Below are 54113 nucleotides of genomic sequence, written 5' to 3' on the forward strand. Positions count from 1 at the left end.
GCGGTTACGGCGACTTATGGTTTCGCCCGACGGCGACTCACTTTTTTTACAAGCGCCTAAAAAAAGTAAGCAAAAAAACGCTTTGCCCCGAGCGTCCGGCCCCTCGCCAAGGCTCGGGGTTCCCTCGACTCCGGCATTCCTCAGGGGGCATCGCCCTCCGGTCGGCTTCGCTCGACCTCCATGCGATGTCCTCGACTGCGTCGAGGGGCGCTGCGCGCCATTCCCCTGATGAACGCCTGCACTCGGCCTGCCGATGGGGCGGGTGGATCAAGATCAAAAGCCAAGCCAAGCCAAGCCAAGCAAAGCAAAGCAAAGCAAAGCAAAGCGCTACTAAAGCGGTCACCCATAAAAAAGGCGCGGCCTCCGGGGAGGGCGCGCCTTTTTTGTGCGGCTGTGAATCAGCTGCCCAGTACCTTCGATGCCAGCCAGAACAGGCCGGCCGAGAGGGCCACTGTCGCTGGAAGGGTCAGGATCCAGGCCAGCAGGATGGTCTTCACGGTGCCGCCTTGCAGGCCGCTTTTGTTCGCGACCATGGTCCCGGCTACACCCGAGGACAACACGTGGGTGGTCGATACCGGCAGGCTGAAGATGTTCGCCATGCCGATCATGCACGCCGCGGTGATCTGTGCCGACATGCCCTGTGCGTAGGTCATGCCTTGTTTGCCGATCTTCTCGCCGATGGTCAGTACCACGCGTTTCCAGCCAACCATGGTACCCAGGCCAAGAGCGAGGGCGACGGCCAGGATTACCCAGAACGGGGCATATTCGGTCGTGGCGGTCAGGTCTTTGCGCAGCTTGTCCAGGTCGGCCTTTTCACGGGCGTCCAGGCTAGGCAACTTGCTGACTTTCTTTGCCGTGTCGTCAAGGCAGAGCAGGTAGCGACGGACTTCGATGCGGCTTTCCTGCGGCAGCGAATGGTAGTCGGATACACCTTTGAGGGTGCCCAGCAGCGCGTTGATGGTCGGTTCGGTCTGCTGCGGGTTGCAACGGAACTTCTCCGGCAGGTCATCCTTCACACCTTTGCCCAAGGCCAGGAATTCACCCAGGGTTTCGTGATTGCGCTGGTAGAACTGGTTCAGGTGCAAGGTGGCGTCGCGAGTCCGCTCGATCTGGTAGGTCGTGCTGTTCAGGTTGAGTACGAACTGCGCCGGTACGATGCCGATCAATACCAGCATGATCAGGCCGATGCCTTTCTGGCCATCGTTGGAGCCGTGCACAAAGCTCACCGCCATCGCCGACATCACCAGGACCAGGCGGTTCCAGAAAGGCGGGTGCTTCTTATCGTCAATCTTGCGACGCTGGTCCGGCGTCTTGTGCATCTTGGACAGCGGACGCCACCACTTGAGGCCAAGCAATACCAGGGCTGCAACGGCGAAACCGGCCATTGGCGAGACCACCAGCGAGGCGCCGATATCGATAGCTTTCTGCCAGTTGACACCGTCGACCAGTGGAATGTCGTTGATCAGGGCGTTCGCCAGGCCCACACCGAGGATCGAACCGATCAGGGTGTGAGAGCTGGAAGCCGGGATACCGAAGTACCAGGTGCCCAGGTTCCAGGTGATAGCCGCAGCCAGCAACGAGAACACCATCGCCAGCCCGTGGCCGGTGTTCACATTGATCAACAGTTCTACCGGCAGCAAATGGACAATGGCATACGCCACGCCGACACCACCCAGCAACACGCCAAGAAAGTTGAATACACCGGAAAAGAACACCGCCAGATGGGGCGGCATGGCTTTGGTGTAGATAACAGTGGCAACCGCGTTAGCGGTGTCATGAAAGCCGTTGATGAACTCGAAGGCGAGGACAAAGGCCAGGGCGAGCAAGAGGCTCACAAGCACCCAAGCATCCAGTCCGCTGAATAAATCGATCATGAAGGTTTTCTGACCCGGTCATAAGGGGGCGCGATTATGCCAGAAAAGATGGGTAATCAATGCACTTGCTGCTCATCGGTAACATTCTTCAGTGGTTTTGTTTGTAACAAGACCTTAAGACCCAGCGCCGTCGTAGGTTTTCCAAGTCATTGATTTCATTGGGCCTAACCCGAGTTGGTCGACAGCGCGCGGCTTCGGCGGGCAGCGAAAAACGCTGTATGAAATATCTGAAAGGAAGGTCGCGCCAACGCCCATCACCTCATCCGAAGGGGGGATGAGGTTGCCATCGCCTGCTTGTAGCGGGCGAATATCGTGCAAAGAACCGTTCAGTTGATGGCTGAAGGGATGCCGCTCCTGAAAGTCTCAAGCCGCCGCGACTAGGGCTCTTCGGCCTTGAGTTCCTGTTCCATCTTTTGCAATTCCTGGGTGAATGCCTGATCACGAATGCTGGCGCGTTTACGCCAGGGTTTGCGTTCCGGTTCGGGCTGGGCGGCGTAGGTGGTGACTTCCCCGCCGTAAACTTCCTTGTAACGTTGTTCCTGGCGCTCAAGTTCCGCGCGCAGTTCGTCTTTCGTCACGGTTATACCTGATTCAAGTTGAAATGAACCCTGGTGAAACGCACGGCATGGGAGCTGTTGATTGCGAGCGTCATCATGATGGAGTCCACGAGGATCCTTGAGTCATGACGGCGCGCGGCTGACAGCATCGTTGTTGCAGGCGGCCACAGCACCAGAGAAGAATCACTGATGTAGCATCAGTCTTGTTGTTTCCTGCCAGCGCATTGTCCGCCCATTCGAAATGAGCGCCAGGCGCTTGCCAAGGGTAGTGGCAGTCAAGCCAGTGCTACCCGAGTGGTTGCTTCTCGTTGATTGAAAGAAAACGAGCTCACCACTCTGGCTATTATAGCGGCCAGGCAGCGAATGACTATCTCCAATAAGTTAAAAGTGCCTCGGATTATGCAGTGTTTTTTGTTCGTGCCGATGTTGAATGAGTCAGCAGTTGGTAATGTCTTTATCAGGCTTGTATTCAGGCGTCATTAACAAGTCAGACATATTTGTACTCTAGTGTTACGTTTGTCAGCTCCGTGCAACGGTGAAACGGTCTGTCTGGATATGACCAGGGACGGCTAGACAGCGGGGTGCTGGCTTACGTTGCCCAAGGTGTTCAGTGGTAACCGGGTCGATTGCGATTATCGGCTGATGGTTCGATAATCGCCCAAAGTTGACTGCCTGTGGCTTGTGCCAAGGTCTGCGGCAGCCTGTAATAGCTGACGAACTCTGGGGAACGACCTGAATGAACGATCAACTGCGTAACTCCTTCGCGTCTGTCGCGCCGCCGATCGTCGCTTCGCCTGCCAAGCGGATCCAGGCGTTCACGGGTGATCCTGACTTCATGACGTCGCTGGCCCGTGGCCTGGCGGTAGTGCAGGCGTTCCAGGAGCGCAAGCGGCACCTGACCATCGCACAGATCAGCCACCGCACGGAAATTCCCCGTGCCGCGGTGCGTCGTTGCCTGCACACGCTGATCAAGCTCGGCTATGCCACCACCGATGGCCGCACTTATTCATTGCTGCCCAAGGTCCTGACCCTTGGCCATGCCTACCTGTCCTCGACCCCATTGGCCGTCTCCGCCCAGCCTTATCTGGACCGCATGAGCGAGCAATTGCATGAGGCCTGCAACATGGCCACGCTCGAAGGTAATGACATTTTGTACATTGCCCGTTCGGCAACGACCCAGAGGCTGATCTCCGTCGACCTGTCGGTGGGAGGGCGCCTGCCGGCTTACTGCACGTCCATGGGGCGGATCCTGCTGGCGGCGCTGGATGACGCGTCGCTGCGCGAGTACCTCGACCACGCCGACCTGCAAGCCAAGACCAGCCGTACCCTGCATACACCCGAGGCCTTGCTCGAGTGCCTGCAAGAGGTTCGCCAGCAGGGCTGGTGCATTGTCGACCAGGAGCTGGAGCAAGGTCTGCGTTCGATTGCCGTCCCGGTCTACGATGCCTCCGGCCAGGTGCTGGCGGCGCTCAATGTGAGCACGCATGCCGGACGTGTCAGTCGCAACGAACTGGAGCAGCGCTTTCTCCCGGGCTTGCTGAATGCCAGCCGTGAGCTGAGTGCGCAGTTGTTTGCTTAAGCTGTTCGATAAACGCACAGAGTCGCGTTTGCTCAATTGACGCTGTTTCGCCTGCTTCATTAATGTCGCGCCAGCGCCATCCGGTGTCATGGGACTCAAGCCTGGCACCGGACGACGACCCCATAATAATGAAGAGGCTCCCCTCATGTGCATGTCCCCAGCCTGTCTCCGCACTATTCGACCAGGGCATCGCCATCCGGCTCACTGAGCTTGGTACCGTCCGTTTTTTTCGATGGCTGGCATTTGCCGGCCTGCGTCTGCCTGCGTTTCTTGCGTGGAATAACAATAATGAGCCAGTCTCAGTCTGCTGTCGGTAACTGCCTCGATGTGCAGTCCTTTATCAATGCCCAACCGCTGTCGCGCTATCAATGGCGAGTGGTGATCCTGTGCTTCCTGATTGTCTTTCTCGATGGCCTGGACACGGCGGCCATGGGCTTTATCGCGCCTGCCTTGTCCCAGGACTGGGGCATCGATCGCGCCAGCCTGGGGCCGGTGATGAGTGCCGCCTTGATCGGCATGGTCTTCGGCGCCCTGGGTTCCGGACCCTTGGCGGATCGCTTCGGACGCAAGGTCGTACTGGTCGGTGCGGTGCTGGTGTTCGGTGCCTTCAGCCTGGCGTCGGCCTATAGCAGCAACGTCGAGCAATTGCTGGTGTTGCGTTTCCTGACCGGCCTGGGCCTGGGTGCGGGCATGCCGAATGCCACCACGCTGTTGTCGGAATACACCCCCGAGCGCAAGAAATCCCTGCTGGTGACCAGCATGTTCTGCGGTTTCAACCTGGGCATGGCGGGGGGCGGTTTTATTTCCGCAAAGTTGATCCCGGCATTCGGCTGGCACAGCCTGCTACTGATTGGCGGTATTTTGCCGTTGATCCTGGCGGTGGTGCTGTTGTTCTGGTTGCCGGAGTCGGCACGCTATCTGGTGGTGCGCAATCGCGGTACCGACAAAGTGCGCAAAGCACTGGCACCGATTGACCCGGCCATCGTGGCGCAGGCATCGAGCTTCAGCGTGCCGGAACAAAAAACCGTCAGGGCCCGCAACGTGTTCGCGGTGATTTTCTCCGGCACATACAGCGTCGGTACGCTGCTGCTATGGCTGACCTATTTCATGGGGCTGGTGATCGTGTACTTGCTGACCAGCTGGTTGCCGACGCTGATGCGTGACAGTGGCGCGAGCATGGAGCAGGCGGCGTTCATCGGTGCGTTGTTCCAGTTCGGCGGGGTATTGAGTGCGGTAGGGGTTGGCTGGGCGATGGACCGGTTCAATCCGCACAAGGTCATCGGCATCTTCTATTTGCTGGCCGGGGTATTTGCCTACGCGGTTGGGCAAAGCCTGGGCAGCATCACCGTGCTTGCGACATTGGTATTGGTGGCGGGGATGTGCGTCAACGGCGCGCAATCGGCGATGCCGTCACTGGCGGCGCGCTTCTACCCGACCCAAGGCCGGGCCACGGGGGTGTCGTGGATGCTGGGAATCGGCCGCTTTGGCGCGATTCTCGGCGCCTGGATGGGCGCGACCTTGCTGGGGCTGGGCTGGAACTTCGAGCAGGTACTGACGGCGCTGGTGATCCCGGCGGCCCTGGCGACAACGGCGGTGGTGATCAAGGGCATGGTCAGCCATACGGATGCGACCTGAGCCGGGCTTTTCATGAGTGGACTGGCCGTTTCGCCAGCAAGTCCGTTCCTGCACGAGGATCGATAGGTAGGTAACAATATGTTCGATAAACGAACACTTAGTCGATTATCGGATTGTTTGGGTTTTTTTCACGGCTTAACCTTCAGGCAATCCGGTGCTGCCTATCGCGCCTTGTCCTCCACGTCGGTTTACTGATACTCGGGAGTCCACCCCCATGGCTGCAATCCTTTCGCTGCACGACGCAGTGAAGCAATTCGTGAATGACGGCGACACGGTCGCGCTCGAAGGCTTCACTCACTTGATTCCGACCGCAGCGGGTCATGAAATCATTCGTCAGGGCAAGAAAGACCTGACGCTGGTGCGGATGACCCCCGACCTGGTCTACGACCAGTTGATCGGTGCCGGTTGCGCTCGCAAGCTGATTTTCTCCTGGGGCGGTAACCCGGGCGTGGGTTCGCTGCACCGCCTGCGCGATGCGGTCGAGAAGCAGTGGCCGCACCCGCTGGAAATCGAAGAGCACAGCCACGCCGACCTGGCCAATGCCTACGTCGCTGGCGCCTCGGGCCTGCCGTTTGCGGTACTGCGGGCTTACGCCGGTTCAGACCTGCCCAAGGTCAACCCGTTGATCAAGAGCGTCACTTGCCCGTTCACCGGTGAAGTGTTGGCGGCAGTGCCGTCGGTGCGTCCGGATGTGACGGTGATTCACGCGCAGAAAGCCGACCGCCGGGGCAACGTTCTGCTCTGGGGCATTCTTGGCGTACAAAAGGAGGCGGCATTGGCGGCCAAGCGCTGCATCGTCACCGTCGAAGAGATCGTCGACGACCTCAAGGCACCGATGAATGCCTGTGTACTGCCGACCTGGGCCCTGAGCGCGGTTTGCCATGTGCCTGGTGGTGCGCACCCGTCCTACGCTCACGGTTACACCGAGCGCGACAACCGCTTTTATCAAGCCTGGGACCCGATCGCCCGCGACCGCGAAACCTTCACCGCGTGGATTAACGAATACATCCACGGCAGTGCCGATTTCAATGAATTCCAGGCCAAGCTGGCCCGTGTTTCGGAGGCCCAATAATGACTTACTCCACCAATGAAATGATGACGGTGGCCGCCGCGCGCCGCCTGAAGAACGGTTCGGTGTGCTTCGTCGGCATCGGCCTGCCTTCCAAAGCGGCCAACCTGGCCCGCCTGACGTCGTCGCCGGATGTGGTGCTGATCTACGAATCGGGGCCGATCGGTGCCAAGCCGAGCGTATTGCCGCTGTCCATCGGTGACGGTGAACTGGCCGAGACCGCTGATACCGTGGTGCCGACCGGTGAGATCTTTCGCTACTGGCTGCAGGGCGGGCGCATTGACGTCGGTTTCCTCGGCGCGGCCCAGGTCGACCGTTTCGGTAACATCAACACCACGGTGGTCGGTGACTACCACCAGCCCAAAGTGCGCCTGCCGGGTGCGGGTGGTGCGCCGGAGATCGCCGGTTCGGCAAAGAGCGTGCTGATCATTCTCAAGCAGTCGGCCCGTTCGTTCGTCGACAAGCTCGATTTCATCACTTCGGTCGGTCATGGCGAGGGCGGTGATTCACGCCAGCGCCTAGGGCTACCCGGTGCCGGCCCCGTCGGGATCATCACCGACCTGTGCATCATGGAGCCGGAAGCCGGCACCCATGAGTTCGTAGTCACGGCGTTGCACCCGGGCGTGACCCGCGAGCAAGTGATCGCAGCCACCGGTTGGGCCATCCGTTTTGCCGAGCAGGTGGAGCAGACAGCGGCGCCGACCGAGATTGAATTGGTTGCGCTGCGCGATCTGGAAGCGCGCACCGCCGCCGCCCACGGCCAGGCACCAGGAGAAGCATGATGCGCGAGGTGTATATCTGCGACGCGATTCGCACTCCCATCGGCCGTTTTGGCGGTGGCTTGTCAGCGGTCCGCGCCGATGACCTGGCCGCGGTGCCGATCAAGGCCCTGATGGCGCGTAATCCAGGCGTTGACTGGAACGCAGTGGATGAGGTGTTCCTCGGCTGTGCCAACCAGGCCGGCGAAGACAACCGCAACGTCGCGCGCATGGCGTTGCTGTTGGCCGGCTTGCCGCACAGCATTCCCGGGGTCACCCTCAACCGCTTGTGTGCTTCGGGCATGGACGCGATCGGCACCGCGTTCCGGGCCATTGCCAGTGGTGAAATGGAACTGGCGATTGCCGGTGGCGTCGAGTCGATGTCCCGCGCCCCATTCGTGATGGGCAAGGCGGATGCGGCGTTTTCGCGCAACATGAAACTGGAAGACACCACCATTGGCTGGCGCTTCATCAATCCCTTGATGAAAGCCCAGTACGGCGTCGATGCGATGCCTCAGACCGCTGACAATGTGGCGGACGATTATGGGATTTCCCGTGCGGATCAGGACGCCTTTGCCCTGCGCAGCCAACAACGCACGGCTGCCGCGCAAGCAGCGGGTTACTTCGCTGAAGAAATCGTCCCGGTACGCATTGCCCACAAGAAGGGCGAGAGTGCGGTCGAGCAGGACGAACATCCGCGAGCGGACACGACCCTGGAAACCCTGGGCAAGCTCAAGCCGGTCAATGGCCCGGACAAGACCGTCACTGCCGGCAATGCTTCGGGCGTCAACGACGGCGCCGCGGCGCTGATCCTGGCTTCGGGCGACGCGGTGAAGAAGCACGGCCTGACCGCCCGGGCGAAAGTCCTGGGCATGGCCAGCGCCGGTGTTGCCCCCCGTGTCATGGGCATTGGCCCGGTACCGGCGGTGCGCAAGCTGGTCGAGCGCCTGGGTGTGGCGGTCAGTGATTTCGATGTGATCGAACTCAATGAGGCCTTTGCCAGCCAGGGGTTGGCGGTGTTGCGTGAGTTGGGGTTGGCCGATGATGCGGCGCAGGTCAACCCGAACGGTGGCGCGATCGCGTTGGGGCATCCGTTGGGCATGAGTGGTGCGCGGTTGGTGCTGACGGCACTGCACCAGTTGGAAAAGACCGGTGGCAAGAAAGGCCTGGCGACCATGTGTGTCGGCGTTGGCCAAGGTCTGGCGCTGGCGATCGAACGGGTCTGACACCGCTGTGAATATCGAATAAGAATCGAGGACTGCTTCATGACTGACAAGCCTGGTTACCGTCGCCCGCAAGCGGGCACCCAGCCGGAGTATCTGCATCCGGCGTATCAATCGACGAACCTGCGTTCGCCGTCCAAACCGCTGGTATTCTTGCCGCATTCGCTGTCGGAAATCACCGGCCCGACCATCGGTGCCGAGTCCGTGAATGAGCAGGACAACGACCTGACGGCTCAGCATGCGGGGGCCCCCCTGGGTGAGCGGATTATCATTCACGGTCGTGTGCTGGACGAAAACGGCTTGCCGGTACCGGGGATCCTGGTGGAGATCTGGCAGGCCAATGCGGCCGGTCGCTATCATCATGCCCGTGACCTGCATGACGCGCCGCTGGACCCGAACTTCACGGGCACCGGCCGTACCGTCACCGACGCCAATGGTGCCTACCAGTTCCAGACGATCAAGCCCGGTGCGTACCCCTGGGGTAACCACCACAATGCCTGGCGCCCGGCCCATATCCATTTCTCGCTGTTCGGGCCGAGCATTCTGACGCGCCTGGTAACCCAGATGTATTTCCCGGGCGACCCGTTGCTGGCCTATGACCCGATCTACAACTGCGTACCCGACACCCGTGCCAAAGAGCGCTTGATCGCCAGCTTCGACCTGGAAAAAACCATCCCTTCCCATGCCCTCGGTTATCGTTGGGACATCGTTTTGCGCGGCCGCGATGCCACGCCGATGGAGAAATAAGATGACGCTGACTGCAACGACGTCCCACACCGTAGGGCCGTACTACCACATCGGATTGACCTGGCTGAACCGTGAAAACCTGACCGTCGAACACACCCTTGGCGAGCGGGTAGTGGTCACCGGGCAAGTGGTCGATGGCAATGGCGAGTTCGTCAACGATGCGATGCTGGAGGTCTGGCAGGCCAACGCCGCTGGCAAGTATGACCATCCCGAAGACGATCAGGACAAACCCTTGGATCCGAACTTCATGGGCTTCGGTCGAGTGCCGGTGGATGCCGATGGTCGGTTCCGCTTCACCACCATCAAGCCGGGTACCGTGCCCGGACTCAAAGGCAGTACCCAGGCGCCGCATCTGGTGGTACTGGTATTTGCCCGTGGCCTGGTCAAGCACCTGCTCACCCGGATTTACTTCGAGGGCGAGCCGGCCAACGTCGCGGATCCGTTGCTCGAATGCGTACCGGCCGAGCGCCGCGGTACGTTGCTGGCGAAGCAGGATGCGTCAGGCGTTTATCAGTGGAACGTGATCCTGCAAGGGACCGATGCCGAGACGGTGTTCTTCGACTACTGAGTGAATGCGCTGTTGTGGCGAGGGAGCGGTATGTGACGGTGATGATGGCGGTCGCATTCCTGTTCAGTTTGCGGTTACCGAAGCAGGCTGCGTACCTGCACCACGATCTTTAAGCTGTCGGTGCGCGCCTGCATCGGGCGCGCGCCGCGTAAGGAACTCCTATGCAACGACCGGGTAATCAACTGTTCGACGCCTATTTCACCGCCCTGACCATGCGTGAAGTGTTCAGCGATCAGGGGCGGGTGCAGGCCATGCTCGACTTCGAGTCCGCATTGGCCCGGGCCGAGGCGCGGGTCGGACTGATTCCGCATTCGGTCGTTGCTCCTATCGAAGCGGCCTGTCGGGCAGGGCTGTATGATTTTTCTGCCCTGGGCGAGGCGATTGCCTGCGCAGGCAATTCGGCCATTCCCTTGGTCAAGGCACTGGGCAAGCAGATCGCGGTGCATGACGCGGACGCTGAGCGGTATGTGCATCTGGGAGCCACTAGCCAGGACGTGATGGACAGTGGCCTGGTGCTGCAAGTGCGCAGCGCCTTGTGCCTGATCGAGGCCGATCTGGCACGCCTCGGCGCCGCGCTGGCGACCCAGGCCCGACGTCACATCGCCACGCCACTGGCCGGGCGCACCTGGCTGCAACATGCGACGCCGGTCACGCTGGGGATGAAAATCGCCGGCTGGCTGGGTGCGGTAACCCGTAGCCAGCAACGGCTGCAAGCCCTCAAGCCGCGGCTGTTGGTGCTGCAGTTCGGTGGCGCCAGCGGCACCCTGGCGGCCTTGGGCGAACAGGCGATGCCGATTGCCGAGGCGCTGGCGCAGGAGCTGCAACTGACCCTGCCGGAACAACCCTGGCATACCCAGCGCGACCGCCTGGTCGAGTTCGGCGCTGCCCTGGGATTGATTGCCGGCAGCCTCGGCAAGCTGGGTCGCGACATCAGCCTGTTGATGCAGACCGAAGTGGCGGAAGTATTCGAGCCTTCGGCTCCGGGCAAGGGCGGATCCTCGACCATGCCGCACAAACGCAACCCGGTGGGCGCTGCGGTGCTGATCAGCGCGGCCACGCGCGTGCCCGGCCTGCTCTCGACCCTGTTCAGCGCCATGCCGCAAGAGCATGAGCGCAGCCTGGGGTTGTGGCATGCCGAGTGGGAAACCCTGCCGGAGATCTGCTGCCTGGTGTCCGGTGCCTTGCAGCAAGCGTTGCTGCTGGCCGAAGGTCTGGAGGTCGACGCCCAGCGCATGGCCACGAACCTCGACTTGACCCAAGGGCTGGTCCTGGCGGAAGCGGTGAGTATCGTGCTGGCCCAACGCATCGGACGCGAGCAAGCGCATCACCTGCTGGAGCTGTGCTGTAAGCGCGCCGTGGCCGAGCAGCGGCATCTGCGGGCGGTACTGGGGGATGAACCCCGGGTGACAGCCGAGCTGTCCGGGGCGCAACTCGATCAATTAATGAACCCTGCGCATTACCTCGGCCAGGCGAAAACCTGGGTCGAGCGTGCGTTGGCCGAACATCTGGCATTGACTGTCTGAAGGAGAATTCCCGTGGCATTTGTACCACTCGCCGATGGCGAACTGCACTACCAGCTCGACGGTCCTGAGCATGCACCGGTACTGGTGTTGTCCAACTCCCTGGGCACCGACCTGCATATGTGGGACGCGCAGATTCCCGAGTTTGCCGAACACTTCAGAGTGTTGCGTTTCGACACCCGTGGCCATGGCCGTTCGCTGGTCACACCGGGCCCCTACAGCATCGAGCAATTGGGGCGCGACGTGCTGGCCTTGCTGGATGCCTTACACATCGAACGCGCGCACTTTTGCGGCTTGTCCATGGGCGGCCTGATCGGTCAGTGGCTGGGGATCAACGCCAGTTCGCGCCTGCTCTCGCTGGTGGTCTGCAACACGGCGGCGAAAATTGGTGAGTCCTCGGTCTGGAACCCGCGCATCGAAACCGTGTTGCGCGATGGCCCCGCGGCGATGGTCGCCCTGCGTGATGCCTCGATTGCCCGCTGGTTTACCCCGGACTTTTCCCAGGCCCATCCAGCGGCGGCCAAGCAGATCACTGACATGCTGGCGGCCACCTCGCCACAGGGTTACGCGGCCAACTGCGCGGCGGTCCGTGATGCCGATTTCCGTGAGCAACTGTCGTCGATCAAGGTGCCGCTGCTGGTGATCGCCGGTACCGAAGATGCGGTCACGCCGCCCTCGGGCGGCCACTTCATCCAGGAGCGCGTGCAGGGCGCGGAGTACGCCGAATTCTATGCCGCGCACCTGTCCAACGTTCAGGCCGGCAGTGCGTTCAGTGAGCGTGTGCTGACCTTTCTGTCAGGTCATTGAGGGATTATCCGTGGACGAGAAACAACGTTATGCCGACGGCATGCAAGTGCGTCGCGCGGTGCTGGGTGATGCCCATGTCGACCGCAGCCTCGAGACCCTGAACGCGTTCAACGCGGAGTTTCAGGAAATGATCACCCGGCATGCCTGGGGTGACATCTGGACCCGCCCGGGCTTGCCGCGGCACACCCGCAGCCTGGTGACCATCGCCATGCTGATCGGCATGAACCGTAACGAAGAGCTGAAGTTGCACCTGCGTGCGGCCGCGAACAATGGCGTCACCCGCGCCGAGATCAAGGAAGTGCTGATGCAGAGTGCAATCTACTGCGGCATTCCGGCAGCCAATGCGACCTTCCACCTGGCGGCATCGGTGTGGGACGAACTGGGTGTCGAGTCCCGGGAGTAAGTGCATGCCGGCTCAATGGGTGTCGTGGCCCCAGATCCAGTTCCACGCCCCCGGTAAGCGCGCGGGCTCGTCCGCATTGCGCAGCGTGCGGGTGATGGCCGCACGCTGCAACGCCGCCGAATCATCGTAGAAGGGCTTGGCGTCTACGGGCACATGTGTCTGCTGCGCACTGTCGAGCAGAATCTTCAGGTACTCCTCCATGTGCCGGGCCGTGTAGCGATTGAGGTCGTGAAAGGTCACCACCACCGGGATGACGCCATCCACGGTCGGCAACTCACCCTTGGCGATCCGCTCGCGGGTTTCCGACAGCTGCCGCACCAGGTTGGCGCGCCTGCGGGGGCTGGCGGTGATGCCCCAGACCTTGCCGTCATTGGCACTCAAGTCAGTCAGTAGCACCTGCAAGCCATGCTGTTGATAGGCGGCGAAGGTGCGTTCGTCGTAACTCCAGAAGGGCGGACGGACCAGCGTCGGCGGTGTGCCGGTGAGCGACGCGATGTCGGCGCAGCCCCAGGTGAGCGCCTGCTCGAGTTCTTGTGGGTCAAGGGAACGATGATTGGTGTGCCACGGCGTGGCAGTGTGGAAGCCCAGGATGTGGCCGGCCGCGTGTTCACGGATCATGGTTTTGCGACCCCGTTCGCTGCCACCAGCCCGTGGGGCCCGTGTCTGTACGAAGAACACCGCCTTGATGCCCGGTTGAATCGGGTTGTTGGCCAATACCTCAAGTATCGCACGTGACGGATTGGCCCAGCCGGATGCGCTGGGGCCATCGTCGAAGGTCAGCAGGAAACGGATCGGCGGGGATGCCTGTAAGCGCTGCTCGGTCTGCGGCGTCAGGGCGATCGGCGGGCCGATACAGCCACTGAGGCCGAGCGCAAGGGCGAGGGCAGACACAAAGCAGAGGATCGATTTCATAGTGTTGACGTGACCGGCGACAGATCGGGAAGGGGGCAACCTGTTGGCGCACAGTCATTTACCGTGCGCCAAGGCAGTCGTTCTCGGGAAAGTCCCCATAGGAACGCCACGACACTGAACGGTTCAGCAGGTCGGGGTGATTATATCGAGTCAGAGCAGGTTGATGGGGTAGCTGACGATCACACGGTTTTCGTCGAACTCGTTATTGCTGTAGTCCCGGCGCAACGTCGAGTTGCGCCACCTGAGGTTGAGGTTTTTCAGGCTGCCGCTCTGTACCGTATAGCCGAGCTCACTCTCGCGCCCCCATTCCTTGCCATCGCTGACGGTTGCGGTGTGAACGTTGTCGCCGCTGATGTAGCGGTTCATCAGGGTCAGGCCGGGGAGGCCGACGGCGGCGAAGTTGTAGTCGTGGCGCAGTTGCCAGGACGTTTCCCTGGCGTTGTCGTAGCTTGAGTTGAAGCTGTCGTTGGCCAGCGTTCCACCACTGGTGCCGTTGACCCGCATCCAGGCGCTGTCGCCGGTGAGCTTCTGCAAGCCGAGGTAGACAGTGCTGCCGCCGTATTTGGCCGAGAACATTCCGGACCAGGTCTTGTTGTCGAGATCACCGGCCCGGGCGCTGCCCTCTTCCTGGCCATGAAAGAACCCCAGGTTGGCCCCCAGGGTCCAGTCGCCCACGGGTTGACTGTGGATCAGGTTGAGGAATTGCTGGCTGTAGATGTCCTTGAGTTCAGCATTCCACGCGGCGATTTGCGTGCGTTTTTCATTGAAGCTGTACTCGGCGCCTGCGAAGTTGAAACGGTCGGAGGTGACGGTTGCTCGGCCGCTCATCGACATATCGCTCATGCTGCTGTCGTCACGCGGGCTGTTGGCGCGCATCTGCCCGCCGTACAGCGTCAGGCCGTCGATCTCCTTCGAGGTGAGCTGGCCGCCGCGAAAGGTTTGTGGCAATGAGCGGCCATCGTCCGAACGCAGAATCGGCAGCACCGGCATCCATTCGCCGACCTTCAGTTCCGTCTGCGACAGCCTGGCCTTGAAGGCCACGTTGGTGCGCCCGAAGTTGTCGGCCGGGCGACCATCGTGGTCCAGCGGCAGCAACTGCGTACCGGCGGTGCCTTTGCCACCGTCGAGCTTCACCGAGTACAGCCCCAGCACATCCATGCCGAAGCCGACGGTGCCTTGGGTGAATCCGGACTTTGCATCGAGGATGAAGCTTTGCGTCCACTCTTCGGCCTTGCCCTGAGCCTTGGTCGGGTTGGTGAAGTTGCGGTTGATGTAGAAGTTACGCAGGTTCAGGTTGACCTTGGCGTCTTCGACAAACCCCGACTCCTGGGCTATGGCGGGCAGGGCCGTGCCGATCATGGCGAAGGCGATCAGGCCGGGAAACAAATACGGCGTGGTGGAGGGCGTCATGGGTTCGGGGTTCTCTTATTGTCAGGGATGAGGCGAGGCAATGCCGCAACCCAGGGGTCGCAGACAAACAATCGAGTCGGGGTACAACGATCGGGATCAGCCGGATGGGGCAGGGCGCGGGAGCATGGTGTCGAACCTGATGTCATGGGTGTTGTACGACAAATGGTGCGGGGGATGGGCGCAGAGGTTCAATCGGCGAAACGGGGTTTGGGGCGATTATCGAACGCAGGATGGGTCAGGTTTCTGAGGGGGGATGTGCTCGCGAAAGTGTCGCGCAAGGCCACTCAGCTTTCCGAAGCCAACAAAAAGCCCACCAAAAGGTGGGCTTCGTGTTTACGCGCTGATCAGAACATCTTCAGCTTCGGTGCTTCTTCTTTCACCGGCTCGTTCTTCGCGGTCTGGGCGTTCCAGCCCCCGCCAAGCGCCTTGTACAGGTTCACTTCGCTGACCAGTTGCGACAGACGATCGGTGATCAGCGACTGTTGTGCACTGAACAACTGACGCTGGGCATCGAGGAAGGTCAGGTTGCTGTCGACACCAATGCGGTAGCGACGCTCGGCCAGGCGGTAGTAGTCCTGGTTGGCCTGTACGAAGTCACGCTGGGCCTGCAACTGCTGGTTGAACGTCTGACGCGCCGCGAGGCCGTCGGACACTTCCTGGAAAGCAGTCTGAATCGATTTCTCATACTGCGCGACGGTGATGTCTTTCTGGATTTTCGAGTAATCCAGGCTGGCACTCAACGCACCGGCGTTGAAGATCGGCAGGTTGATTTGTGGCTGGAACAACCAGGTGCCCGAGCCGCCTTTGAACAGGCCGGACAGGTCCGGGCTCAGGCTGCCGGCATTGGCCGTCAGGCTGATGCTCGGGAAGAACGCTGCCCGTGCCGCGCCAATGTTGGCGTTGGCGGCCTTGAGGTTGTGCTCGGCGGCAAGGATGTCCGGACGACGTTGCAACAGGTCCGAAGGCAGGCCCGGCGGCAATTCGCTGAGCAGGTCGTCGGCCAGCGGCTTGGCCGCGGTCAGGTTCGCCGGCACGCCGGTTCCGAGCAGCAGCGTCAGGTTGTTTTCGTCCTGGGCGACCAAGCGTGTGTACTTGGCCAGTTGCACCCGGGCGTTTTCCACCGACGTACGCGATTGGCTCAGGTCCAGCGCCGAGGCCACGCCGACTTCGTTGCTGCGCGCGGTGAGGCGGTAGCTTTCTTCGAAGGTGGCGAGGGTGTCCTGGGTCAGCTTGAGCAGTTCCTTGTCGGCCTGCCAGGTCAGGTAGGCGTTGGCCACACTGGCCACCAGGCTGATCTGGGTGCTGCGACGCGCTTCTTCAGTGGCGAAGTAGGCTTGCAGCGCCTGTTCGTTCAGGCTGCGAACGCGACCGAACAGGTCGAGTTCATAAGCGCTGACGCCCAGGGTCGCCGAGTAGGAGCTGTTGATGCTCGAATCACCGGTTTGCGAGGCATCCGCCGGGAGCCGCTGACGGCTACCGCTACCGTTGGCCGAAACCGCCGGGAACAGATCGGCGCGGGAAATGCGGTATTGAGCCGCATAGGCGTCGATGTTCAGGGCCGCGACACGCAGGTCGCGGTTGTTTTCCAGTGCGGTCTGGATCAGCTGTTGCAGAGCCGGATCATGGAAAAACTGCTTCCAGCCCTGCTCGGCAGCGGCCTGGCTTGCCGCCTGGGCCGGCGTGTAGGCCGGCCCCTGTGGGTACTGCCCGGCCACGGGGGCTTCGGGCTGCTGATACTCGGGAATCAGCGAGCAGCCACCGAGCACGAACGCGGCGATGGCTAAGGAGAGTAGCGACTTGCTCATTGGCCAGCCTCTTTAGGAGTTTCGGTTGCGTCGTCCGGGTCCGCAATCTTGCGTTGACCCATCGCCGACACGGTGACAAAGAACAGTGGTACCCAGTAGATCGCCAGGACGGTGGCCGTGATCATACCGCCGATCACCCCGGTGCCGATGGCATGCTGGCTGCCTGAACCTGCGCCGGTGGAGATGGCCAGTGGCACCACACCCAGGACGAACGCGAGCGAGGTCATGATGATCGGGCGCAGACGCATCCGGCAGGCTTCAATCGCTGCATCCCTCAGGCTGCGCCCTTGTTCATGCAGCTCCTTGGCGAATTCGACAATCAGAATGGCGTTTTTCGCCGCCAGGCCGATGGTCGTCAACAGGCCCACCTGGAAGTACACGTCGTTGGACAGGCCGCGCAGGCTGGTGGCGAGCAGGGCACCGATGATCCCCAGCGGTACCACCAACATCACCGCGATCGGAATCGACCAGCTTTCGTACAGCGCTGCCAGGCACAGGAACACCATCAGCAACGACAGGGCGTACAGCGCCGGTGCCTGGGAACCGGACAGGCGCTCCTCGTAGGACAGGCCGGTCCAGGAAATGCCGACACCGGCCGGCAGTTTCTTGGCAATGGCTTCGACTTCGGCCATGGCCTCACCGGTGGAGTAACCCGGGGCCGGGGCACCGAGGATCTCCATGGCTTCTACGCCGTTGTAACGGGCCAGCTTCGGCGAGCCATAGATCCACGTGCCCTTGGCGAATGCCGAGAATGGAACCATGGTGCCTTTGCTGTTGCGCACGTACCACTTCTGCAGGTCCTCGGGGCTCATGCGCGCACCCGGTTGGCCCTGGATGTAGACCTTCTTCACCCGACCACGGTCGATGAAGTCGTTGACGTAGCTACTGCCCAAGGCAATCGACAAGGTGTTGTTGATTTCGGTCAGCGTGACGCCCAGGGCGCTGGCCTTCTCATCGTCGATTTCCAGTTGGTACTGCGGCTCATCGTTCAGGCCGTTCGGACGCACCTGCGCCAGCACTTTGCTCTGCGCGGCCATGCCGAGGAACTGGTTGCGTGCCGCCATCAGCTTCTCGTGACCGATACCGGCGCGGTCCTGCAGGAACACGTCGAAACCGGTGGCGTTGCCCAGTTCCAGTACCGCCGGTGGCGCGAATGCGAACACCATGGCGTCACGGAACGTGAAGAAGTGCTGTTGGGCGCGAGCCGCGACCTTGAACACGCTGTTGTCGGCGTTTCGTTCGTCCCATGGCTTGAGCATGATGAACGCCATGCCCGAGCTCTGGCCACGGCCGGCGAAGTTGAAGCCGTTGACGGTGAACACCGAGGCGACCGCATCGCCTTCACCGCCTTCACTGCCCGGACGCAGCAGGAACTCGCGCATCTCGTCCACGACCACTTGGGTACGCTGGGCGCTGGAACCGGCCGGGGTTTGGACCTGGGCGAAGAGCACGCCCTGGTCTTCTTCGGGCAGGAACGCGGTTGGAATGCGGGTGAACAGCCAGATCATGCCGACGATGATGATGATGTAGGCCAGCAGGTACGGGGCCTTGTGCGTGAGAATGTTGCCCACGCCGCGCTCATACCCACGTACACCACGGTCGAAGTTGCGGTTGAACCAGCCAAAGAAGCCGCGTTTCGGTACGCCGTGCTCGCCTTTCGGAATGGCCTTGAGCATGGTGGCGCAGAGTGCCGGGGTGAAGATCAGGGCAACCAGGACCGAGAGCGCCATGGCCGACACGATGGTGATCGAGAACTGCTTGTAGATCACACCCGTGGAGCCGCTGAAGAATGCCATCGGCAGCAGTACCGCCGACAGGACCAGGGCAATACCGACCAGTGCACCCTGGATCTGGCCCATGGATTTCTTGGTGGCTTCCTTGGGTGACAGGCCTTCTTCGCTCATGACCCGCTCGACGTTTTCCACCACGACGATGGCGTCGTCCACCAGCAAGCCGATGGCCAGGACCATACCGAACATGGTCAGGGTGTTGATGCTGAAGCCGAACGCCGCGAGGATCCCGAACGTACCCAGCAGCACCACCGGTACAGTCATGGTGGTGATGACGGTCGCGCGGAAGTTTTGCAGGAACAGGAACATCACCAGGAACACCAGGACGATCGCTTCGACCAGGGTCTCAACCACACCCTTGATCGATTCGGTCACCACCGGCGTGGTGTCGTACGGGAACACCACTTCCATGCCTTCAGGGAAGAATGGCTTGAGGTCTTCGATGGTTTTGCGCAGGGCCTTGGCCGTGTCAAGGGCGTTGGCGCCGGTCGCCAGCTTCACCGCCAGACCGGAGGCCGGGGCGCCGTTGAACTGGGCATTGATGCTGTAGTTCTCACCACCCAGGCCGACGTCGGCGACATCTTTCAGGCGAACCTGGGAGCCGTCCTTGTTGACCTTGAGCAGGATTTCCTTGAACTGCTCGGCCGTTTGCAGGCGGGTCTTGCCAATGATCGTGGCATTCAACTGAGTGTCGGGCAGGGCAGGCAAGCCACCGAGCTGGCCGGAAGAAATCTGCACGTTCTGGGCGGCAACGGCGTTTTTAACGTCAACCGGGGTCAGGTTGTAGTTGTTCAACCTGGCCGGGTCGAGCCAGATCCGCATGGCGTACTGGGCACCGAACACCTGGAAGTCACCGACACCCGCTGTCCGCGAGATCGGGTCCTGCATGTTGGACACGATGTAGTTGGACAGGTCGTCCTTGGTCATGCTGCCGTCGCGCGAAACCACGCCGATCACCAGCAGGAAGTTTTTCACGGCCTTGGTCACGCGGATGCCCTGTTGCTGCACTTCTTGCGGCAGCAGCGGGGTCGCCAGGTTCAGTTTGTTCTGGACCTGGACCTGCGCGGTATCGGAGTTGGTACCTTGCTCGAACGTCGCGGTGATGGTCATGGTGCCATCGGAGTTACTTTCCGAGGACACATAACGCAGGTTGTCGATGCCGTTGAGCTGCTGCTCGATCACCTGGACCACGGTGTCCTGCACGGTCTGCGCAGACGCACCCGGGTAGGTCACGGAGATGGCGATCGCCGGTGGGGCGATGCTCGGGTACTGGTTGATAGGCAACTTGAGGATCGATAGAGCCCCGACCAGCATGATCACCAGGGCAATTACCCAGGCGAAAATCGGACGGTCGATAAAAAATTTCGACATGGTTTACTCCCCTTTGCCGCCCGCAGCTTTGTTTGTTACCTGTGCGGTGGCCGGGTTCTTCGGCGCTACGTTAGTCGCTTCGCTGACTTTGACCTCAACGCCGGGCTTGACGTATTGCAGGCCTTCGGTGATCAGGCGATCGCCAGCCTTGAGGCCATCTTCGATCAGCCATTGGTTGCCAACGGTGCGGCTGGCCTTGAGCTGACGCAGTTCAACCTTGTTGTCCGGGCCGACGACCAGCGCAGTGGGGGTGCCCTTGAGGTCGCGGGTCACGCCTTGTTGCGGGGCCAGGATCGCGGCGCTGTTCACGCCGGCTTGCAGCTGGGCGTGCACGAACATGCCCGGCAGCAGGGTGTGGTCAGGGTTGGGGAACACGGCGCGCAGGGTCACGGAACCGGTGGCCTGGTCAACCGTGACTTCGGAGAACTCCAGCTTGCCCTGTTGCTTGTACTGGCTGCCGTCCTCAAGGGTCAGCTTGACCATGGCGGCGTTATCGCCAGCCTTTTGCAGGCGACCGCTTTCCAGCTCACGGCGCAATTCGAGCAGCTCGACCGAGGACTGGGTGACGTCGACGTAGATCGGGTCCAGTTGCTGGATCACGGCCATGGCGTCGGTCTGGCCATTGTTTACCAGCGCTCCTTCGGTGACGCTGGAGCGGCCAATGCGGCCGGTCAACGGTGCCAGCACCTTGGTGTAGCGCAGGTTGATCTGGGCCGTTTGCAGGGAGGCTTCCGATTGCAGGCGGTTGGCCAAGGCGGTGTCGTACTCCTGGCGGCTCACGGCTTGCTCGTCGACCAGTTGTTTGTAGCGATCGGAAATCGACTTGGTCGATTGCAGGTTGGCTTGCGCACTGGCCAGGGTCGCCTGATAGACCGAAGGGTCGATCTGGTAGAGCTGCTGGCCTTCCTTGACGTCGCCGCCCTCCTTGAACAGACGCTTGAGAATGATGCCATTGACCTGTGGACGAACTTCCGCGATGCGGTAGGCCGTGGTGCGGCCCGGCAGTTCGGAGGTCAGGGTAAAGGCTTGGGTTTGAAGGGTAACGACACCGACCAGAGGGGCTTGCGCGGCAGGGGCCGCCTCTTCCTTTTTACATCCGCTGAGCAGGGCTGCCAGGGCGACGGCAGTGACCAGAGCGGTAACAGCTGGCTTGAATTGCATGAAGATCCTCGGGTCAGGCACGCGCAGTGCGCACTAGAAAGGTGGAAAGGTAAAAAAATAGCGCTGAGTGGATAAGTAGCTTGCTAAGGAATATACTTACGTTCATGGTTGTTTGTAAATACCTTGACTGCTTGCCCATTCGGTTACGAAAGCTGTTTCAAGGCGTGAATTGTAGGCCGGGGAAGTGACCCGAAAGAGGCCACCCCACATTTGTTCAGATGATGTTCAGGCATCGCTGAAGCATTCCTGATTGAGGTTTTACTGCCATGGTCCGTCGTACCAAAGAGGAAGCTCAAGAAACCCGAAGCCAGATACTCGAAGCGGCAGAAAAAGCCTTTTACGAGCGGGGCGTCGCACGCACCACGCTGGCGGATATCGCGACTCTGGCCGGCGTGACGCGGGGAGCCATCTACTGGCATTTCAGCAACAAGGCGGACCTGGTCCAGGCCATGCTCGACAGTTTGCATGAGCCGCTGGCCGAGATGGCCCGCGCCAGCGAAAGCGAAGAGGAAGAAGATCCGCTGGGCTGCATGCGCAAGCTGCTGATTCATTTGTTTCATCAAGTTGCCTTGGATCCGAAGACCCGACGCATCAATGAGATTCTGTTTCACAAGTGTGAATTCACTGATGAAATGTGTGATCTGCGCCAGCAACGTCGCACGCTCAGTCTGGAATGTAATGCGCATATCGGGCTGGCACTGCGTAATGCGGTCAATCGCGGCCAATTGCCGGAAAACCTCGATACGGCCCGTGCTGCGGTGAGCATTCACGCCTACATCGATGGCATTCTGTACCAATGGCTGTTGGCTCCTGACGCCTTTGAGTTACATACGGAGGCCGAACGCTGGGTCGACACCGGTCTGGAAATGCTGCGCTTGAGTCCCAGCCTGCGCCTGAAAGACAACCTGCGTAATTGAGTCCGCTGGTGTCAACCCGGAGGATGGCATCCTCATTGCTTTGTTCGCCCTGCGGCGATGGGGTGCTTTTATATACGTACACACGCCGGCTTGATAGGTAGCGGGCTACGTATTTTGTAGGGAATTTGTGTCGAGTGTGTGACTGAGTGTGAGTAGCCGGTTGCTGAGCGCCGCGGTGATAGGTGCGTGTGGCCTGTTTTCGGAAGGGGCGGTGGGTTCGTCAAGGGGGCACGCTGGCGTGGCCCCCAGTCGCCAGATATTTACTTATTGATGCTCAGTTCAACGGTGTAACTGAAGGGTGGTTTCATCATCTTTCTTGACGTGGTCACGTTGCATTTGTATTTCCCATTTCCGGATGCTTCGACCGTGCTCTTCCAGGCAGGTTGATAGTCAGCCTCCAAAACACCGCGCCCCACCGGGGCATCCATTCGGGTTTTTAATCGGCATCGATGGCCATGCACTTCATACTCAAGATCCAGGGTGACAGGGGCGACTCTGTTTCTGCGGGGTTGCCAGTTCGAACTGTCGAGGGTGAAGGGTCTTGTATAAGGTATGTCGATGATCTCCACGGTGCCAGGCCCCACATTGAACGTTATCAAGGGGCCATTCAATGCAACCTCGAGACCTGAGATGCTCTTCATTTTCATGGTGCCAAAGGTGTTGTTGGACAGTTTGAGGGTGATGACAGTGTCGGACATGCTGTTGGCATTGACTGAATAAAAGAATAACAGTGCGAGTGCGATGGCTTTGTATGTATTCATTTTTATATAACTCTCGTGACGTGTAGTGGGCAGGTTCGTGGTGCCGGTTGAACGATTGGCGAGTGGTTGGCTATTCGATACTGAATTCAATGCTGAAGCTGTTTGGGAATGAATCCATCACTTCAAGAATTTCAGTTGAACAGTCAGCCGCTTCAGCGCCCGTTGATTTGCCGTTGCCTGACCAGTGGGGCACTCGCGTGACACTCTCTCCTTGTTTTTCAAGTCTGACTTCGAGAGACGCGGTGAACTGGCATTCCTTGTTGCCCGAGGCGTAGGAAAATGTTTCGCTCAGTACAGTCGCTTCAGTGAATGCGACAGAGCTGAAGTAGTTAGGGAAATCGGCTGCGTAGTCATATTTTCCTTTGGCAGGCACATCGAAGTGACTGAGAGGGAAGGGGGCGTTGCTTTGTTTTTTTGAGGGGGTCGAAATACTCATTTTGTTAAGGGTGAGATTTTTAAGGTAGTAGTGAATCGTCGTGGTGTCTGGATCGTCTGAAAGCTCGATGGTCTTGTATGTGTTGTTCGACGCAAGGCTGGAAGTGCAGATAACGAGCGTGAGTGCCAGTCCAGTGGTGATGGTGTTGATGAGCGGTGGCATCGGTTTAATTCCATTTAAAGTGATGTTTGGTTGTTTGGGGTTTAAGTTGATTGTTGTTTTGGTGCGCGAGTTAATCAATGTGCGATATCGGATGAGTTATTAGTTTCTGTTGCTGTGGGTGGGGCGAAACAGTAAATAGAATGTGCGGTGAGTGGTTGTTTGTTGTTTGGTTTTATGAGTAAGGACCGGCGTTGTATTCGAGGTTTAGCGCACAAAAAAGGCCTCGGCTCTAGTGAGCGGAGGCCTTGGAGGCAAGCGCGGGTTATTTACAAGGTCGGGTAGTCGATGTAGCCGACCGGGCCCTTGGCATAGAACAGTTCCGGGCGCGCTTCGTTAAGCGGTGCGTCGGCCTTGAGGCGGGCCGGCAGGTCCGGGTTGGCGATGAACGGCACGCCGAAGGCGACCGCATCGGCCTTGCCGCTGGCGAGCCAGGTGTTGGCGCTGTCCTTGGTGAAGCGTTCGTTGGCGATGTACGGGCCGCCGAAGGCTTCTTTCAAGCGTGGGCCGAGACTGTCGCCGGCTTCCTTCTCGCGGGAGCAGATGAAGGCAATGCCACGCTTGCCCAGTTCACGGGCCACGTAGATGAACGTCTCGGCCAGGTTGTCGTCCCCCATGTCGTGGCTGTCGGCACGTGGCGACAGGTGCACACCCACACGACCTGCCCCCCAGACCTCAATGGCTGCGTCAGTCACTTCCAGCAACAGGCGTGCACGGTTTTCCAGGGAGCCGCCGTAGTGGTCGGTGCGCTGGTTGGTGCTGCTCTGCAGGAACTGATCCAGCAGGTAGCCGTTGGCGCCGTGGATTTCCACACCGTCGAAACCGGCGGCTTTGGCGTTTTCCGCCCCCACACGGTAAGCGTCGACGATGTCTTCGATCTCGGCGGTTTCCAGGGCGCGCGGCATCGGGTAGTCGGCCAGCGGGCGAACCAGGCTGACGTGGCCTTTGGGCTGGATGGCGCTCGGGGCCACCGGCGTTTCACCGTCCAGGTAGGTCGGGTGGGAGATCCGGCCAACGTGCCACAGTTGCAGGAAAATCTTGCCGCCCGCGCCGTGAATGGCGCGGGTCACGTTGCTCCAGCCCCGCACCTGGTCGTTGGACCAGATGCCCGGCGTATCCGGGTAGCCAACCCCCATCGGCGTCACGGACGTGGCTTCGCTGAGGATCAGGCCGGCGGAGGCGCGTTGTACGTAGTACTCGGCCATCAAGGCGTTGGGCACGCGGCCTTCGTCGGCACGGCAGCGGGTCAGTGGCGCCATGATGATGCGGTTTGTCAGGGTCAGGTCGCCGAGCGTGATGGGATCGAAAATAGTCGTCATGAAATACAACCCTTCTTTAAATGATCAGTTTGTCGCGGGTGCCAGTTCGGCATCGCCGCTCTGACGGAAAGTAATCAGGGTCACCAGCAGGGCCAGGACGGCCAGCGCGGCGGCGGCCAGGGGCACGCTGGTCAAGCCGAAGCCGTGGGCGATGACGCTGCCCCCGACCCAGGCACCCAGGGCGTTGCCGAGGTTGAACGCGCCAATGTTCAGGGTCGACACCAGGTTGGGTGCGGCCTTGCCAAAGGCCACCACGTTGACTTGCAGCGCAGGTACCGCGGCAAAGGCAGCGGTAGCCCAGAGGAACAGGGTGATTTCGGTCGGGATCACGGCGACGCTGGTCCAGCTCAGTACGGTGGAGATCACCGCCATGGACACGAACACGCCGATCAGGGTCGCCGCCAGGCGCTTGTCCGCCAGCTTGCCGCCGACAATGTTGCCCAGGGTCAGGCCAAGGCCGATCAACAGCAGGGTCCAGGTCACGCCTTTGGGCGAGACTCCGGTGACATCGCCCAACAACGGCGCGACGTAGGTGAAGAGGGTGAACATGGAGGCGGAGAACAGCACGGTCATGCTCAACGACAGCCAGATCCCGGCCCCCTTGAGGGCCGCCAGTTCGGCGCGCATGTCGAGCTTTTCTTCATCGCGCTTGGCCGGCAGGAAGCGGATCAGGCCGATCAGCGCGATCACGCCAATCACCGTCACGGCCCAGAACGTCGAGCGCCAGCCGGCTTCCTGACCCAGCGCGGTACCCAATGGCACGCCCAGTACGTTGGCCAGCGTCAGGCCGGTGAACATCAGGGCCACGGCCGACGCACGCTTGTTGGCGGGCACCAGGCTGGCGGCAACCACTGAACCGATACCGAAGAACGCGCCATGGCACAGGGCGGTGACCACACGGGCAAACATCAGCACGTTGTAGTCACTGGCCATGGCGCACAGCAGGTTGCCGACGATGAATATGCCCATCAACGCGACCAGTGCCGCCTTGCGTGGCAGTCTGGCGGTAGCCATTGCCATGAAGGGGGCACCGATGGCCACGCCCAGGGCGTAGCCGGTCACCAGCCAGCCTGCGCCGGGGATCGAGACGCCAAGGTCGGCCGCCACATCGGGCAACAAGCCCATGATGACGAACTCGGTCGTACCGATGGCGAAGGCGCTCAAGGCCAGGATGAGAAGCGAGAGGGGCATGGTTGGATCCTTTATGAGCTCCTCAGAGCTCTTTGCCTAAGGTGTCGAGGAAGGCCTGGATGGTGTCCTCGTTACGTTTGTAGAAGTGCCATTGGCCGACCTTCTGGCTGCGGATCAGGCCCGCGCGGTGGAGGGTCGCCAGGTGCGCGGAGACGGTCGACTGCGACAGGCCGCAGCGTTTGTCGATTTGCCCGCAGCAGACACCGAAGTCGGTACTGTGCTCTTGATCGGGAAAGGCGGTCGCGGGGTCTTTCAACCAGTTGAGGATGTCTCGCCGTACTGGGTGTGCCAGGGCTTTTATTATTTCGTCGAGGTCAATGGTGGACATGGCAGTGCTCGGGTAGGGTGCAGCGTTATATCGCGATGAGGCGAACTTTAAATCGGTATTTCGCGATATACCAATATGATTTTGGTCTGACGTCAGCATAAATCGGTATATCGAGTTATAACGATATATTGGGTGCGGTGCTAAGCTATGCACCATGAACTATCTCGCACATCTTCACCTCGGTGGCCAGCGTCCCGGTCAATTGCTCGGCAGTTTGTATGGCGATTTTGTCAAAGGCCGGCTGCATGGGCAGTTCAACCCGGAGATCGAGCACGCCATCACCCTGCATCGACAAATCGATGTGTTCACCGACCGCCATGTGCTGGTGGATGTCGCGTTGTCGCGATTTACCCTGACTCGGCGGCGTTATGCCGGGATCGTGCTCGATGTGTTTTTCGACCACTGCCTGGCGCGGGACTGGGCGCTGTACGCCGACTCATCGCTTGCGCATTTCACCGCGGATGTTTACCGAGTGCTTGCCGCCGAACCACAGTTGCCGGGGCGGCTGGCGCAGATCGCGCCGTACATGGCCGCGGATGACTGGCTGGGTTCGTACCGGGAGTTTGCGGTGCTGGATCAGGTGTTGCGCGGGATCTCGCGACGCTTGTCGCGCCCGGAAGAACTGGCGGCGGCGATGCAGGAGCTGGAGCGGTTGTATGAACCGTTGAGCGAGGACTTTCGGTTGTTCTATCCGCAGCTCCAGGCGTTTGCGCACAACCATCTGACAGCACCGCGTTGATGTGGGAGAGCACCGCCTGGCGCTCTCCCACAGGGTTTTTGTACCCGCTGGGAGCCTGTGTCAGGCAGCGATGGCCGGGCGCGAAGGGACGGGTTGTGCTGGTTTTGGAACTTCACCGAACAACACCCTTTGCACCGCCTGCTGTGCGGCGAACGCCAGTGCCGCCCGTTCCTGGCCGTGGCAGGCAATCGGTTTGAGCAGGTGGATATGCACGTCGCCCTGATCGTTGGCGAACAGGCGCATCAGATGTGAAAGCAGATCGTCGTCACCGATGAAGGGGGCCAGCGTATCAATCTGGCCATCACGCAGGTAACGAATGGCCACCGGTTGCAGCGCCACGTCCGCGTCGATGGCCGCCGACAACAAGCGACCATGGAAGGTGCGCAACGAGCGGCCATCGGTGGTCGTGCCTTCTGGGAATATCACCAACGGGTGTTGGTGCTCCAGATGGCGACTCATCTGTTTGCGCACCAGTTGGCTGTCACCCGCGCCCCGGCGAATGAACAGGCTGCCGGCCTTGGCGGCGAGCCAGCCGGCAACCGGCCAGGTGCGCACTTCGGCCTTGGACAGGAACGACAGGGGCGTGAGCATGCCCAGCAAGGGGATGTCGGTCCAGGACACGTGGTTGCTGACCCAGAGCATCGGCCGTTGCGGCACGTCACCGTGCACCGTGACGCGAAACGGCAGGGCATTGCTCAGGCGGGTCATGAAAAAACGCGACCAGCGTTGGCGCCGCACCATGGAGTTGGCCAGGCCCATGCGTTCGAACAGGCCGAACAGTGCGGCCATGCTCAGGCCCAGCGCCACCACCAGTAGCACTCGCGCAATTCGCGCGTACACCCGCAGGCGGCTCATCATACGGCCGCCTTGAAGTGCTTGGCGTAACGCGGGCATAACTCATCGCGCTTGAGCAGGATGAACACGTCGGCGACCTGGAAGTCCTCGTCCCAGCACGGTTCGCCACAGATCTTCGCGCCCAGGCGCATGTAGGCCTTGAGCAGTGGAGGCATTTCGGCAATCACGTTGGACGGGATGTCCAGTCTCGGCAGTGGTTTCTTCGGCTCGGCGCGCAGATGGTCGGTGCACAGGTAGCGTTCGCGCAGGCGCTGCATGATTGCCTGGGCCTGGATCCCACCGTCCTGCATCGGAATGCTCGCGCAACCCATCAGGTAGCTGTAGCCGCCCTGGTTCAGCACTTCGGCCAGTTCGCCCCACAGGACGGCGATGGTGCCACCGTTGCGGTAGGCCGGGTCGACGCAGGTCCGCCCGATCTCCAGGATCGGGCCTTGCAGGTGCACCAGGCCATGCAGGCTGAATTCTTCTTCGCTGTAGAAACGCCCCAGGCTGCTGGCGGCCTGGTGGTCGAGCAGACGGGTGGTGGCCACCAGGCGCCCGGTGCTCAAGTCACGGACTCCGATGTGGGTGCAATGAACGTCATAGTCATCCATGTCCAGGCCCCGTTCCGCGCCTTTGAGTTTGGCGTTGAACTCGCCGCTGAATACGCTGAAACGCAGGGCCTGGGCTTGCTGCAGCGCCTGGGGGCCGATCAGGCGTTCGGCTTGCAGGCGGCGTTCAGTGCCGGTGTCGCTGATGCGTGCGATCTGAGTCATTGCGAGTCTCCGTACGGGCTGCGCACCCATCGTGGGTTGCAGTCGATCGACTTTGTTGTGCAAAGTCAGGCTATGTAGCCCCGGTGTCATCGCCATGAAGTTTTGGTGATGCTTGTGTGACAGCCCTTGAGGACCCCGTTATGCCTTGGCAAGCCCTGTTGAACTGCACTGCGCGACTGCCCGCAAACCCTGACCTGGCCGAGGGTTACGCGAATTTGCTGGACCTCCTGGGCGGGGTCTCGCCCTTCGAGTTGGCGGTGCGCGGCGGGCGCATGATGGCGACGCCCGGGCAGGCCTTCCTGGTGGGGTACCAGGCCGCGTTGCGCATGTTATGGCCCAGCGCACCGCACAGTCTGGGTGCCTTGTGTGCGACCGAACAGCGCAGCCTGCGGCCGGCCGACATGCAAACCCGCCTGGCCGACTTGCGCTTGAGCGGGCGCAAGGATTTCGTTACCGCGGGCAATGCGGCGGACTGGATGCTGGTGGCAGCGCGCAGCGAGGAGGTGGGCGAGGCTCCCCGCTTGAGCCTGGCGGTGGTGTACCGTGGTGAGTCTGGCGTCCGGGTGGAAAAATTGCCGGCGATACCGTTGATGCCGGACATCAGCCACGGTCGGCTGTACCTTGAAAACGCCGCCTGTGAGCTGTTGGCCGGCGATGGCTGGGATGCCTACGTCAAGCCTTTCAGGACCCTCGAAGACCTCTATGTGCTCAGCGCCATGAGCGCCTGGCTGTATGGTGTCGGCCAGGACTGTGGCTGGACGCAATCGCTGCAACTGCAACTGCTGGCGCTGCTGGCCGGGTGCGCGGAAGCCAGTCGCCAGCCACCCGACAGCCGCGCCAGCCATGTGCTGCTGGGTGGCCTGTTCGCGCAGTTCGACGGTTTGAAGGCGACGCTCAATGCAGCCTTTGCCGCTGGCCCCGCCGAGTGGGCGGCGCTGTGGGCAAGGGATCAGGCGGTGCTGGATCTGGCGGCAGGGGCCAGGGCCAAGCGGTTGGCCAAGGCGTTGGCGGATGTTTCGTTGACGTGACGAGCCAGGTCGCGAACCACCTGATTTCGAACTGTCATTGATCTCGACTAGGCTCAGCAGATTCAATTCGCCGAGCCCTCGTCATGTTCAAAGGCTTGTCCCTGCTGTTGATGCTATTGGTCAGCTGTTCGGTGTGCGCCGAAAGCTGGCCCACTGATCAATGGCCACCTGGCTCCAAGGTCAGCGGGCCTGCGCTTCAAGCGCTGGAGGATTACGCCTTTGCCCCTCGGGACGACGCCACCCGCAAAGGCATTCGCACCGATGCCTTGCTGGTGATTCGCGACGGCCAGTTGATCTATGAACGCTACGCCGGCCTCACGACCGCCGACACTCCGCACCTGACCTGGTCGGTCAGCAAGAGCCTGCTGGCCGCCCTGCTGGGGGTGGCCTATGGCGAAGGGGTGTTGCGGTTGCAGGACCCGGTCGCGAAGTTTTATCCACCGATGCAGCGTCATCCGGGCGTGACCCTTGCCGATCTGTTGCACTGGGCATCGGGGCTGGACTGGCAGGAAGATTACGAGTACGCACCGCTGAACTCTTCCGTGGTGGCCATGCTGTATACCCGCGGTCACGCCGACATGGCCGCCTTTACGGCCGGCCATGACCCGTTCAGCCCGCCGGGCCAGCACTTTCGTTACTCCAGCGGCGACAGCAATCTGTTGGCCGCCGCGCTCAAGGCCATGGTGGGGGCGCAACGATATGCCGACTATCCCTGGCGTGCGCTGTTCGAGCCGCTGGGGATCCGCAGCGCGGTGTGGGAAACCGATGCCAGCGGCACTTTTGTTGCTTCGTCCTATGTCTACATGACGGCCCGTGACCTGGCGCGTATCGGCCTGCTGATGCAGCGCAACGGTCGGTGGGGCGAGGACCAGTTATTGCCCAGGGACTGGGTGGCGTTCAGTCTCCAGCCATTCGCCGGGTACCGGGCCCATCAGGACGCTGCGGTACCCGGGGGACATTGGTGGCTCAACCGGGCGGTTGATGGTGCGCCAAGACCCTGGCCGGACGCGCCCGAAGCGACCTTCGCCGCCCTGGGACACTGGGGGCAGGCGCTGTATGTGCTGCCCGGTGAAAACCTGGTGATCGTGCGTTATGGCGATGACCGTGATGGCAGTTATCGGCACAACGAATTGCTCAAGCGTGCGCTGGCGGCCTTTGCGCAGAAGGCGCGGCCATGACGCGCGGTTTCGTTCGCCGACGACCCTGGCTCACGTTGGTGTGGGTCGCGGTGCTCGTGCTGCTGGGGTGGGGCTGGCAGCAGCGGGTCGCATTATGGGCGTTCCCGGACATCATCAGCGCCTACACCGCCAAGGAGTATTGTTCGTGCCGCTATGTGGCTCATCAGCCAGCGGACTATTGCCTGGGCTATGTGAAGCAGTACGTGCCCATCAACGGGTTCATCGATGACGCCGAGCGTAAGCGGGTCACGGCCAGTGGCATGGGGCGCAGCAACACGGCGGCCTGGCTCGGTGCCCGCCAGGGCTGCCGCTTGACGCCCTAGGCCTCGCTCTTTTGCCCGCTGCTGTTTGCAAGCGCCTCGACTCAGGCTAAGGTTCGGCTCAGGTTTACTTGCCCATGAGTCTCTATGTTCAAGCGGTTCTGCTGCACCTCCCTGGCCTGCTTGCCGTTGCTGTTGGCAACCGTGCCGGCCCACGCCAATTGGTATCTGGACGGTGAGTCTTCACGACTGTCGTTCGTGTCCACCAAGAACACCAATATCTCCGAAGTTCAGCGCTTTCTGGTGCTGCACGGTCAGGTCGATCCCAAGGGGCTGGCGCAAGTCGAGGTCGAGCTGGAGTCGATCAACAGCGGCATTCCGCTACGCGATGAGCGTATGCGCAAGGAACTGTTCGAGATACAGGCCTTTCCCGAAGCCCTGATCACGGCTCAGATCGATCTGCGACCGATCAACGACCTGGCCTCCGGCGCGCAACTGGAGTTGCGCTTGCCGCTGACCGTCAGCCTTCACGGCCAACAACACCAGTACAACGCCGAGCTGTTGGCGACCCGCCTGGATGACCGACGCTTTCAGGTGGTCACCCTTGAGCCCGTGGTCATCAGCGCCGAGGATTTCAATCTTGCCCCGGGGCTTGAGCGCTTGCGCCAGGTTGCCGGTTTGTCGGCGATCAGCCTGTCGGTACCGGTGGGCGCGGTACTGATTTTTACGGCGCGCTGACATGCGCGGCGCAGTGTTCCCCTGGCGCGACGGCAACCGTTATGAGCTGCTGATCGATGGCCCGCAATTCTTTCCGCGAATGCTGGTGGCGATTGCCCGCGCCCAGGAACAAGTCGAACTGGAGCTCTACCTGGTGGAGGCGGGGGCGTGTGCCGAAGCCATGGTCCAGGCGCTGGTGCAGGCCGCCGAGCGCGGCGTGCGTGTGCGCTGCCTGTTCGATGACTATGGCAGCCTGGCGTTTACCCTGAGCCTGCGTCAGCGGCTGATGGCCGCCGGTGTCGAGCTGCGGTTTTACAATCGCCTGAACTGGCGGCGCTGGTTGGGCAACTTCTACCGCGATCACCGCAAATTGCTATTGGTCGATCAGACGCTGGCGGTGGTCGGGGGCACCGGTGTCACGGATGAATTCTGGACGCCGGGGCACGACACCAGCGAGTGGCATGAGGTGATGGTGGAAATCAGCGGCCCCCTGGTGCTCGACTGGCAGTTGCTGTTTGACCGGCAATGGATCGCCAACCGTCACCGTCGAGCCTGGAAACCCGCCGCGCACTTCGGTTTGCCGCGCCTGCCCCGGGTGCCGTCAGCGGGGCAGGGCATGGGGCGTGTGGCGTACGCCGACGCCGGTCAGCACCGGGACATCCTGCAGTCGCTGTTCCGTGCCTTGAACAGCGGTCAGCAGCGGATCTGGCTGGCCACGCCGTATTTCCTGCCGACCTGGAAGGTCCGCCGCTCGCTGCGCAAGGCTGCCGCACGGGGCATCGATGTACGCCTGCTACTCACCGGGCCGCGTACCGATCACCCATCGGTGCGTTACGCCGGGCATCGCTACTACCCACGACTGCTCAAGGCCGGCGTGAAAATTTTCGAGTACCAGCCGTGTTTCCTGCACCTGAAGATGGTCCTGGTGGATGACTGGGTCAGCATCGGCTCATGCAATTTCGATCACTGGAATCTGCGCTTCAACCTGGAAGCCAATCTGGAGGCCATCGATCCGGCGCTGACGCTGGCGGTGGCGAGGAGCTTCGAGAACGACTTTGCCTTGAGTCAGCGGGTCAGTCTGGAGGAATGGCAACGGCGACCGTTGTGGAAGCGGGTCAAGCAGCGGGTGTGGGGATGGGTGGACCGGGTGGTGGTCAATCTGCTGGATCGGCGGGGCTGAACTCAGCCTCCCAAACACCGCAAGCCTGTGGGGAGTCATGGTCTCGGTCGCATGGCTGCTTTGTCAGGCGCGGGGATGCCGAACACGTGTCCCGTGGCGAGCGAGCGAGCTTGCTCGCGCTGGGCTGCGCAGCAGCCCCAAAACCGGTCACCGAGTGTTACCTGAAAGACTGCGATCGTCTTGTTGGGGGCGCTTCGCGCACCAGCGCGAGCAAGCTCGCTCGCCACATCACGGCGTGAGTACATCGGCGGTCATTGTAGGAGCGAGCAAGCTCGCTCCTACCGTTGATGTGCGTTAAAGCAACTCGAAGCTCTGTTGCGTCACGTCCGCGGAGTCGAGGCCGATCTGCACGTTGAACGTGCCAGGCTCTGCCGCGTACTTGAGCTGGTTGTTGTAGAACTTCAGGTCGTTCTCTTCGATGTTGAAGTGAATGACTTTCTGTTCCCCGGCCGTGAGCATCACCTTCTGGAAGTTCTTCAGCTCCTTGATCGGGCGGATCATCGAACCGGTGACATCCTGGAGGTACAACTGCACCACGGTTTCGCCGTCGCGCTTGCCGGTGTTCTTGACGGTGACGCGGGCATCGATCTTGCCGGTCTTGTTCAGTGTGGTCGACGACAAGGCCATGTCCGCCAGGCTGAAGCGGGTGTAGCTGAGGCCGTAGCCAAACGGATACAGGGGGCCGGTGGTGTCATCGAAGTATTGCGAGGTGTAGTTGCCTGGCTTGCCGGGGGTAAACGGGCGGCCGATGGTCAGGTGGTTGTAGTAGGTCGGAATCTGCCCCACCGAACGCGGGAAGCTGATAGGCAGCTTGCCGGACGGGTTGTAGTCGCCGAACAGCACGTCCGCGATGGCGTTGCCGCCTTCGGTGCCACTGAACCAGGTTTCGAGGATCGCATCGGCCTGTTCGTTTTCTTCCAGAATCGTCAGCGGCCGGCCGTTCATCAGCACCAGTACCAGCGGTTTGCCGGTGGCCTTGAGGGCCTTGATCAGGTCGCGCTGGTTGCTCGGGATGTTCAGGTCGGTGCGGCTCGACGATTCGTGGGACATGCCACGGGATTCGCCCACGGCCGCGACGATGACGTCAGCCTGCTGCGCGGCTTTCACCGCTTCGTCGATCATGACCTGCGCCGAGCGCGGGTCGTCGACCACTTCCGGGGCATCGAAGTTGAGGAAGTTCAGGTAATCGACGACTTTCTTGTCCGAGGTGATGTTGGCGCCACGGGCGTAGGTCAGGCTGGCCTGATCACCGAGGGCGCGGGTCATGCCGTCGAACAGGGTGACCGACTGCGCCGGGCGCCCGGCCGCCGCCCAACTGCCCATCATGTCGATCGGCGCCTTGGCCAGCGGGCCGACCAGGACAATCTTCGCGGTTTTCTTCAGGGGCAGGGTTTCGTTGTGGTTCTTCAGCAACACCATGCTGCGCCGGGCGACGTCGCGGGCTTCAGCGCGGTGCAGGCGGCTCTCGGCATAGGTGTCGGCCGGATCGTCCTCGGCCTTGCCAATGCGCAGGTACGGGTCCTTGAACAGGCCCATGTCGTATTTGGCGCCGAGCACTTCACGCACTGCGCTGTCGATGTCGCTCTGCTGGATTTCGCCGGATTTGAGCAGGCTTGGCAGTTCCGTAGCGTAGAGCTTGTCGTTCATGCTCATGGCGATGCCGGCCTTGATTGCCAGCTTCGCTGCCTCACGGCCATCATGGGCCACACCGTGATTGATCAGCTCGAAAATCGCGCCATGGTCACTGACCGCCAGCCCCTTGAAGCCCCACTCCTTGCGCAGCAGGTCCTTCATCAGCCAGGTGTTGGCGGTGGCTGGCACGCCGTTGATCGAGTTCAGGGCCACCATCACGCCACCCGCGCCGGCATCAATCGCGGCGCGGTAGGGCGGCAGGTAGTCCTGGTACATTTTGGCCGGGCTCATGTCCACGATGTTGTAGTCGCGACCGCCTTCCACCGCGCCATACAAGGCAAAGTGCTTGACGCTGGCCATGATGTTCTCGGCACCGATCAGGCCGGTACCCTGGTAAGCCTTGACCATCACCTGGGCGATGCGCGATACCAGATAGGTGTCCTCGCCGAACCCTTCGGAGGTGCGGCCCCAGCGAGCGTCACGGGAGATGTCGACCATGGGCGCGAAGGTGATGTCGAGGCTGTCGGCGGCGGCTTCTTTTGCCGCAATGCGTCCGCTCAGGCCGATGGCGTCCATGTCCCAGCTCGAGGCCAGGGCCAGGGGGATCGGGAAAATCGTCCGGTGGCCGTGGATCACGTCGTAGGCAAAGAACATCGGGATCTTCAGCCGGCTGCGCATGGCGGCGTCCTGCATCGGACGGTTTTCCGGGCGGGTGATCGAGTTGAACGTACCGCCGATCTTGCCGGCGGCGATTTCCTGGCGGATCAGCTCGCGGGGCATTTCCGGGCCGATGCTGATCAGGCGCAATTGGCCGATCTTTTCGTCCAGGGTCATCTGCTTCATCAGGTTGCTGACGAAAGCGTCCTTGTTCTCAATCGCGGCAGGCTTTGTGTCGGCCAATACCGAGTGACTGGCCAGGCCGATGGTCAGGCCCAGCAAACACAGCTTCTTCATGAATAGTTTTCTCAAAAGCCCAAGCGACGGTAGTGACTACGCATCGGTCAGCCAAAATTTAGGGAGCGACTATTGTTGTTCGGGTAAATACCGCAAACTTCGGAACTCGCGCTGGGCACCTTTTAGCCGATTGGCTCGATGCAATCCAGTGGCGGGGGCAGATTATGCCCCAAGAGACAGCAATGAAGGATTGCGGGCTATTTCCATCGCGCAGGGCAAGGGAGCATCACTCAGATGAATGAACAACAGCGCTATCGCTCGGGCTGGCAAGTGGCGGTCCTGATGCTGCTGACAGCCGCACTGGCCGGTTGCGGCATCAACACCATTCCGACCCTCGACGAGCAGGCCAAGGCGGCCTGGTCGCAAGTGCAGAACCAGTACCAGCGTCGCGCCGACCTGATTCCCAACCTGGTGGAGACGGTCAAGGGGTATGCCAGGCATGAGCAGGACACCCTGACCGCGGTCATCGAGGCCCGGGCCAAGGCTACCGCCATCCAGGTGGACGCCAACACCCTCGACAACCCGGAAAAGCTCAAGCAGTTCCAGCAGGCCCAGGATCAACTCAGTGGCGCCTTGAGCCGCTTGATGGTGGTGTCCGAGCGCTACCCGGACCTGAAGGCCAACCAGAACTTCCTGGCGCTGCAATCGCAACTCGAAGGCACGGAAAACCGCATCGGTGTGGCGCGTCGTGATTTCATCCTCGCGGTGCAGAAGTACAACACTGAAATCCGCACCTTTCCGGGCCGTCTTTGGCACGCTGTGATGTACAGCGACTTGCCGCTGCGCGAGACCTTCGAGGCCACCAGCCCGGATGCCGATAAAGCCCCGCAAGTGAAGTTCTGACAGGCGCAGGCTCCCGGCGGTGATACGCCTGCTGTCGGGATACACCCCAATTCACGAGGGATGAGGTGCCCATGCGCGTCTTGAAAATGAGCCTGGTGCTGGTGCTCTGGGTGTTTGCCATCACCGCGCAGGCCGAGCTCAAGTTCCCGGCATTGACCGGGCGGGTGGTGGACAACGCCCAACTGATCGAGCCGTCAGTGCGCGAGCAATTGAGCCAGCAACTCCAGGCTCATGAACAGGCCACGGGTGAGCAGTTGGTGGTGGTGACGTTATCCGACCTGCAAGGCACCAGCATCGATGACTATGGTTATCAGCTGGGACGCTATTGGGGGATCGGGCAGAAGGACAAGAACAACGGCGCCTTGCTGATCGTTGCACGGGATGAGCGCAAGCTGCGTATCGAAGTCGGCTATGGCCTGGAAGACCGACTGACCGATGCACAGAGTTCGGTGATCATCAACCAGGTGATCACGCCAGCGTTCAAGGCCGGCAACTTCAGCAAGGGCATCAGCGACGGTGTGGCGGCGATGCTGGTGGTGTTGGGTGGCAGCCCTCTGGATGAACCGGCCACGGCTTACGACTCGGGCGAGCAGCACGACGGCGACTTTGTCGCGCAGTATCCTGGCTTGTTTGTATTTCTGGTCCTGCTGTTTATCCTCACCCTGTTTGTTTGCCAGATGCTCGGCATCCTGCCCAGTGGCGGCGGTCGCGGGGGCTCGGGCGGGTTTGGCGGTGGCGGCTTTGGCGGCGGCTCGGGAGGGGGCGGCGGCTTCAGCGGCGGTGGGGGCAGTTTCGGTGGCGGCGGTTCGTCGGGCGGCTGGTGAAAACAATAATGAACGAGCATTCAAAACCATGGCATTACTGAGTGAGTACGAACAGCGTCAGGTTGCCGAGGCGATTGCCCGGGTCGAACGCGACACCGACGCTGAGCTGGTCACCGTGCTGGCGGCCCGGGCCGACGACTACACTTACATTCCGCTGTTGTGGGCCAGCCTGGTGGCACTGATCGTGCCGGGAATCGTGCATTACCTATCCGGCTGGCTGAGTATGCACACGCTGTTGCTGGTGCAGTGGGCAAGCTTCATCGTCTTGTGCCTGGTGTTCCGGATCCCGTCGATCACCACGCACCTGATCCCGCGTTCAGTGCGTCATTGGCGTGCCTCGAACCTGGCACGCCGGCAGTTCATGGAGCAAAACCTGCACCACACGGTGGGCAGTACCGGCATGTTGATTTTCGTCTGCGAGGCCGAGCGTTATGTGGAAATCCTGGTGGACGAGGGGATCTCCAGGCGCCTGGACAACACCCACTGGGATGCCATCGTCGCGACCTTCACCCAGCAAGTGAAGCAGGGTCAGACAGTGCAGGGCTTCGTGAACTGCATCGAGGCCTGTGGCGAGTTGCTCAAGGTGCATGTACCGGTGACCCATGTGCGTAACGAACTACCCAATCGCCTGGTAGTGCTCGACTAGGTTTTGTAGGTTTCCACGCTACAACGGGCGCTCGTTGCCCAGGCGCCGCCCGATCTCCACCCTCTCTCTTTATCCGGGAACGCCCTGACCACAGGGGTTCCGACGTAGAGGGAGTTCATGTCATGTCAACACATCAACCACTCGATTCTGTTGGCTGTGCGGCCTCTGCAGGTGAGGCAAAACCTGCGCCGGTCATGCTGACCGCCAAAGAGACGCAAGCGTTGCTGTGGTGCTCTCGGGGGAAAACCTCCTGGGAGATCGCCAGGATTCAGAATTGCTCGGAAACCACGATCAATTTTCACTTCAATAACATTCGCCGCAAGTTCGCGGTGACGTCTCGCAGTGCCGCCTTGCTCAAGGCTATTGAAGTGGGGGTGATTACTGTCGCCAGTGCGCGCAGGCGAGGTGCCCATGAGCCTGACTGATTCGGCCTATAACAGTGTCAGTGGCCTGTTGCTGGGCTTGGGCATGGCGGCGACATTGCCCGTGATTGATGGCGAGGCACTGTTTGGCGCCGCTCTCGGCGCCTGGCTGGTGACGACCACGCGCAGTGATTTCAAGGCCTGGCAACGTATTGCTTCATTGATGCTGTCGGCGGGGGTGGGCTACCTGTTCACCCCCGTGGCGTTGTCGCTGGCGCCCTTTCTGACCGGCGGCGTGACGGCATTCCTGTGCGCGCTGATCGTCATTCCGATCAGTATCAAGATAATGCTGTGGGTCGACGGGGCCGGTATCGCGGAGATTATCCGGCATTTGAGGGGACGAAGATGATGGCGGGAGGGATGCTGGTTCTGGTCTGCATCACCGCCTCGGCGCATTTACTCAGCGCATTCAGGCTGGCCTGTTACCAGCGCGACGAAGAGCACCACGGCTGGCGAGACAGGCTATTGACCAGTCTGTGCGGGGGGATACTGTGCCTGGCCGGAATGGATGTAATGCTGGCACTTCAGCCGGTGAGCCAATGGCACACGTTAACCTGCGTTTTATTATGTGCACTGATTATTCGTAGCGGTGGGAACATTGTTGTCTTGTGGCGCGCCTTGTGGTGACAACGGTTGGATAGTTTATGACTTTATGTGTCGCCGAAGGGTTGAGGTGTTGAAAGGTGTGAGGCTATCTCCGCAAGTTTGAGTTCCAGTTCGCGCAGGCGCTTTTTTTCTTCCAGCGCACTTTGTATCGCGCAACGATCATCTTCGTTGAGTAATCGCCATAGCGCGAGAATCGTATGTTCGCGTGTTGTACTGGCTTGAGTGTGTTCTGTGTGGTTGGCATGCGCTTGCCGTTGTATGGGGCCTAAACCTAACAGCAGCCAGTCCAGGGATACATCTCGTGCTTGCGCTATGTCTACGCATAATGCGTACGGAATGCTGTCGCGTCCTTTCCAGCTGCTGAGGGTTTGAGGGCTGACCTGCAATGCAGAAGACAAAGAGGTATCGGTTGTTGTGCCGGTAATTTGCTTCAAGCGAGCGAGGACAGCTTGTGATTTTTTGCTACGCAATTTGAGCCTCTTCCTTTTGACATATGTTTTTCGAGTGCCTAACTTATGCGAAATGAGTAATTTTTATGGGTGATCAACTATCAACTATGAATCAGAAGAATACGATGACGAAGCTTCCTAATAGTATCAGGAGGATTTCCTACGAGCTTGGCTCATATCAATTGTGCGTCTGCTTACTGCACTTCCTTATGTCTGGCAGACGTTTTTCGTATTACCGGGCAAGGCCCATCAATGCGTCAGGCAGTATTGTGTTTGATCAAGTTGATTGCCACCAGATGACAATCGGGAGTCAAGCATGAGTACCTACAAAATGGTCTGTCCCCATTGCCTGAGCAGGATGCGCATTCGAACCAGCGAGGGCCGTCATATTTTCCTGCGGGTGGCGTATTTGCAATGCACCTCGGAAGCCTGTGGCTGGTCGGTGCGGGCGGAGTTCGAGATGACCCATGAACTGTCGCCCAGTGGCATGCCCAACCCGGCCGTGCGCTTGCCTTGTGCCGGGCCCGACCTGCGTCGCGCCGCGCGACCTGTTGTGGTGAGCGAACCCTCGATGGAAGCACCTGTGGAGTCGTGAGCATGAAGGCAATCGATGAATATCCGGATGTACATGAGGAATTGTTGGACATTGCCCAGGCGTTTCTGGCCAGACATGAGGGTGATGGTTTCATTGATGACCAGGTGCTGTTCTGTCGCGCAGTGAAGCACTTGCAGAGCGTCGACGTGCCGATGCATCTGGCGGAGAGGCTGGTGAGCCATGCCTACGGAATACTCAAGTCCAGCCACGATCGCCGACGCCTGGATATCGCGGCCAGTTCCGAAACCGTGGCGGTGGTCACTGATCCGGCCAGCGGCCTGACCTGGGCGGTGCCGGTGGGGCTGATTGTCAAATACGTGATCAACGCCCCTGCCAATCGTAAACTCCGGTTGGTGGAACCCTGAGTTTTTTTGGCCAAGTCATCAGGTCCTGGATCGCGCTTGCCGGACCTGATGAAAAATAACCCCGTGCCCTAAACCGCCATCCCCCCTAAAATAGCGCCATTCCCCCGATTCGTACCGCCCGAGGCGCTTCCTACATGTCCGTTACCGCAACTCCCGCCAGCCTCACGCCGGATCATCACGCGCAATTCATCGACCTGCTGACCAGCAGCCTGGCGCAGAGCGCGTTCATCAAATTGGTGTTGGCCAAGTATGTCGGTGACGAAACGGACTTGCAGCGCATCATCGTCAAGCAACTGAGCGTCAAGGATCAGCCGTGCCTGTCCTTCGTCTATCGCTACAAGACCCGCGACATTACCAAGAACTTCCCGGTGGAAGAGGGTGTGGCAACGATTGCCGGGCTGTTGCCGCAATCGTTCAAGAACGCCCATCTGCTGTCGCTGACCGATGAAGCCCAGCTTGAGTACAGCAAGAAGGGCAAGAGTTCGTTGTTCAAGAGCAAGCCGCAGCAACTGCGTGAGGTGCCTTCGGCGGACCACAATCGCGAGAAAAACCGCTTCCTGGACTTGAACCGGCCGTTCCTCGCCGACCTGGGCGTGACCAACAAGCAGCACGAGTTGATCCCGGCGATGTCGCGCAAGTGGAAGCAGATCAACAAGTTCATTGAAGTGTTCAGCCATGCACTGACCTCCTCACCGCTGGCGCTGGACAAGCCGGTACAGGTGGCGGATTTCGGCTCGGGCAAGGGCTACCTGACTTTCGCCATTCACGATTACCTGCGCAATACCTTGAAGGCTGAAGGCGTGGTCACCGGCGTTGAGTTGCGTGAAGACATGGTCAGCCTGTGCAACGCCGCGGCCGCGCGCCTGGAGCATCCGGGGCTGGTGTTCAAGTGCGGTGACGTGCGCAGCGTGGCGCCCAGCGAGCTGGATGTGATGATTGCCCTGCATGCCTGCGACATCGCCACTGACTACGCGATCCATACCGGCATCCGCTCGGGCGCGTCGATCATCATGTGCTCGCCGTGCTGCCACAAGCAGATTCGCCTGCAAATCCAGAGCCCGGCACTGCTCAAGCCGATGCTGCAGTACGGCTTGCACCTTGGCCAACAGGCGGAGATGGTCACTGACAGCTTGCGGGCGCTGTTCCTTGAAGCCTGCGGTTATGAAACCAAGGTCTTCGAGTTCATCTCCCTGGACCATACCAACAAGAACAAGATGATCCTGGCGGTCAAGCGTGCCGAACCGGTGGACCCGGCCCAGCTGTTGGTGAAAATCCAGGAGCTCAAGGCGTTCTATCACATCAGCGAACATTGCCTGGAAACCCTGCTGCGGGCTGACGGCTACCTGGCGTGATGTTCGCTCGTGTGGCTACGCCGTGGCCGCGCGCGCTGGCCGTATCGCGGTCTTGCGTCCCAGTATCACCGTCACGATCACCCCAGCGGCGAACAACCAGGTGATCGGCTGGACCTGTTCGCCAAAGAACAGCGCCGAGAACGCGATGGTGAAGAAGATCTGCAGCAACTGGATCTGACTGACCCGGGCAATGCCACCCATGGCCAGCCCGGCATACCAGGCAAAAAAGCCGATGAACTGCGAGAACAGCGACACGTAGCCAAAGGCCCACCAGGTCCTGGCCGAAACCTCGCCCTGATGCTGCAAGGCCAGGTACAGCACCGGGCCGATCAACAGGGGCGTCGACAGTACCAGTGCCCAGCAGATCACTTGCCAGCCGCCCATCTCCCTGGCCAGGCGACCACCTTCGGCATACCCCAGCCCACCGACGGCAATGGCTGCGAGCATCAGCCAGTCACCGGCCTGAATACTCCCTGCGCCACTGATCAGCGCGTAACCGAGTACCAGCGCGCTACCCAATGCGGCACAGGCCCAGAAGGCTTTCGAGGGGCGTTCATGGGACAGCCAGGCGGCATACAGCGCCACGCACAGCGGTTGCAGGCCATTGACCAGCGCGCCGTGGGACGCCGGCAGGGTTTGCATGGCCCAGGCCGAGAGCACGGGAAACCCGAGAATCACCCCGGCGATCACCAGCGACAGGCCTTTGACCTGCTGCCAGGTGGGCCATTTTTCCCGGTTCCACAGTAACAATACGGCCGCCGGAATCGCCGCGAACAGCGCGCGGCCCAGACCGTTGAGCAGCGGGTGCAGTTCTTGCACGACGATCCGGGTGAAGGGCAGGGTCAGGCTGAAGATGATGACGCCGAGCAGGCCCAGGGCCATGCCGGTATTTTCGCGCGAGGACATGACGGCAACCAGAAGCGAAGGGGTGGGTGATGTCTTCATCTAGCCACAATCCGTGCGGGCTGCGCTGTTACAGTCGGGCGCAGAGTTATCCGTACAGTTTTGACGTGCACCGATCGTGTGGCGAGGGAGCTTGCTCCCGTCGGGTGGCGAAGCCACCTCAAAACAAACTGATGCATTTTAGCGATACGAGTGTATCGACTGATTTACGACTGCTTCGCAGCCGAGCGCGAGCAAGCTCGCTCGCCACAGGGGCCTCTGCGGCTCGTAAACCGTGTGCGGCGCTACGTAGTAGCTGGTTATTACCCACCTGCGCCTGATCGGGACTACCTTGAATACTCCGTTGTGCCCACGATTCATCCAGAGGAGTCCTCCCCATGGCTGCGAAAAAGATTCTGATGCTGGTTGGCGATTACGTCGAAGACTATGAAGTGATGGTGCCGTTCCAGGCGCTGCTGATGGTCGGTCACACGGTGCACGCGGTGTGCCCGGACAAAACCGCCGGGCAGACCGTGCGCACCGCGATCCATGACTTCGAAGGCGACCAGACCTACAGCGAAAAACCCGGTCACCTGTTCGCCCTGAATTTCGATTTCGCCAAGGTCGATGCCGCGGACTACGACGCGTTGCTGGTGCCCGGTGGTCGTGCGCCGGAATACCTGCGCTTGAACGATAAGGTCCTGCAACTGGTGCAAGCCTTCGACCAGGCCGCAAAACCGATTGCCGCGGTCTGCCACGGTGCGCAATTGCTGGCGGCGGCGGGGATTCTGGAAGGGCGCGAATGCAGCGCGTATCCGGCCTGCGCACCGGAAGTGCGGCTGGCCGGTGGCACGTTCATCGACATCCCGGTGACGCAAGGTCACGTTCAGGGCAATCTGGCGACGGCACCTGCCTGGCCGGCGCACCCGAGCTGGCTGGCCGGGTTCCTCGGTCTGCTGGGCACGACCATCACCTTGTAAGCGGAGGCCTGCGCATGTGCGAGCTCTATGTCAAAGCCGACCCGATTCTGTACGAGTCACGCTCGCGCTCACTGCGCATCTGCGGGGTGGTGACCACGTTGCGCCTGGAAAACCAGTTCTGGGACATCCTCAGCGAGATCGCTGAAAACGATGGCATGACCACCAATCAGTTGATCGCCAAGCTTTATGAAGAGGTGATGGACTATCGAGGCGAAGTGGTGAACTTCGCCTCGTTCCTGCGGGTCAGTTGCACCCGCTACCTGAGCCAGCGGCGGGAACAGGCGCCTGGATTGTCAGTGGTGCGGGCGGCGGTCAAGTAGATGATCTTGCGTGCCGCCATGCTGGCAAACCCGCCATGGAGTCGGGTCGATACTCGCGTGGGTTGTTCACCGGGGCCGGCAGGACGCGTGGGAAATCATGGCTGTCTACTCTCCCATGCACCGGCACGCGGAAATTTGAACTGGCCAAACGCCGAGGAAGGGCTTTACTTCAGAGTCGTAATCCCCCCGCCATTTCAATCGACAGGAGCAGACGCATGTCTGGATGGTATGAGTTGAGCAAAAGCAGCAATGGCCAATTCCGCTTCGTGCTGAAAGCGGCCAACGCCGAAACCATTCTCACCAGCGAGCTTTACACCACGCGTACCGCCGCCGACAACGGCATCGCCTCGGTGCAGACCAATAGCCCATTGGAGGATCGCTACGAGAAAAAAGCCACCAAGGACGGCCATCCTTACTTCAATCTCAAGGCGGCCAATCATCAGGTCATCGGCAACAGCGAGGCGTATTCCTCGGAAGCTGCCCGGGACAAAGGCATTGCCAGCGTCAAGACCAATGGCCCGACCACAGTCATCAAAGACAAGACCACGCCGGTGCTTTGAATACACCTTCCGATCATTCCTACGCTCGCGCGTGGGAATGCCTCCATGGACGCTCTGCGTCAAGTGACGCAGAGCGTGGGAACAATCATAAGGGGGATTGTCTCAGCGCAAGGTATCCAGCAATTCCTGCAACTGACTGCAACCCGTTTCATTCAACGGGAACACCGGCAGGCGCGGGTCACCCACTTCCAGCCCGGTCATGCGCAGGCCGGCCTTGATGGTCGCCGGCAGTCCTCCCTTGAGGATGAAGTCCAGCAGCGGCAACTGGCGATAGAACAGCTCTCGTACCTTGCCCAGATCATTGGCCAGTACGGCCTGATACAGCGCACCGTTGAGTTGCGGGATCAGATTCGGCGCCGCGGTGCACCAGCCTTTGGCACCGGCAGCGAATGCCTCCAGCGCCAGCGGATTACAGCCGTTGTAGAACGGCACCCGGCCCTCGCCGAGCAGTTGCAGCCTGTGCATGCGCTGGATGTCGCCGGTGCTCTCCTTGACCATGGTCACGTTTTCCACGGCATTGAAGATCCGCAGGATCAGGTCCACCGACATGTCGGTGCCGCTGGTGGCCGGGTTGTTGTAGAGCATGATCGGCACGCCGATGTTCTCGCCGATGGCGCGGTAGTGAGCGAGGATCTCGGCTTCGCTGAGTTTCCAGTAGGACGCTGGCAGCACCATCACCACGTCGGCGCCATGGGTTTCGGCGAAACGGGCGCGTCGCACTGCCTTGGCGGTGGTCAGGTCGGAAACGCTGACGATGGTCGGCACGCGCCTGGCGACGTGCTTGATGCTGAACTCGCTGACCTGATCCCACTCCGCATCACTCAGGTAGGCGCCTTCGCCCGTGCTGCCCAGTGGGGCGATGGCGTGTACGCCGCTGTCGATCAGTCGATCGATGGAGCGCCCCAGTGCGTCGAGATCAATGTGTTCACCGTTGGCGGTGAAAGGGGTGATGGTGTAGCCGATGATGCCGTGAATAGAAGGGCTGGACATGCTGTCTCTCCATTAAGCGAATGAGCGGTTTCAGTTCAGGCAATCGGCGTGTTGACGCAGGTTCTGCCGGGCGTAGTAGTTGAACGCCGCGCCGTGGCGCTTGGGCTTGGAGATCCAGTCATGGGCTTCGCGGCCGAGTGCCGGCAGGATCGGCTTGAGCGTGCCGGCCGACATCGCCAGCAACTGTAGCTTGGCCGCGCGCTCGATCAACTGTGCAATCACGCAGGCTTCCTCGATGGTCCATCCGGTCGACAGCTGGCCGTGGTGGGCAAGCACGATCGCGCGTTTGTCGCCCAGGGCCCCGGCGATGATTTCACCTTCTTCGTTGCCCACCGGTACCCCCGGCCACGCCTCGAGAAAGGCGCAGTCCTCGTAGAGCGGGCAGAGGTCCATGTGGGAGATTTCCAGCGGCACCTCCAGCATCGACAAGGCGGCGATGTGGGTCGGGTGCGTGTGGATGATGCAGTTCACGTCCGGGCGGGCGCGGTAGACCCAGCTGTGGAAACGGTTGGCCGGGTTCGGCATGCCGTGGCCTTCCAGCACTTCCAGGTCTTCGTTGACCAGCAGCAGGTTGCTCGCGGTGATTTCGTCGAAACCCAGGCCCAGTTGCTGGGTGTAGTAGGTGCCCGGTTGTGGGCCGCGGGCGGTGATTTGCCCGGCCAGCCCCGAGTCGTGACCGTTCTCGAACAGAATGCGGCAGGTCAGCGCCAGCTTTTGCCGGTCAGTCCACGTATTATCCGCCAGGGTGCTTTGCATCTGCGAAAGCGCCTGCTTGATGAGTTGCTCTTTAGGTAGTGCTAATGTCTTGGCCATATCAGGTGTCCTTTGTTGTGATCAATGGACGTCGGATGTGGTTCTCCCGCTGCTCGCAAGGTCGTTGGGTGATCACATGTGACACTTAAGAGGCTATATGACACTTTGTGTCATTGGCAAGGATTAATCGTTGCCTCCTTGATGGATTAATGGCTCCACATGTCTATCCGTTTGAAATTATTGAGAAAAAAGCTCGGCATTACGCTAGAGGCCCTGGCCGAAAAATCCGGCATGACCAAGAGCTATCTGTCGAAAGTCGAGCGCGGGCTCAACACTCCGTCCATTGCGGCGGCGCTGAAACTGGCCAAGGCGCTGAACGTCAAGGTCGAGGAGTTGTTCTCCGAGGACGCGATCAGCCTCGACAGCTACAGCCTGGTGCGCGCCCATGAGCGACAGTCACTGGCGGCCAATGACCAGGCGCCGGGTTACGCGGTACTGGCTCATCAGGTCAGTGAACGCAGCCTGTTGCCTTTCATCATCTACCCGCCCAAGGAGTTCAGTGACAAGACCTTCAAGGAGCACCTGGGGGAGGAGTTCCTGTTTGTCCATGAGGGCCAGGTCGAAGTCGATTTCATGAACGAGCGGGTGATCCTGGATCGGGGGGATGCGCTGCACTTCAACGCGCAAAAACCCCACCGCCTGCGCTCGGTGGGCGAGGTGCAGGCGCAGTTGCTGGTGGTGGTGCACAGCAGCGAGGAGTGATCGGGTTATGCCGCGCGCGCCCTTGTGGCGAGGGAGCTTGCTCCCGCTCGGTCGCGCAGCGGCCGCAAAACCTGCATGTGCGGAGTGTCTGGCAGGCTCGGGTTGCCGATTTCAGGACTGCTTTGCAGTCCAGCGGGAGCAAGCTCCCTCGCCACAGTGACAGTGACAGTGTCAGGCCTCGACCGGCACCGTCAGCAGCGGGTTACCCAGTGCGTGCGACTTCGAATCGAAAAACCGCAACTCAACCCCCGTTCCCTCAAACACCTTTGCGTAATGCCGCTTCTGGCTCTGGATAAAGGCCGCGCTGCGTGGATAGATTGAGATCGCCACGGTGTTCGGCCTGGCCTGGCGCAAGGCGTGAATGAGGTGCGCGTCCTGCTTGCCGAGGCTGTGACCGAAGATGCACAACCCATCGTGCTGATGCAGCAACTGGTCGTAGCAGAACGACAGGTAATCCGAACTGCGGATGGTCTTGAGCTTGTCTTCGCTGCTGCCTTCGCTGACGAATAGCGGCACATCGTCCAGGGTCTTGATCGTGTTATTGATCGCAAAGCTGCCCAGCAGTGTGCCCTCGGTGGAGGTCAGTTTGCGCGCGGTGCCGTCCTGGTTGCGCACCAGGTGCAGGCCACCGTGCAGGTACAGCAGGCGGGTCTTTTCGGTGGTGCTGGCGCTCAGGTCGAAGCTCGGCCCAGTGCCATGAAACAGGTCGCTGATGCCGTCGGGCTGGTGCTGGATTGCCCAGTAATTGAGCAGGTCATAGTTGGTGGTGAACACCGTCGGGTAGCAACTCAACTCCTGACTGATCATCGCCAGGCTTGAGGCCTGCACCAGGCGCCAGGGAATGTGCACCGCATGCACGGTGTTGATCAGCGCTTCCTTGATCGCGTAGTAACGATTGCGCGGTGCCGCGGAGCTGACGGCCAGGGCCTTGTTGACCCGGCTGGTGGTTTTCAGTGCGCCCAGCACTTGTTCGAAACTGCGGGTCTGCATCGCCTCGAACACACTCAGCTCGGACGGGCTCAACGGCTTTTCCTCCACCGTGCGGGCGTTTTCGAACAGCGAGTCGTAACCGAAGTCATCCCACACCGCGCGACTGGCACCGTTGCCCACCAGCAGGGCACTGAACGGGGTGGTTGCACGCAACGCCTTCCAGTCTTCTAGGTGGGCATCAACATCCTGGAACTCGGTCATCGCGTCGGTCTTCTCAAGCGGGTGGGGGCAGGGCGCAGACTTTATCACGACCGGGTGTTGAGCCAGATCAAGATGCGCGGTGAGCGATGGGTCGATCCTTAAGGTATCCGCCGAATCAGGAGTGACGGTTCGGTCTATCGAGGAGGAATCGCCGTGACCAGCACATTTTTCATTCCCGCCGTGAACATCATGGGCACCGGTTGCCTCGACGAAGCCATGATTGCCATCGGCAACTACGGGTTTCGCAAGGCCCTGATCGTGACTGACACAGGCCTGGCCGAAGCGGGCGTGGCCAGCCTGATCGCCGAAAAACTGGCGATGCAGGACATTGATTCCGTGGTGTTCGACGGCGCCAAGCCCAACCCGAGCATCGCCAATGTGGAGAGCGGCCTGGAACTGCTGCAGCGCAGCGAATGCGATTTCGTGGTGTCCCTGGGCGGCGGCTCGCCCCACGACTGCGCCAAGGGCATCGCCCTGTGCGCCACCAATGGCGGCAAGATCGCCGACTACGAAGGTGTCGACCGGTCCGCCAAGCCACAGCTGCCGTTGATTGCCATTAACACCACCGCCGGCACCGCCAGTGAAATGACCCGCTTCTGCATCATCACCGACGAATCACGCCACGTGAAAATGGCCATCGTCGACCGCAATATCACGCCACTATTGTCGGTCAACGACCCTGCCCTGATGGCCGCCATGCCCAAGGGCCTGACCGCCGCCACCGGCATGGACGCCTTGACCCACGCCATCGAAGCCTATGTCTCCACCGCCGCCAATCCGATCACCGATGCCTGCGCGCTGAAAGCCATCGAGCTGATCAGTCGCAATTTACGCCTGGCGGTGCGCGACGGCAGCGACATGATCGTCCGGGAGAACATGGCTTACGCGCAGTTCCTCGCGGGCATGGCGTTCAACAACGCGTCCCTGGGGTTTGTCCATGCAATGGCCCACCAGTTGGGCGGCCTTTACGACTTGCCCCATGGCGTGTGCAACGCGGTGCTGTTGCCTCACGTGCAAAGCTTCAACGCCGCGATCTGTGCTGAACGCCTGGCGGTGGTGGCCCATGCACTGGGTGTCGAGACCCGTGGTCTCAACCCGCAGGAGGGTGCTGAGGCGGCTATCGCAGCGATCCGTGAATTGTCCCGGGACGTGGAGATTCCAGCCGGTTTGCGCGACCTTGGGGCCAAGCTGCAAGACGTCCCGCTCCTCGCGGCCAATGCGCTGAAAGATGCCTGTGGCCTGACCAATCCACGGGCGGCGGATCAGCGGCAGATCGAAGAGATTTTCCGCAACGCGTTCTGACGGTTCAGCCCATGGCTGTCACCGCCAGGGCCACGCTCATCAGCGCCAGTGGCCAGGCTGGCGCCCGTAGCGGCTTACGCCGGAACCGTGGAGCAGGGGGCTGGATCACGGGTCCGGCAGCAGGGCTCTGGCGGGGCTGGTGCTGCATTGAATCAACACCACCCCGGCAATCAGCATGGTCGCGCCGAGCAGCTTCGGCAGGGTCAGATGCCGCTCCACCAGCCCGAACAACCCGAAGTGATCCAGCACCAGCGACGCCACCACCTGCCCGCTCAGCGCCAGGGCAATGAACCCTGATGCCCCCAGTTTGGGAAGCAGCATCAAGGCCAGGGCAATGAAGCACACCCCGAAGGCACCGCCAGCCCACATCCACAGGGGCGCTTTACTGATGAACCCCAGGGACGGTAGCGGTAAACGCAGGGCGATGATCACCGGCAACAACACCGCCATACTCACCAGCAACGACGCAAGGGTCGCCCACAAGGGATGGCCGAGGCCGCGACTGAGGTTGGCGTTGATCGCGCTTTGAAAGGGCACCACGGCACCGGCGATCACCGCGAGTAGCAACAGTCCGGCCCAATGCAGGGTACTCATGAAGTTTCTCCAACAGGTTTTGCTGGACTCTAAGGTATTCGTCGCGCAGATTTAAATTCCAAATAGCTATCCAGAACATGCATCGGATGAATGATCTGCGCCGTATCGACTTGAACCTGCTGGTGATCCTCGACGCCTTGCTCAGCGAGCAGCACGTGACGCGCGCGGCCGAGCGCCTTCATCTCAGCCAGCCGGCGGTCAGCCACGCGCTGGCGCGGCTGCGTGACATGCTGGGTGATCCCTTGCTGGTGCGTGCCGGTGCCGGGCTGGTTGCCACCCCGCGTGCGCTGGAACTGGTCGCGCCACTGCGCGAAGCGCTGTCGCAGGTCCAGGCGTTGTTGGCGCCCAACGCTTTTGACCCCGCTTCAGCCAAACGCAGGTTCCGCCTGGCGATGTCCGACTACGGCGCGGCCCTAGTCCTGCCGGGATTGATCCGTACCTTGCGCCATGAGGCTCCGGGCATCGACCTGCAAATCAGCCACGCCAGTCGCGAAGGCATGCTGGAAGGCGTGCTCAACGGCGATATCGACCTGGCCGCCGGGGTGTTTCCCGAACTGCCCAACGAGTTGCGCTCGACGCCACTGTTCGAGGAACGGTTTGCCTGCCTGGTGGATCGCGACAGCTTGCCGGCCAGCGGCACGCTCGACCTGCCGACCTATCTCGCCCGACCCCATGTCCTGTTGGAAATGCGTGGCAGCGGCACCCCGGAAATCGAGCGCGCGCTGACCACCCTTGGCGAGCGTCGCCACGTCACCGTCAGCCTGCCGCACTGGAGCGTGGCCCCACAATTGATTCGTACAACCGACCTGATCCTCACCGTCGCCGCCCGTGGCCTGCAGGGTATCGATCAGTCGCAATTGGTGATCCTGCCGCCCCCGTTTCACATCCCCCCATTTACCTTCGTGCTCGCCTGGCATGGCCGCCGGGGAGGTGACCCGGCATTGAACTGGTTGAATCGACAGGTCGGGCAGGCGATAGTGCACGGCTGACTGTTTGATTCATACGTACACAAGGAACACGGAATGACCTTGAAATACCGCTGGCTGGGCTGCGTGGCAATGAGTGGTGCGCTGAGCGCAACCCAGGCCTATGCCGAATGTGAAAAACCGCTGTTGCCCGAGGGCGTGCCGGGCTACTCGGTGTGCAAGGACTGGCCGGCCTACGATGGCCAGACCATCACCGCGCTGTCGCAGATCGAGCCGGACCCCACCCTCAGCGATGCGCCGGATGGCATGGGCATGTACGACCTGAAACTGGCCGTGATGTCCAACATCGACGGCAAGCCGCTGGCCCGTTACGCCCAGGCATCGGTGTACAGCTCCGATGCCGTGCGCTTCGATGGGCTGAGCATCGACACCGCGCGCTATAAACTCACCTCCGATCTGCGGGCATTCGGCGTGCGTGCCGGCTTCACCGGTTCATCGCGTGCCAATCCCTTCGAGCAAGCCATCCTGTCGCTGTATGTGCGTGAAGGCAACGTGTTGCGCCCGGTCCTTGAACAGTTGGTGATCGAATCCAGCAACGGCGAGTGGGATACCAACTGCGCCGGCGAATTCAGCCACACCAAGCGCACCCTGGACATGGCCAAGACCAGCAGCCATGGCTTTGCCGACCTGATCGTCAGGTCGGTGACCACCGACACGCAGAATCAGGTGGGGAGCGATGACTGTGAATACAAGGAAACGGTGGGCAAGACGGTGCTGACGACACTACGCTATGACGGTCGGCAGTATGTGGTTCCCAAGGAGATGCAGGGTCTATGACCGTGACCTACCATGCTCCGGGCGGTAAGCGACGGGTATGGAACACGCGTAGTACTTGAAGCTTGCCTTGGCGAACACGATAAGGGATGAGATAGGGGCGGTCGGGTAGCACCCACTCTCGAGTGCCGGACAGGCGGCCCTCACGACCCATGGCCGGAAATCGGGAGAGCTGCTCGACACTGGCGAAGATGGCTTTGACGAAGTCGGTTGCCGCCTTCGGATTTTCCAGGGCAAGGTAAGTGGCTTCGTCATCAATATTTTTGAGTGCGCTTCTCAGCCACTCAACGCGCATTACCAGTCCACTTGCCGGTGAGGGCACTGACTTCTTCATCACTGGCAAAATCTCCGGCATCAGCCTCTTTCAAAGCCTGCTGGATTTCTTCGATTTGCCAGGTTTCTCGAGCCAGGTACTCACGAAGCGCATCGACGGCCAGGAAGGATTTACTCCGACCTGTCGCTTTGGCCAGGCTGGCGAGGGTGTCGGCAATTTCGTCTGGCAGGCGCAAAGACATGACGGACATGGCTGTCTCGATGTAGTGGTTTGTAATACAACATACTACATTGCAGTCAGGGAGGCGGAACTAGTCCCGCTCGTCTGTTGCGCCCAGGGCTTTGATTCAAAACATCACTCCGAGGTACCCAGCATGCTCCACGGCCTCAACCACCTGACCCTGGCGGTCACCGATCTGGAGCGCAGCCTGGCGTTTTATCATGGCCTGCTGCAGCTGCGCCTCGACGCCACCTGGGACCACGGTGCCTATCTGTCGTTGCCAGGGTTGTGGTTGTGCCTGTCGCTTGACCCCAGGCGTGAGCCTGGCGTCGCTGCCGATTACACCCATTACGCCTTCAGCCTGGGGGTCGACGATTTCCCGGTGTTCGTCGCGCGCTTGCGAACGGCCGCCGTGCCAGAGTGGCGAGACAACCGCAGCGAAGGCGAGTCGTTCTATTTCCTGGACCCCGATGGGCATCAGCTTGAAGCCCACGTCGGTGACCTGGCATCACGGCTTGAGGCCTGTCGCCAGCGGCCCTATGCCGGGATGAAGATCTTCACCGCGTAACGCCCGGCATCGACGCGGCGGGTGAGGTATGACTTCAGGTCATGACCTTCTGAGTTTTTATGGTTACAGGCACTGCCTGGGCTTGTGATAAAAAAGCGCATTCCAGCACGCCGTCATGGCCTGGATGGCCTTACAGGGAGTGTTAACCGATGACGCCTTCATTGTTGTTCGCCGTACTTGCCTCGGGTTTTATCTACGGCATTACCCCGGGGCCGGGTGTGCTCGCGGTTTTCGGGATCGGTGCCACCCGAGGCCGGCGCGCGGGCGCGGGGTTTCTCTGTGGTCACTTGTTGGGCGATGTGGTCTGGTGCAGCACGGCGTTGATCGCCATTGTCGGTGCGCGGGAAATCGGCAGCAGCGCGTTTGACGTGCTCGGGGTGCTCAGTGGCCTGTACCTGTTCTGGTTGGGCGTGCGGGCGATCCGAAGCCGCCCCGGCAGCGGCGACACGGTGCAAGGACCGGCGCGCCAGCCGTTCTGGCACGGGATCATGTTCGGCCTGACCAATCCCAAGGCGTACCCGGTGGCCGTGGCGACGTTTACCGCGTTGCTGTCCAGCCGCGCCGAGTTGCTGCACTGGTCAATGCTGCCGTGGCTGATCGCCCTGAGCTTCCTTGGCGGTATCGCGGCATACGCTATTCTGATCGGGATCGTGGGCGCTCGTCGGGTGCGCTCGCTGTATCAGCGTCATGAGCTGGCAATTACCCGGATTTGCGGGGTAATGTTCATCGGTTTCGCCATCAACGCCCTGCTGCACGCGGTGCCAGGCCTGCTGGCACACAAGGCTGGAGGCTGAACGCAAGGCTGCGTCAGCTGCAACGAGGCACCCGTGCCCAGGGATTGCCAGGTCCATGGACTGATACTCATAGCTGCATTTTTGGACAGTATCCATCCAAAATGACCACCAGAAATTCCGCACCGCTGGCCAGTTACATCGATCTGTTGCTTGACGTCGTGTGTGCCGTCGACAGCCAGGGACGCTTTGTCTTTGTCAGTGCTTCCTGCGAGCAAGTGTTCGGCTACACCCAGGACGAACTGATCGGCCAACAGATGATCGAAATGGTGCACCCGGCCGACCGTCAGCGGACGCTGGACGCTGCCCGGGAAATCATGCGCGGCCAACCGAACCCCAATTTCGAAAACCGTTACCTGCGCAAGGACGGCCAGGTGGTGCATATCATGTGGTCGGCGCGCTGGTCCGAGGTCGATCAATTGCGCATCGCCGTGGCCCGCGACATCACCGAGCGCAAGCTGGCCGAG

The 54113-nt window shown here is 60.9% G+C and carries 59 protein-coding genes (1 of these 59 running past the window's edge); 36 read left to right on the forward strand and 23 right to left on the reverse strand.

The window, feature by feature from the left end; all coding sequences use genetic code 11:
* Nucleotides 1–398: 398 nt before the first annotated feature.
* Complete coding sequence (locus CKW25_RS22610) at nucleotides 399–1874, reverse strand: inorganic phosphate transporter (RefSeq protein WP_095082717.1); 1476 nt, start codon at nucleotides 1872–1874, stop codon at nucleotides 399–401.
* A 377-nt stretch (nucleotides 1875–2251) separates the two neighbouring features.
* Nucleotides 2252–2452: a hypothetical protein gene (locus CKW25_RS22615; protein WP_095082718.1), complete on the reverse strand. Its 201-nt coding sequence runs from the start codon at nucleotides 2450–2452 to the stop codon at nucleotides 2252–2254.
* A 715-nt stretch (nucleotides 2453–3167) separates the two neighbouring features.
* Here CKW25_RS22615 and pcaR point away from each other — a divergent pair.
* The 10 genes from pcaR to pcaC all read left to right on the forward strand — a co-directional run bounded on the left by pcaR (nucleotide 3168) and on the right by pcaC (nucleotide 12740).
* Nucleotides 3168–4010 (forward strand): pca regulon transcriptional regulator PcaR, encoded by an 843-nt coding sequence (gene pcaR, locus CKW25_RS22620; RefSeq protein WP_095082720.1) that lies wholly within the window; start codon nucleotides 3168–3170, stop codon nucleotides 4008–4010.
* A gap of 288 nt (nucleotides 4011–4298) precedes the next feature.
* Nucleotides 4299–5645 (forward strand): MFS transporter, encoded by a 1347-nt coding sequence (locus CKW25_RS22625; RefSeq protein ID WP_095082722.1) that lies wholly within the window; start codon nucleotides 4299–4301, stop codon nucleotides 5643–5645.
* Between the two features lie 214 nt (nucleotides 5646–5859).
* Nucleotides 5860–6717, forward strand: coding sequence for a CoA transferase subunit A (locus CKW25_RS22630; protein ID WP_095082724.1), 858 nt, complete (start codon nucleotides 5860–5862; stop codon nucleotides 6715–6717).
* Nucleotides 6714–7496 carry a CoA-transferase subunit beta gene (locus CKW25_RS22635; protein ID WP_172736612.1) on the forward strand — a complete coding sequence of 261 codons (783 nt, stop codon included), beginning with the start codon at nucleotides 6714–6716 and terminating at the stop codon, nucleotides 7494–7496. Before CKW25_RS22630 ends, CKW25_RS22635 begins: the two co-directional genes overlap by 4 nt.
* A complete protein-coding gene (gene pcaF, locus CKW25_RS22640) occupies nucleotides 7493–8698 on the forward strand; it encodes a 3-oxoadipyl-CoA thiolase (RefSeq protein ID WP_172736610.1) in 1206 nt (401 codons plus the stop codon). Before CKW25_RS22635 ends, pcaF begins: the two co-directional genes overlap by 4 nt.
* A 39-nt stretch (nucleotides 8699–8737) precedes the next feature.
* Entirely contained in the window at nucleotides 8738–9442 is a 705-nt protein-coding gene (pcaH, locus tag CKW25_RS22645) for a protocatechuate 3,4-dioxygenase subunit beta (RefSeq protein WP_095082730.1), read from the forward strand.
* 1 nt (nucleotide 9443) lies between these two features.
* Nucleotides 9444–10010, forward strand: a complete 567-nt coding sequence (pcaG, locus tag CKW25_RS22650; RefSeq protein ID WP_095082732.1) for a protocatechuate 3,4-dioxygenase subunit alpha — start codon at nucleotides 9444–9446, stop codon at nucleotides 10008–10010.
* Nucleotides 10011–10171: 161 nt separating this feature from the next.
* Nucleotides 10172–11533: a 3-carboxy-cis,cis-muconate cycloisomerase gene (locus CKW25_RS22655; protein ID WP_095082734.1), complete on the forward strand. Its 1362-nt coding sequence runs from the start codon at nucleotides 10172–10174 to the stop codon at nucleotides 11531–11533.
* 12 nt (nucleotides 11534–11545) lie between these two features.
* A complete protein-coding gene (gene pcaD / locus CKW25_RS22660) occupies nucleotides 11546–12337 on the forward strand; it encodes a 3-oxoadipate enol-lactonase (RefSeq protein ID WP_095082736.1) in 792 nt (263 codons plus the stop codon).
* A 10-nt stretch (nucleotides 12338–12347) separates the two neighbouring features.
* On the forward strand, nucleotides 12348–12740 hold the full coding sequence (gene pcaC / locus CKW25_RS22665; RefSeq protein WP_095082738.1) for a 4-carboxymuconolactone decarboxylase: 393 nt from the start codon (nucleotides 12348–12350) through the stop codon (nucleotides 12738–12740).
* Between the two features lie 12 nt (nucleotides 12741–12752).
* On the opposite strand, the gene CKW25_RS22670 is transcribed toward pcaC, so the two are convergent.
* From CKW25_RS22670 to emhA, 5 genes are all read right to left on the reverse strand, one after another.
* The gene (locus CKW25_RS22670; RefSeq protein ID WP_095082739.1) at nucleotides 12753–13652 is read right to left on the reverse strand and encodes a polysaccharide deacetylase family protein; all 900 of its coding nucleotides are present in this window, start codon (nucleotides 13650–13652) and stop codon (nucleotides 12753–12755) included.
* 150 nt (nucleotides 13653–13802) lie between these two features.
* Entirely contained in the window at nucleotides 13803–15062 is a 1260-nt protein-coding gene (locus tag CKW25_RS22675; RefSeq protein ID WP_095082740.1) for an OprD family porin, read from the reverse strand.
* Between the two features lie 344 nt (nucleotides 15063–15406).
* Nucleotides 15407–16867 carry an AdeC/AdeK/OprM family multidrug efflux complex outer membrane factor gene (locus tag CKW25_RS22680; protein WP_095082742.1) on the reverse strand — a complete coding sequence of 487 codons (1461 nt, stop codon included), beginning with the start codon at nucleotides 16865–16867 and terminating at the stop codon, nucleotides 15407–15409.
* A complete protein-coding gene (gene emhB / locus CKW25_RS22685; protein ID WP_095082743.1) occupies nucleotides 16864–20028 on the reverse strand; it encodes an efflux RND transporter permease subunit EmhB in 3165 nt (1054 codons plus the stop codon). The genes CKW25_RS22680 and emhB overlap by 4 nt, the downstream gene beginning before the upstream one ends.
* A gap of 3 nt (nucleotides 20029–20031) precedes the next feature.
* Nucleotides 20032–21189 carry an efflux RND transporter periplasmic adaptor subunit EmhA gene (emhA, locus tag CKW25_RS22690; protein WP_095082744.1) on the reverse strand — a complete coding sequence of 386 codons (1158 nt, stop codon included), beginning with the start codon at nucleotides 21187–21189 and terminating at the stop codon, nucleotides 20032–20034.
* 266 nt (nucleotides 21190–21455) lie between these two features.
* On the opposite strand from emhA, the gene emhR reads away from it, so the two are divergent.
* On the forward strand, nucleotides 21456–22106 hold the full coding sequence (emhR, locus tag CKW25_RS22695) for an efflux system transcriptional repressor EmhR (protein WP_095082746.1): 651 nt from the start codon (nucleotides 21456–21458) through the stop codon (nucleotides 22104–22106).
* A gap of 260 nt (nucleotides 22107–22366) precedes the next feature.
* Here emhR and CKW25_RS22700 read toward each other — a convergent pair whose 3' ends face one another.
* The 5 genes from CKW25_RS22700 to CKW25_RS22720 all read right to left on the reverse strand — a co-directional run bounded on the left by CKW25_RS22700 (nucleotide 22367) and on the right by CKW25_RS22720 (nucleotide 26300).
* Nucleotides 22367–22867, reverse strand: a complete 501-nt coding sequence (locus CKW25_RS22700) for a hypothetical protein (RefSeq protein WP_095082747.1) — start codon at nucleotides 22865–22867, stop codon at nucleotides 22367–22369.
* A 70-nt stretch (nucleotides 22868–22937) separates the two neighbouring features.
* Nucleotides 22938–23465, reverse strand: a complete 528-nt coding sequence (locus tag CKW25_RS22705; RefSeq protein WP_095082748.1) for a hypothetical protein — start codon at nucleotides 23463–23465, stop codon at nucleotides 22938–22940.
* A 266-nt stretch (nucleotides 23466–23731) separates the two neighbouring features.
* Nucleotides 23732–24781: an alkene reductase gene (locus CKW25_RS22710; protein ID WP_095082751.1), complete on the reverse strand. Its 1050-nt coding sequence runs from the start codon at nucleotides 24779–24781 to the stop codon at nucleotides 23732–23734.
* Nucleotides 24782–24805: 24 nt separating this feature from the next.
* A complete protein-coding gene (locus tag CKW25_RS22715; protein WP_095082752.1) occupies nucleotides 24806–25972 on the reverse strand; it encodes an MFS transporter in 1167 nt (388 codons plus the stop codon).
* A gap of 22 nt (nucleotides 25973–25994) precedes the next feature.
* Nucleotides 25995–26300, reverse strand: coding sequence for a helix-turn-helix transcriptional regulator (locus tag CKW25_RS22720; RefSeq protein ID WP_095082753.1), 306 nt, complete (start codon nucleotides 26298–26300; stop codon nucleotides 25995–25997).
* Nucleotides 26301–26454: 154 nt separating this feature from the next.
* Between CKW25_RS22720 and CKW25_RS22725 the strand changes: the two genes are divergently transcribed.
* Entirely contained in the window at nucleotides 26455–27039 is a 585-nt protein-coding gene (locus tag CKW25_RS22725; RefSeq protein WP_095082755.1) for an ACP phosphodiesterase, read from the forward strand.
* Nucleotides 27040–27099: 60 nt separating this feature from the next.
* Here the strand turns inward: CKW25_RS22725 and CKW25_RS22730 are convergent, their stop codons facing one another.
* Nucleotides 27100–27894: a lysophospholipid acyltransferase family protein gene (locus CKW25_RS22730; protein ID WP_095082756.1), complete on the reverse strand. Its 795-nt coding sequence runs from the start codon at nucleotides 27892–27894 to the stop codon at nucleotides 27100–27102.
* Complete coding sequence (gene olsB, locus CKW25_RS22735; protein ID WP_095082757.1) at nucleotides 27894–28649, reverse strand: L-ornithine N(alpha)-acyltransferase; 756 nt, start codon at nucleotides 28647–28649, stop codon at nucleotides 27894–27896. The genes CKW25_RS22730 and olsB overlap by 1 nt, the downstream gene beginning before the upstream one ends.
* 140 nt (nucleotides 28650–28789) lie before the next feature.
* Here olsB and CKW25_RS22740 point away from each other — a divergent pair, with 140 nt between their 5' ends.
* From CKW25_RS22740 to CKW25_RS22760, 5 genes are all read left to right on the forward strand, one after another.
* Nucleotides 28790–29677, forward strand: coding sequence for an acyl-CoA dehydrogenase family protein (locus CKW25_RS22740; protein WP_095082759.1), 888 nt, complete (start codon nucleotides 28790–28792; stop codon nucleotides 29675–29677).
* An 83-nt stretch (nucleotides 29678–29760) separates the two neighbouring features.
* Nucleotides 29761–30855 (forward strand): serine hydrolase, encoded by a 1095-nt coding sequence (locus CKW25_RS22745; RefSeq protein ID WP_095082760.1) that lies wholly within the window; start codon nucleotides 29761–29763, stop codon nucleotides 30853–30855.
* On the forward strand, nucleotides 30852–31178 hold the full coding sequence (locus CKW25_RS22750) for an amidase (RefSeq protein WP_095082761.1): 327 nt from the start codon (nucleotides 30852–30854) through the stop codon (nucleotides 31176–31178). The genes CKW25_RS22745 and CKW25_RS22750 overlap by 4 nt, the downstream gene beginning before the upstream one ends.
* Nucleotides 31179–31262: 84 nt before the next feature.
* Nucleotides 31263–31853, forward strand: a complete 591-nt coding sequence (locus CKW25_RS22755; protein WP_095082763.1) for a YceI family protein — start codon at nucleotides 31263–31265, stop codon at nucleotides 31851–31853.
* A 1-nt stretch (nucleotide 31854) separates the two neighbouring features.
* The gene (locus CKW25_RS22760; protein ID WP_095082766.1) at nucleotides 31855–33012 is read left to right on the forward strand and encodes a phosphatidylserine/phosphatidylglycerophosphate/cardiolipin synthase family protein; all 1158 of its coding nucleotides are present in this window, start codon (nucleotides 31855–31857) and stop codon (nucleotides 33010–33012) included.
* A 294-nt stretch (nucleotides 33013–33306) separates the two neighbouring features.
* On the opposite strand, the gene bglX is transcribed toward CKW25_RS22760, so the two are convergent.
* Entirely contained in the window at nucleotides 33307–35598 is a 2292-nt protein-coding gene (bglX, locus tag CKW25_RS22765; protein WP_095082768.1) for a beta-glucosidase BglX, read from the reverse strand.
* 234 nt (nucleotides 35599–35832) lie between these two features.
* On the opposite strand from bglX, the gene CKW25_RS22770 reads away from it, so the two are divergent.
* The 6 genes from CKW25_RS22770 to CKW25_RS22795 all read left to right on the forward strand — a co-directional run bounded on the left by CKW25_RS22770 (nucleotide 35833) and on the right by CKW25_RS22795 (nucleotide 38960).
* A complete protein-coding gene (locus tag CKW25_RS22770; RefSeq protein ID WP_095082770.1) occupies nucleotides 35833–36441 on the forward strand; it encodes a LemA family protein in 609 nt (202 codons plus the stop codon).
* A gap of 71 nt (nucleotides 36442–36512) precedes the next feature.
* On the forward strand, nucleotides 36513–37265 hold the full coding sequence (locus CKW25_RS27270) for a YgcG family protein (protein ID WP_095082772.1): 753 nt from the start codon (nucleotides 36513–36515) through the stop codon (nucleotides 37263–37265).
* A 28-nt stretch (nucleotides 37266–37293) separates the two neighbouring features.
* Nucleotides 37294–37911: a TPM domain-containing protein gene (locus CKW25_RS22780; RefSeq protein WP_095082774.1), complete on the forward strand. Its 618-nt coding sequence runs from the start codon at nucleotides 37294–37296 to the stop codon at nucleotides 37909–37911.
* A gap of 122 nt (nucleotides 37912–38033) precedes the next feature.
* Complete coding sequence (locus CKW25_RS22785; protein WP_095082776.1) at nucleotides 38034–38336, forward strand: helix-turn-helix domain-containing protein; 303 nt, start codon at nucleotides 38034–38036, stop codon at nucleotides 38334–38336.
* Complete coding sequence (locus tag CKW25_RS22790) at nucleotides 38323–38682, forward strand: putative holin (protein WP_095082777.1); 360 nt, start codon at nucleotides 38323–38325, stop codon at nucleotides 38680–38682. Before CKW25_RS22785 ends, CKW25_RS22790 begins: the two co-directional genes overlap by 14 nt.
* An 11-nt stretch (nucleotides 38683–38693) precedes the next feature.
* Entirely contained in the window at nucleotides 38694–38960 is a 267-nt protein-coding gene (locus tag CKW25_RS22795) for a phage holin family protein (protein ID WP_256578010.1), read from the forward strand.
* Nucleotides 38961–38983: 23 nt separating this feature from the next.
* Here the strand turns inward: CKW25_RS22795 and CKW25_RS22800 are convergent, their stop codons facing one another.
* Complete coding sequence (locus tag CKW25_RS22800) at nucleotides 38984–39409, reverse strand: helix-turn-helix domain-containing protein (protein WP_095082779.1); 426 nt, start codon at nucleotides 39407–39409, stop codon at nucleotides 38984–38986.
* A 295-nt stretch (nucleotides 39410–39704) separates the two neighbouring features.
* Here CKW25_RS22800 and CKW25_RS22810 point away from each other — a divergent pair, with 295 nt between their 5' ends.
* The 3 genes from CKW25_RS22810 (at nucleotide 39705) to CKW25_RS22820 (ending at nucleotide 41700) form a co-directional block, all read left to right on the forward strand.
* On the forward strand, nucleotides 39705–39983 hold the full coding sequence (locus CKW25_RS22810; RefSeq protein ID WP_095082783.1) for an ogr/Delta-like zinc finger family protein: 279 nt from the start codon (nucleotides 39705–39707) through the stop codon (nucleotides 39981–39983).
* Nucleotides 39984–39985: 2 nt separating this feature from the next.
* Nucleotides 39986–40348, forward strand: a complete 363-nt coding sequence (locus tag CKW25_RS22815) for a hypothetical protein (RefSeq protein ID WP_095082785.1) — start codon at nucleotides 39986–39988, stop codon at nucleotides 40346–40348.
* Nucleotides 40349–40482: 134 nt separating this feature from the next.
* On the forward strand, nucleotides 40483–41700 hold the full coding sequence (locus CKW25_RS22820) for an SAM-dependent methyltransferase (protein ID WP_095082787.1): 1218 nt from the start codon (nucleotides 40483–40485) through the stop codon (nucleotides 41698–41700).
* A 15-nt stretch (nucleotides 41701–41715) separates the two neighbouring features.
* On the opposite strand, the gene CKW25_RS22825 is transcribed toward CKW25_RS22820, so the two are convergent.
* Complete coding sequence (locus tag CKW25_RS22825; RefSeq protein ID WP_095082788.1) at nucleotides 41716–42606, reverse strand: DMT family transporter; 891 nt, start codon at nucleotides 42604–42606, stop codon at nucleotides 41716–41718.
* 374 nt (nucleotides 42607–42980) lie between these two features.
* Between CKW25_RS22825 and CKW25_RS22830 the strand changes: the two genes are divergently transcribed.
* From CKW25_RS22830 to CKW25_RS22840, 3 genes are all read left to right on the forward strand, one after another.
* On the forward strand, nucleotides 42981–43562 hold the full coding sequence (locus tag CKW25_RS22830) for a DJ-1/PfpI family protein (RefSeq protein ID WP_095082790.1): 582 nt from the start codon (nucleotides 42981–42983) through the stop codon (nucleotides 43560–43562).
* 14 nt (nucleotides 43563–43576) lie between these two features.
* Nucleotides 43577–43882 carry a ribbon-helix-helix domain-containing protein gene (locus tag CKW25_RS22835; RefSeq protein WP_095082791.1) on the forward strand — a complete coding sequence of 102 codons (306 nt, stop codon included), beginning with the start codon at nucleotides 43577–43579 and terminating at the stop codon, nucleotides 43880–43882.
* A 215-nt stretch (nucleotides 43883–44097) separates the two neighbouring features.
* Entirely contained in the window at nucleotides 44098–44442 is a 345-nt protein-coding gene (locus CKW25_RS22840; RefSeq protein ID WP_095082792.1) for a YegP family protein, read from the forward strand.
* Between the two features lie 102 nt (nucleotides 44443–44544).
* Here CKW25_RS22840 and CKW25_RS22845 read toward each other — a convergent pair whose 3' ends face one another.
* Both CKW25_RS22845 and CKW25_RS22850 read right to left on the reverse strand, forming a co-directional pair.
* On the reverse strand, nucleotides 44545–45432 hold the full coding sequence (locus CKW25_RS22845) for a dihydrodipicolinate synthase family protein (RefSeq protein ID WP_095082794.1): 888 nt from the start codon (nucleotides 45430–45432) through the stop codon (nucleotides 44545–44547).
* A gap of 30 nt (nucleotides 45433–45462) precedes the next feature.
* On the reverse strand, nucleotides 45463–46245 hold the full coding sequence (locus CKW25_RS22850; RefSeq protein ID WP_095082796.1) for an aldolase: 783 nt from the start codon (nucleotides 46243–46245) through the stop codon (nucleotides 45463–45465).
* 159 nt (nucleotides 46246–46404) lie between these two features.
* Between CKW25_RS22850 and CKW25_RS22855 the strand changes: the two genes are divergently transcribed.
* Nucleotides 46405–46947, forward strand: a complete 543-nt coding sequence (locus CKW25_RS22855) for a helix-turn-helix domain-containing protein (RefSeq protein WP_095082798.1) — start codon at nucleotides 46405–46407, stop codon at nucleotides 46945–46947.
* A 171-nt stretch (nucleotides 46948–47118) separates the two neighbouring features.
* Here the strand turns inward: CKW25_RS22855 and CKW25_RS22860 are convergent, their stop codons facing one another.
* Nucleotides 47119–48138 (reverse strand): DUF4917 family protein, encoded by a 1020-nt coding sequence (locus CKW25_RS22860; RefSeq protein WP_095082800.1) that lies wholly within the window; start codon nucleotides 48136–48138, stop codon nucleotides 47119–47121.
* A gap of 153 nt (nucleotides 48139–48291) precedes the next feature.
* Here CKW25_RS22860 and yiaY point away from each other — a divergent pair, with 153 nt between their 5' ends.
* A complete protein-coding gene (gene yiaY, locus CKW25_RS22865) occupies nucleotides 48292–49440 on the forward strand; it encodes an L-threonine dehydrogenase (RefSeq protein ID WP_095082802.1) in 1149 nt (382 codons plus the stop codon).
* Nucleotides 49441–49545: 105 nt separating this feature from the next.
* Here the strand turns inward: yiaY and CKW25_RS22870 are convergent, their stop codons facing one another.
* Nucleotides 49546–50034: a DMT family transporter gene (locus tag CKW25_RS22870; protein ID WP_095082804.1), complete on the reverse strand. Its 489-nt coding sequence runs from the start codon at nucleotides 50032–50034 to the stop codon at nucleotides 49546–49548.
* Nucleotides 50035–50111: 77 nt separating this feature from the next.
* Here CKW25_RS22870 and CKW25_RS22875 point away from each other — a divergent pair, with 77 nt between their 5' ends.
* Both CKW25_RS22875 and CKW25_RS22880 read left to right on the forward strand, forming a co-directional pair.
* A complete protein-coding gene (locus CKW25_RS22875) occupies nucleotides 50112–51023 on the forward strand; it encodes a LysR family transcriptional regulator (RefSeq protein ID WP_095082806.1) in 912 nt (303 codons plus the stop codon).
* Nucleotides 51024–51056: 33 nt separating this feature from the next.
* Complete coding sequence (locus CKW25_RS22880; RefSeq protein WP_095082808.1) at nucleotides 51057–51797, forward strand: hypothetical protein; 741 nt, start codon at nucleotides 51057–51059, stop codon at nucleotides 51795–51797.
* Nucleotides 51798–51804: 7 nt separating this feature from the next.
* Here the strand turns inward: CKW25_RS22880 and CKW25_RS22885 are convergent, their stop codons facing one another.
* Nucleotides 51805–52089 carry a type II toxin-antitoxin system RelE/ParE family toxin gene (locus tag CKW25_RS22885; protein WP_095082810.1) on the reverse strand — a complete coding sequence of 95 codons (285 nt, stop codon included), beginning with the start codon at nucleotides 52087–52089 and terminating at the stop codon, nucleotides 51805–51807.
* Nucleotides 52079–52318, reverse strand: coding sequence for a CopG family ribbon-helix-helix protein (locus CKW25_RS22890; RefSeq protein WP_095082812.1), 240 nt, complete (start codon nucleotides 52316–52318; stop codon nucleotides 52079–52081). The genes CKW25_RS22885 and CKW25_RS22890 overlap by 11 nt, the downstream gene beginning before the upstream one ends.
* A gap of 123 nt (nucleotides 52319–52441) precedes the next feature.
* On the opposite strand from CKW25_RS22890, the gene CKW25_RS22895 reads away from it, so the two are divergent.
* From CKW25_RS22895 to CKW25_RS22905, 3 genes are all read left to right on the forward strand, one after another.
* On the forward strand, nucleotides 52442–52855 hold the full coding sequence (locus CKW25_RS22895; protein ID WP_095082813.1) for a VOC family protein: 414 nt from the start codon (nucleotides 52442–52444) through the stop codon (nucleotides 52853–52855).
* A gap of 149 nt (nucleotides 52856–53004) precedes the next feature.
* The gene (locus tag CKW25_RS22900) at nucleotides 53005–53649 is read left to right on the forward strand and encodes a LysE family translocator (protein ID WP_095082815.1); all 645 of its coding nucleotides are present in this window, start codon (nucleotides 53005–53007) and stop codon (nucleotides 53647–53649) included.
* Nucleotides 53650–53750: 101 nt separating this feature from the next.
* On the forward strand, nucleotides 53751–54113 hold the 5' end (the start) of the coding sequence (locus CKW25_RS22905; protein WP_095082816.1) for a GGDEF domain-containing protein. The gene runs 981 nt beyond the window's last position; the window shows 363 of its 1344 coding nt (coding positions 1–363); its start codon is at nucleotides 53751–53753; its stop codon lies beyond the right edge, outside the window.

Source organism: Pseudomonas sp. Irchel s3h17 (genome assembly GCF_900187505.1).
GTDB lineage: Bacteria > Pseudomonadota > Gammaproteobacteria > Pseudomonadales > Pseudomonadaceae > Aquipseudomonas.

What these genes read in the sequence shown, in the direction of transcription:
- CKW25_RS22610 (WP_095082717.1), bottom strand. Translation starts at nt 1,874, where the DNA reads ATGATCGATTTATTCAGCGGACTGGATGCTTGGGTGCTTGTGAGCCTC.
- pcaR (WP_095082720.1), top strand. Translation starts at nt 3,168, where the DNA reads ATGAACGATCAACTGCGTAACTCCTTCGCGTCTGTCGCGCCGCCGATC.
- CKW25_RS22625 (WP_095082722.1), top strand. Translation starts at nt 4,299, where the DNA reads ATGAGCCAGTCTCAGTCTGCTGTCGGTAACTGCCTCGATGTGCAGTCC.
- CKW25_RS22630 (WP_095082724.1), top strand. Translation starts at nt 5,860, where the DNA reads ATGGCTGCAATCCTTTCGCTGCACGACGCAGTGAAGCAATTCGTGAAT.
- pcaF (WP_172736610.1), top strand. Translation starts at nt 7,493, where the DNA reads ATGATGCGCGAGGTGTATATCTGCGACGCGATTCGCACTCCCATCGGC.
- pcaH (WP_095082730.1), top strand. Translation starts at nt 8,738, where the DNA reads ATGACTGACAAGCCTGGTTACCGTCGCCCGCAAGCGGGCACCCAGCCG.
- pcaG (WP_095082732.1), top strand. Translation starts at nt 9,444, where the DNA reads ATGACGCTGACTGCAACGACGTCCCACACCGTAGGGCCGTACTACCAC.
- CKW25_RS22655 (WP_095082734.1), top strand. Translation starts at nt 10,172, where the DNA reads ATGCAACGACCGGGTAATCAACTGTTCGACGCCTATTTCACCGCCCTG.
- CKW25_RS22670 (WP_095082739.1), bottom strand. Translation starts at nt 13,652, where the DNA reads ATGAAATCGATCCTCTGCTTTGTGTCTGCCCTCGCCCTTGCGCTCGGC.
- CKW25_RS22675 (WP_095082740.1), bottom strand. Translation starts at nt 15,062, where the DNA reads ATGACGCCCTCCACCACGCCGTATTTGTTTCCCGGCCTGATCGCCTTC.
- CKW25_RS22680 (WP_095082742.1), bottom strand. Translation starts at nt 16,867, where the DNA reads ATGAGCAAGTCGCTACTCTCCTTAGCCATCGCCGCGTTCGTGCTCGGT.
- emhB (WP_095082743.1), bottom strand. Translation starts at nt 20,028, where the DNA reads ATGTCGAAATTTTTTATCGACCGTCCGATTTTCGCCTGGGTAATTGCC.
- emhA (WP_095082744.1), bottom strand. Translation starts at nt 21,189, where the DNA reads ATGCAATTCAAGCCAGCTGTTACCGCTCTGGTCACTGCCGTCGCCCTG.
- emhR (WP_095082746.1), top strand. Translation starts at nt 21,456, where the DNA reads ATGGTCCGTCGTACCAAAGAGGAAGCTCAAGAAACCCGAAGCCAGATA.
- CKW25_RS22700 (WP_095082747.1), bottom strand. Translation starts at nt 22,867, where the DNA reads ATGAATACATACAAAGCCATCGCACTCGCACTGTTATTCTTTTATTCA.
- CKW25_RS22705 (WP_095082748.1), bottom strand. Translation starts at nt 23,465, where the DNA reads ATGCCACCGCTCATCAACACCATCACCACTGGACTGGCACTCACGCTC.
- CKW25_RS22710 (WP_095082751.1), bottom strand. Translation starts at nt 24,781, where the DNA reads ATGACGACTATTTTCGATCCCATCACGCTCGGCGACCTGACCCTGACA.
- CKW25_RS22715 (WP_095082752.1), bottom strand. Translation starts at nt 25,972, where the DNA reads ATGCCCCTCTCGCTTCTCATCCTGGCCTTGAGCGCCTTCGCCATCGGT.
- CKW25_RS22720 (WP_095082753.1), bottom strand. Translation starts at nt 26,300, where the DNA reads ATGTCCACCATTGACCTCGACGAAATAATAAAAGCCCTGGCACACCCA.
- CKW25_RS22725 (WP_095082755.1), top strand. Translation starts at nt 26,455, where the DNA reads ATGAACTATCTCGCACATCTTCACCTCGGTGGCCAGCGTCCCGGTCAA.
- CKW25_RS22730 (WP_095082756.1), bottom strand. Translation starts at nt 27,894, where the DNA reads ATGAGCCGCCTGCGGGTGTACGCGCGAATTGCGCGAGTGCTACTGGTG.
- olsB (WP_095082757.1), bottom strand. Translation starts at nt 28,649, where the DNA reads ATGACTCAGATCGCACGCATCAGCGACACCGGCACTGAACGCCGCCTG.
- CKW25_RS22740 (WP_095082759.1), top strand. Translation starts at nt 28,790, where the DNA reads ATGCCTTGGCAAGCCCTGTTGAACTGCACTGCGCGACTGCCCGCAAAC.
- CKW25_RS22745 (WP_095082760.1), top strand. Translation starts at nt 29,761, where the DNA reads ATGTTCAAAGGCTTGTCCCTGCTGTTGATGCTATTGGTCAGCTGTTCG.
- CKW25_RS22750 (WP_095082761.1), top strand. Translation starts at nt 30,852, where the DNA reads ATGACGCGCGGTTTCGTTCGCCGACGACCCTGGCTCACGTTGGTGTGG.
- CKW25_RS22755 (WP_095082763.1), top strand. Translation starts at nt 31,263, where the DNA reads ATGTTCAAGCGGTTCTGCTGCACCTCCCTGGCCTGCTTGCCGTTGCTG.
- CKW25_RS22760 (WP_095082766.1), top strand. Translation starts at nt 31,855, where the DNA reads ATGCGCGGCGCAGTGTTCCCCTGGCGCGACGGCAACCGTTATGAGCTG.
- bglX (WP_095082768.1), bottom strand. Translation starts at nt 35,598, where the DNA reads ATGAAGAAGCTGTGTTTGCTGGGCCTGACCATCGGCCTGGCCAGTCAC.
- CKW25_RS22770 (WP_095082770.1), top strand. Translation starts at nt 35,833, where the DNA reads ATGAATGAACAACAGCGCTATCGCTCGGGCTGGCAAGTGGCGGTCCTG.
- CKW25_RS27270 (WP_095082772.1), top strand. Translation starts at nt 36,513, where the DNA reads ATGCGCGTCTTGAAAATGAGCCTGGTGCTGGTGCTCTGGGTGTTTGCC.
- CKW25_RS22780 (WP_095082774.1), top strand. Translation starts at nt 37,294, where the DNA reads ATGGCATTACTGAGTGAGTACGAACAGCGTCAGGTTGCCGAGGCGATT.
- CKW25_RS22785 (WP_095082776.1), top strand. Translation starts at nt 38,034, where the DNA reads ATGTCAACACATCAACCACTCGATTCTGTTGGCTGTGCGGCCTCTGCA.
- CKW25_RS22790 (WP_095082777.1), top strand. Translation starts at nt 38,323, where the DNA reads ATGAGCCTGACTGATTCGGCCTATAACAGTGTCAGTGGCCTGTTGCTG.
- CKW25_RS22795 (WP_256578010.1), top strand. Translation starts at nt 38,694, where the DNA reads ATGCTGGTTCTGGTCTGCATCACCGCCTCGGCGCATTTACTCAGCGCA.
- CKW25_RS22810 (WP_095082783.1), top strand. Translation starts at nt 39,705, where the DNA reads ATGAGTACCTACAAAATGGTCTGTCCCCATTGCCTGAGCAGGATGCGC.
- CKW25_RS22815 (WP_095082785.1), top strand. Translation starts at nt 39,986, where the DNA reads ATGAAGGCAATCGATGAATATCCGGATGTACATGAGGAATTGTTGGAC.
- CKW25_RS22820 (WP_095082787.1), top strand. Translation starts at nt 40,483, where the DNA reads ATGTCCGTTACCGCAACTCCCGCCAGCCTCACGCCGGATCATCACGCG.
- CKW25_RS22825 (WP_095082788.1), bottom strand. Translation starts at nt 42,606, where the DNA reads ATGTCCTCGCGCGAAAATACCGGCATGGCCCTGGGCCTGCTCGGCGTC.
- CKW25_RS22830 (WP_095082790.1), top strand. Translation starts at nt 42,981, where the DNA reads ATGGCTGCGAAAAAGATTCTGATGCTGGTTGGCGATTACGTCGAAGAC.
- CKW25_RS22835 (WP_095082791.1), top strand. Translation starts at nt 43,577, where the DNA reads ATGTGCGAGCTCTATGTCAAAGCCGACCCGATTCTGTACGAGTCACGC.
- CKW25_RS22840 (WP_095082792.1), top strand. Translation starts at nt 44,098, where the DNA reads ATGTCTGGATGGTATGAGTTGAGCAAAAGCAGCAATGGCCAATTCCGC.
- CKW25_RS22845 (WP_095082794.1), bottom strand. Translation starts at nt 45,432, where the DNA reads ATGTCCAGCCCTTCTATTCACGGCATCATCGGCTACACCATCACCCCT.
- CKW25_RS22850 (WP_095082796.1), bottom strand. Translation starts at nt 46,245, where the DNA reads ATGGCCAAGACATTAGCACTACCTAAAGAGCAACTCATCAAGCAGGCG.
- CKW25_RS22855 (WP_095082798.1), top strand. Translation starts at nt 46,405, where the DNA reads ATGTCTATCCGTTTGAAATTATTGAGAAAAAAGCTCGGCATTACGCTA.
- CKW25_RS22860 (WP_095082800.1), bottom strand. Translation starts at nt 48,138, where the DNA reads ATGACCGAGTTCCAGGATGTTGATGCCCACCTAGAAGACTGGAAGGCG.
- CKW25_RS22870 (WP_095082804.1), bottom strand. Translation starts at nt 50,034, where the DNA reads ATGAGTACCCTGCATTGGGCCGGACTGTTGCTACTCGCGGTGATCGCC.
- CKW25_RS22875 (WP_095082806.1), top strand. Translation starts at nt 50,112, where the DNA reads ATGCATCGGATGAATGATCTGCGCCGTATCGACTTGAACCTGCTGGTG.
- CKW25_RS22880 (WP_095082808.1), top strand. Translation starts at nt 51,057, where the DNA reads ATGACCTTGAAATACCGCTGGCTGGGCTGCGTGGCAATGAGTGGTGCG.
- CKW25_RS22885 (WP_095082810.1), bottom strand. Translation starts at nt 52,089, where the DNA reads ATGCGCGTTGAGTGGCTGAGAAGCGCACTCAAAAATATTGATGACGAA.
- CKW25_RS22890 (WP_095082812.1), bottom strand. Translation starts at nt 52,318, where the DNA reads ATGTCCGTCATGTCTTTGCGCCTGCCAGACGAAATTGCCGACACCCTC.
- CKW25_RS22895 (WP_095082813.1), top strand. Translation starts at nt 52,442, where the DNA reads ATGCTCCACGGCCTCAACCACCTGACCCTGGCGGTCACCGATCTGGAG.
- CKW25_RS22900 (WP_095082815.1), top strand. Translation starts at nt 53,005, where the DNA reads ATGACGCCTTCATTGTTGTTCGCCGTACTTGCCTCGGGTTTTATCTAC.